This is a genomic window from Pseudomonas sp. MIL19 (assembly GCF_028680365.1).
GTDB classification, from domain to species: domain Bacteria; phylum Pseudomonadota; class Gammaproteobacteria; order Pseudomonadales; family Pseudomonadaceae; genus Aquipseudomonas; species Aquipseudomonas spirodelae.
This window is the reverse complement of record NZ_JAPPVG010000035.1, coordinates 1-56,632: the sequence shown is the minus strand read 5'-3', so window position 1 is coordinate 56,632 and position 56,632 is coordinate 1. Positions and strand designations below refer to the sequence as shown.

The window sequence follows — 56,632 nt, the reverse complement described above, 5'->3', positions numbered from 1 at the left end:
CTGAGTGATTTCTTCTTCGCCTGGCTTTCGCCAGTGCTGCGAGATCGCTATCCATGGTTTGCGCGTGCAGACTCGTCCGATGGTGGCGAAGTTCAGCACAAAGACCCGCGTGTGTTCGCCAGTCAGCTCGCTTTGGTGTTTTCTGAATGCCGTCGCGTACTCAAGGATAACGGCGTGTTGGCGTTCAGCTTTCACCACTCTCGCGCTGAAGGATGGGCGGCCATCTACGAAGCAATTACCGAGGCCGGATTGGCCGTGGTGGCTGCACATCCAGTGCATGCCGAGCTGCGCGCTGCAAGCCCGAAATCCGCAGCGAAAGACCCGATCAGCCTAGATGCAATTTTGGTGTGCCGTAAGCGCGCTTTCGCGTTGACGGATACCCCTGCTGCCCAGGATGTCGATGGTGCCGTTGCAGCTATCGCCGCTCGACTGGAGGATGCCGGGCTGTTCATTTCGGCAGGAGACCGCTTCGTCATTGGGGCAGCTCAGACCTTGATTGCCCGCTCAACCGAAGTTCTCACGTTCGACGAGATCAAGTGTCACCTTGAGGTGGTGCGGCTGACTGCTAGGCCGAAGGCCGATGCCCTGGCTGACGCTGGCCCTGTCCAGGTCGAGTTAGAAATGACGTGAGTTACGGTTGTGCTTAACTACAGAAGCCCGCCAGTGGCGGGCTTTGGTGGCAATGTGACGCTTGCGGCTCGCGCACCATGCTCCGTACATCGTGGGCGTCTTGGGGTCGGCGAGCCATTTGTGTTGTACGGCCACAGACAAACGTAGCTTAAGTGCACTTTCTGTTCCGTTGCTCCCCAAACCCCAGCCTGGAGTGGATTGCACATCGGCATCACGGGTAAGATTGCAGATAAACTGAAACCTATTGAAATTCACTCTCAATACATCCCTCCCCGCGACAAGGAAGACGTCTAGCTAAACTGCAAAGACGAGTCATTATTTTAGCGGCTAAAATTTGTCGCCGACAAAGGGCACAGTCCTATCGTGTACAACATAATTTTTTTCACCAATATCCTCCGCATCCTTGATGAGAAGGGTATGACCAAATCCGAATTAGCCACCAAGGCAGATATGTCCGTGTCGTTCCTGTCCGACCTGACAACCGGGAAGGCCAACCCGTCGCTGAAAATCATGGAAAGCATTTGCGCGGCCCTGGAAACTCCACTGCCCATGCTCCTGGAGTCCAGCGACCTGGACAGAGAAGCGCTGGATGCCATAGCGGGCGGCAAGATGCCGCAGAGTCTACCGAAAGGTTTTGTCCGTATATGTGCGGTGCTACCTGAGGCGAAAGCCTTTGTTGTGAGAAAATGGGAAGAAGAAGCAAAGAAGAAAATGCAAGAGAAAGGCCGACCATAGCCGGCGATTGAACGCCAGGGGAAGAGACTTTAGCCGCTAAAGTCGCCCCCTGACTGGTTTTACTTCTGGTTTGGATAGCCAGAACTTCAAGCCGACCCTCTCGGCGGGACAAGGAAGTGCAGCAGTATCGCCACTCCACTTGTAAGCATTTACCTACATGCGATTTATCGCTGTTTCCGTTCGCTTGCGCGAAAATAACTTTCGGTATATCGTTTGCGCCGTGTCGCAATCTCATTTTCAACTCGGACGAAAATCATGCCAGAAGATGACAAAAGTGAAGAGCATTCCAGCCTGAAAGAGCGGGCGCGAAAGAAGCTCCAACGAGACGCGGGATCGCTAATCGTTGACGCACTCAATGATCCGAAGACTGTTGAACTGATGTGCAATGGCGACGGCAAGTTGTGGATCGAACGCCTTGGTGAGCCAATGCGCCAGATTGGCCAGCTCAAGCCAGCACAGGCTGAGTCGATCATCAAGACCGTTGCCGGCTACCACGGCAAAGAAGTCACCCGGCAAAAGCCACTTCTGGAAGGGGAGTGGCCACTTGACGGCTCTCGCTTTGCCGGGCAACTGCCCCCCGTAGTGCGGGCCGCTACTTTTGCAATCCGCAAGAAAGCCGTCGCCATCTTCACGCTGGATCAGTACGTCGAGGCCAGCATCATGACGGCCGCGCAGTGCGCCTCGATCAAGAAGGCCGTGCGTGAACATCGGAACATTCTTGTTATTGGCGGCACGGGCACCGGCAAGACAACTCTGGTCAACGCAATCATTGACGACATGGTTGTTGGCTTCCCGTCTGAGCGCGTTTTCATCATTGAAGACACGGGCGAGATTCAGTGTTCAGCGGCCAACTTTGTCCAGTACCACACCACCATCGAAGTCTCGATGACTCATCTGCTCAAGACCACGCTTCGTATGCGCCCCGACCGAATCCTGGTTGGTGAGGTTCGCGGCGAAGAGGCGCTTGATCTTCTCGACGCTTGGAACACTGGCCACCCAGGCGGTGCCGCCACCCTTCACGCCAATAGCGCGGCCGAAGGACTGACTCGCTTGAAGTCGCTTGTTTCCCGAAACAAGTCGGCTCCGGCCGAGATTGAACCGCTGATTGGCGAGGCGGTTCACGTTGTTATCTCTATCGCCAGAATCCCCGAAGGTCGCCGTATCCAGGAAATCCTAGAGATTTCCGGGCACGAAAACGGCCGTTACATAACCCGCAACATCTAAAGGAGCTTCACCTATGTACGCATCTGCCCACACCCTCCGCGTCAACCGTCAGTCGATGTTCTTCTATGTCGGTCTGGCCGTGATGCTGGCTGTGTTCCTCATCGCGCCCCAGCATGCTTTCGCTTCGGAAGGCACTGGCGGTTCCCTCCCGTATGAATCCTGGCTGACCAACCTGCGGGCATCCGTAACTGGCCCGGTTGCATTCGCACTGTCGATCATCGGCATTGTGGTTGCTGGTGGTGTACTGATTTTCGGCGGCGACCTGAATGGCTTCTTCCGTACCCTGATCTTCCTGGTACTGGTTATGGCCCTGCTGGTTGGCGCGCAAAACGTCATGTCCACTTTCTTCGGTCGTGGCGCTGAAATCGCTGCTGTAGGCGAGGCTCTGGTTCGTTCCGTTGCTTCGGGCCGGATCGCCTAATTATGGCTCTCCGCACGATCCCCATTCGGAGGGCTGGCAACCGAGACAACCTGTTCATGGGTGGGGACCGTGAACTGGTGATGTTCTCCGGCTTGCTGGCCTTCGCGCTGGTTTTCAGCGCGCAAGAACTTCGGGCAACGGTGGTTGGAATTGTGCTGTGGTTCGGAGCGCTTTTTGTGCTCCGCATCATGGCCAAATCCGACCCGAAATTGAGGTTCGTTTACCTCCGTCACCGCCGCTACAAGCACTTCTATTCAGCGCGTAGCACGCCCTTCCGGGACAACCCAACAAGCCAAGGAAATCAATACAAATGATCGAAGGTATTGCGTACTCAATCGCTGCCCTCGGCATTCTTCTTGTGCTGATCCTTGTCCAGCGTCTTATGACGGTGGACAAGGAATTGAAGCTCAAGAAGCATCGCGCCAAGGATGCTGGGCTTGCCGATCTGCTGATTCACGCTGCTGTCGTTGACGACGGTGTAATTGTTGGCAAGAACGGCGCGCTCATGGCCGCCTGGTTGTACAAGGGCGATGACAATGCCAGTAGCACCGAGGAACAGCGCGAGCTGGTTTCTCTCCGCATCAACCAAGCCTTTGCCGGCCTCGGCAGTGGCTGGATGATCCATGTGGATGCTGTAAGGCGTCCCGCCCCTAACTATTCGCAGCGCGGCGTCTCGCACTTTCCTGACAGCCTCACGGCCGCTATGGATGAAGAGCGCCGCCGTCTGTTCGAGGGTTTGGGGACAATGTACGAGGGCTATTTCGTCCTCACTCTGACCTACTTCCCACCGATGTTGGCTCAGCAGAAATTCGTTGAACTCATGTTCGATGACGACGCGACACCACCTGACCATAAGGCACGGACTCGCAACCTCATCGAACAGTTCAAACGTGACTGCGGCAGTGTCGAAGGCAGCCTTTCGTCTGTCGTGAAAATGACCCGCCTGCGCGGTAACAAGATCGAAATGGAAGACGGCCGAAAAGTCACACACGATGACTTCCTGAGCTGGCTGCAATTCTGCGTCACTGGTGTTACCCAGCCCGTGGTACTGCCAAGCAATCCGATGTACCTGGACGCGATCATTGGCGGTAAAGAGCTGTGGGGTGGGGTAGTGCCGAAGGTTGGCCGAAACTTCATCCAGGCGGTCGCCATTGAAGGCTTCCCGCTGGAATCCTCGCCGGGGATTCTCTCCCTGTTGGCCGAGCTGCCTTGCGAATATCGCTGGTCTTCCCGATTCATCTTCATGGATACCCATGAGGCCGTGCAGCACTTGGATAAATTCCGCAAGAAGTGGAAGCAAAAGGTTCGCGGCTTCTTTGACCAGGTATTCAACACGAACACCGGCAACATCGATCAGGACGCTATGTCGATGGTGCAGGATGCTGCTGATGCTATTGCCGAGGTAAACAGCGGCCTGGTAGCTCAGGGTTACTACACCAGCGTCGTCATCCTGATGGATGACGACCGCGAGCGCCTGGCGGCCTCTGCTCGCATGATTGAAAAAGCTATTGAGCGCCTGGGCTTTGCCTCTCGTATCGAGTCGATCAATACGATGGATGCCTACCTGGGCAGCATTCCAGGTCATGGCGTTGAAAACGTCCGCCGTCCGCTCATCAACACGATGAACCTGGCCGACCTGTTGCCGACCAGCACTATTTGGACAGGTCTGGCAGACGCTCCGTGCCCACTTTATCCGCCACTGTCGCCGGCGCTGATGCACTGCGTTACTCAAGGTGCAACACCGTTCCGGCTCAACCTTCACGTCCGTGATCTTGGCCACACCTTCATGTTCGGCCCTACCGGCGCAGGTAAATCAACCCATCTGGCCCTTATTGCTGCCCAGCTCCGCCGCTACAAAGGCATGAGCATCTTTGCCTTCGATAAGGGTATGTCGATGTACCCCCTTGCTGCCGGTATCCGTGCATCATCCAAGGGCAAGTCTGGCCTCCACTTCACTGTTGCGGCGGATGACGAAAAGCTGGCGTTCTGCCCGTTGCAGTTCCTGGAAACCAAAGCGGATCGGGCCTGGGTGATGGAGTGGATCGACACCATCTTGGCGTTGAATGGCTTGGAGACTACGGCCGCACAACGTAACGAGATTGGCCACGCGATCATGACGATGCACAAGGATGGCTCGCGGTCTTTCTCTGAGTTCTGTCTAACCGTCCAGGACGAAGCGATTCGCGCCACATTGCAGCAGTACACCGTTGACGGCTCGATGGGCCACTTGCTCGATGCAGAAGAAGACGGCTTGTTGCTGTCTGACTTCACCGTCTTTGAAATCGAAGAGCTGATGAACCTGGGCGACAAATACGCTCTTCCTGTACTGCTCTACCTGTTCCGTCGCATCGAACGGGCACTGAAAGGCCAGCCGGCCGTAATCATCCTGGACGAAGCCTGGTTGATGCTTGGCCACCCTGTTTTCCGCGAGAAGATCAAGGAATGGCTCAAGGTGCTGCGTAAAGCAAACTGCCTGGTCTTGATGGCCACGCAAAGCCTTTCGGACGCGGCTAACTCGGGCATTCTGGACGTGATTGTTGAATCGACCGCGACCAAGATCTTCCTTCCAAACGTCTACGCCCGCGACGAAGACACCTCGGCACTCTATCGCCGGATGGGCCTCAACAATCGGCAGATAGACATCCTGGCCACTGCTGTTCCGAAACGTCAGTACTACTACGTTTCGGAAAACGGTCGTCGTCTCTATGACCTGGCTCTTGGCCCTCTCGCCCTCGCGTTTGTCGGTGCATCCGACAAAGACTCCGTTGCAGCCATTAAGACACTGGAACGCAAGTTTGGCGCGGCCTGGGTGGATGAATGGCTTGCTGGCCGTGGACTCAGAATCAATGACTTTGGAGTGGCAGCATGAGCTTTTTCCGTTCTCTCAAAAGCAAGGCCCAAAGCGGCCAAGTGATGCCTCAAGGCAACACTGTCGAAAACCCGTATTTGGCTGCGCGCCGTACCTGGAATGACCATGTTGGCAGCGTCGTCACGGCTAAGCAGTCGTGGCAGATCGTGGGCATCCTGTCCCTGATGGTCGCGCTGGCCGGTGTCGGCGGCATCATCCACATTGGCAGCCAATCGAAATTCGTCCCCTATATCGTCCAGGTGGACAAACTCGGCCATGCCCAAGCCTACGGCCAGGCCATTCGCGGCAGCGCAGCCGATCACCGCGTTGTTGCTTCGCGGGTTGCATCCTTCATCGCTGACGCTCGGTTGGTTACGCCAGACGTGAAGCTGCAACGTGATGCCGTGTTTCGCACATACGCCGTTCTGGCACCGAACGACCCAGGCACGCAAAAAATGAACGAATGGCTGAACGGTAGCGCCGACTCCAGCCCCTTCGCTCGCGCAGCAAAGGAAACCGCCGCTGTCGAGATTCGTTCGGTACTGCCGCAGACGCCCGAAACCTGGCAAGTCGAGTGGGTGGAAACCACTCGGGATCGCCAAGGCGTGAAGAAGTCCGAAGGCACCTACCGCGCACTGGTCACGGTCTACCAGGCCGAGACAAACCCAAACACGAAAGAAGAAGACATTTGGATGAACCCGATTCGGCTGTTCGTCCGCGACTTCTCCTGGTCTAAACAAATCTGAGGCGTAACACCATGAAACCGATCCTCTCCGCAATTGCCCTGAGCCTGGCCACTGCAACCGCTTTTGCAGCCCCGGGCGACAACGCTGCAGATCTGTACTTTTCCACCAACAACCCGACCCTGACCCAGCAGGAAAAAGCGGCTATCGCCATTTCTCAGCGCTGGCAGCAAGCGAGCGCGACTGGTATCAAACCAGTGGACTCGGCCGATGGTTATGTTCGCTTCATCTTCGGGGCGCAGCAGCCGAGCATCGTCTGTGCAGTGCTCCAAGTCTGCGACGTTGCCTTGCAGGCAGGCGAGCAAGTGAACTCGATCAACCTGGGCGATACCGCCCGTTGGACGGTTGAGCCGGCGATTACCGGCTTCGGCGCGACCGAAGTTCAGCACCTCATCATCAAGCCATTGGATGTGGGCCTGGAAACAAGCCTGGTTGTCACTACCAATCGCCGTACCTACCACTTCAAGCTGCGCTCGCATCGTACCGAGTACATGCCTCAAGTCGCCTTCACCTACCCCGAGGACGCCTTGGCGAAGTGGGAGGCAATCAAGACCCGTCAACAGACTGAAATCAAGCGCGACACGATCCCGCAAACAGGCGAGTACCTGGGCGACCTGAACTTTGAATACACGGTAGCAGGCAATGTTTCCTGGAAGCCTGTGCGCGTCTACAACGATGGCGTCAAAACCATCATCGAAATGCCCAAAGCCATGTCACAAACCGAGGCCCCGACGCTGCTGGTCGTTCGCAAGGAAGGCGGCTGGTTCAAGGACGACGAAACCGTGATGGTCAACTACCGCGTCCAAAGCAACCGTTTCATCGTCGATTCCATTTTCGACAAGGCCATCCTGATTGCTGGCGTCGGCAAGTCTCAGGATCGCGTGACCATTCAGCGGGGGAAATAAGCCATGCACAAGATCGTAACTCTCGCGCTGCTGGCCACCCTGGCCGCTTGTGCCTCGAAGCCTTACGGCAACTTTGCCGAGGACGCCAGCCTGACCACTAACCAGACACTGGCAGCCGACACCGTTAAACAGCTCATGGCGGTTTATCCGCCTGCAAGTACACGTCTCAACCTGGTGCATGAAGCCCCGGACGCTTATGGCCGCTCGCTCGTTTCTACGCTCCGCGCAAAAGGCTATGCGCTCCAGGAAATCACTGAACAGCAGCCCAAGGACAAAGCCCCCAAGCCCATCAAAGCGGCGACGGTTTATCCGGCAGGCCCTGGCTTGTCGATGAGCTATGTCATCGACAACCCGCCAGAAACCAACCTGTATCGCGTGACTGTCACGGTCGGCTATCAGTCGCTGACCCGTGCCTATGTCGCGCAGAACAACACCGTCCAGCCGGCCGGTGCATGGACGCGGAAGGAGTAACAGCTAATGAGCACTGTTTCTGACGATCAAATGTCCCCGGATACTTCGCCTGGTGAAGTATCCAAGAAGTCAGGCGTTCGCCGCGTCAACAACTGGCCCATGTACATCGGTGGCGGGGCGGCTCTGGTGTTCCTGGTGATAATGATGCTTGTTGCCGCAGATCGTGCAGCCCAGCAAAACGCCCCCGCAGAAGCCGCAGCAGAGAAGGGCGGCAACAGCAGCATCTTCGCCCAGGAAATTGCGGGCGGGCGAGACGGCGGGATGATTCCCGACGCAACGCAACCGCTTATTGTGCCCGAGCTGGTTGACCCGAATGTTGAACAGGCAGCAGCTCCGGCCGGTAGCCTGGCAGTGGTTCGCCCTGATAATTTGGAAGCCCCGCCAACGCCTCCTGGGGATGGCGGCGAGGGTCGCTCCCGTGAAGATGATGAACTGGAACGCATCCGCATGGCGAAGATGCAGCAGTTCACCGAAGCCGTTAAGGCCAAAACCACTGTCCAGGTCGTTGCCCCGCGTAGCTCTGGCTCCAGCGACTACAACGCAGCGCCTCCAGCCAATGAAGAAGAAGCATTGGTGCGAATCGCAGCAGCTCGCCAGCGTATTCAGGCCGAGGCCAAATCAGATCCTACTGCCGCCTACAAAGCGCGCCTGGAGCAGCTACGGGCAGCAGGTATTGGCGGAGGGTCTGGTGGTGCTTCCGGGGGCGCTAACACTCAGGGATCGGGCTTCCTGGCTCCGTCCGGTGGTGGTGCTGGCGACAGCTATTCGGTGTTTGCCAATGCTCAGGAAGGCGACCGTTGGGAACTCCAATCGAAGCCAGAAGCACCACGCTCGCCGTTTGAGCTACGTGCAGGCTTTGTTGTCCCGGCAACGCTCATTTCGGGCATAAATTCCGATCTGCCAGGGCAAATCATGGCGCAGATTTCTCAGGACGTGTACGACACGCCAACCGGCCGACACTTGCTACTCCCGCAAGGTTCGCGCCTCGTTGGTTCGTACTCAAGTGACGTGGCCTATGGTCAGTCCCGCGTGCTGGTTGCCTGGCAACGCATCATCTTCCCTGACGGCAAGGCAATGGATATTGGTTCGATGCCAGGCGCAGACCAGGCCGGCTACTCGGGCTTCAAGGATAAGGTCAACAACCACTATTTCCGGTTGTTTGGCTCAGCTCTGCTCATGTCAGCTGTTACCGCTGGTGTAGCCCTTAGCCAAGAGCAAGACAACTCTGGCTTTGGCACCGAGACAACCGCCAGTAGCGCTATGAGCGAAGCACTTGGCCAGCAACTTGGCCAAGTAACAGCGCAGCTTATATCGAAAAATCTCAACATTGCACCTACACTAGAGATCCGCCCAGGATTTCGTTTTAACGTGATCGTCACCAAGGATTTGACGTTCTCGAAACCTTATAAGTCGTTTGACTACTGATTTTTACGCCAAGGAGAAGAGCATGAAATTTTTAGCCGCTAAAACTGCCCTCGCTGTCTCGCTGGCCCTTGGGGCCGGTGCGTTCCAGGCCGCACAGGCGGGCATCCCGGTCATCGACGTGGGCAACCTAACTCAAAACGTCATCACGGCGATTGAGCAGGTTGCACAGACCGTGCAGCAGGTTGAGCAGTACTCCAAGCAGGTCCAGCAGTACCAGACCCAGCTGCAGGAGTATGAAAACATGCTCCAGAACACGGCCGCGCCTGCTGCTTATATCTGGGATCAGGCCAACAACACCATTACCAAGCTCGTCCAGGCCCAGGACATGCTTGCTTACTACCAGAATCGTGCGGGTAGCCTCGATGCCTACCTAGAGAAATACCAGAACGCGGCCTATTACCGTAGCTCACCGTGCTTCAACGGCGGCGGCTGCACTGCTGCCGAGCGGGAAGCAATGGCTGAGAATCGTCGCCAAGCAAACGAGGCCCAAAAAACAGCTAACGCTGCGCAGTTCAAAGGCTTGGCTCAGCAGCAGACCAACATGCAAGCCGATGCCCGCCAACTGGAACGCCTGCAAGCTGCTGCCTCTACTGCTGACGGCCAAGTAAAGGCCATTCAGTACGCTAACCAACTGGCCAGCCATCAAGGCAACCAGTTGCTGCAAATACGCGGACTGATGGTCGCGCAACAGAATGCACTACTGGCCCAACAGCAGGCCGACCAAGACCACCAGGCTATTGAAATCGCTGCCGGCGAATACTCGCGGTCGAACACAACCGTCCGCAAAAGCCCGGATGTGAAGTGGTGAAGGGGGTACTCATGAAAAACGCAAATATCCATAAGGCGATTGTCGCTCTGCTGCTTGGCGGCGCTATCAGTTTGCTGTCCGGCTGCTTTGACGATGAGCCGAAGGTTGTAGCCCTGCCAGAAGTGAACGATGCCAATTGCAAACCGGCCGTCATCAAGAGCATCGAACCGCAATCAGCCCGCCAGAAGTTTTCGGGGGAATGCTCCAGGCGTGGGGCGGTAAGAACCAGCCCGGCTAAAGAGTGGTGATCGCAAAATGAACCTAACCCGCTTTGCCCGCGCCGGCTGGCCTCTGCTAATCACGCTCATGGTCGTAGCTATGGATGCGAATGCAGCCATTGATAGCTACGGCCTGATGGATGACGTACTACAGAAATACAAAGACAACGCCAGTTCTTGGGCGGCCACTTTTGAAAGTGCAGCAACCTGGCTTTTCTGGACTCTGGCCGTTATCTCTATGGTGTGGACATTCGGAATGATGGCGCTACGCAAAGCGGACATTGGCGAGTTCTTCGCTGAGTTTGTGCGCTTTACCATCATGACCGGCTTCTTCTGGTGGCTGCTCACTAACGGCCCCGCGTTCGCGGCTTCGATTATTGACTCCTTGAAGCAACTTGGCGGCACAGCCTCCGCGCTGACAGGTTTTGCCGATGCGTTTAGCCCATCCGCCATAGTTGATATTGGTTTTATCGTCTTGGGCAAGGCCCTCTCGGAAGTCTCAGGTTGGTCACCTATAGACAGCTTCGTCGGTGTGGTACTGGCCCTAGCCGTGCTGATCCTGATGACTCTGATTGCGGTAAACATGCTGCTGCTCTTGGTTTCCGCGTGGATTCTGGCTTATGCCGGCATCTTCTTCCTTGGCTTCGGCGGGGCTAAGTGGACTTCTGACATGGCCATCAACTACTACAAAACCGTCTTGGGACTTGCAGCCCAAATCATGGCGATGATCCTGCTTGTCGGTATCGGGAAGTCCATCATTTTTGACTACTACGACAACATGGAGGAGGGCGTAGTGTTCATGGAAATGGCCGTTATCGTCGTTGTCGCCCTGGTTCTATACATCCTGACCAACAAAATTCCTGGGCTTATCTCTGGAATCATCACTGGTGCCAGTGTTGGTGGTAACGGGATCGGTGCCTTCGGTGCCGGCGCAGCGCTCGGCGCTGTAGGCGTGGCAGCCGCAGCAGCGGCAACAGGCGGCGCAGCATTCGCCGCAGGTGCTGCAAACATCTCAGGCGGCGCACAAGCGCTCATGGCTGCATTCAAGGGCGCACAAGGCAGCGTGGCAGCAGGGAGCGACATTACTTCGCGCCTGGCCGGCGCTATGAGTGGCGGCGGCGATAACGGCGGTGGCGGTGGTAGTGCTTCCAGTGGCGGTAGCCCTCTGGCATCTGCTATGGGCCTCGACAGCTCTGGCGGTGGCTCGGCCGGTGGCGGCTCCAGCGGCGGCGAGGGTGGCGGTTCGTCCGGTAGCGGCTCCAGCGGCAGCGAGGGCGGTGGTTCGTCCGGTAGCGGCTCCAGCGGCAGCGAGGGCGGCGGCTCGTCCGGTAGCGGCTCCAGCGGCAGCGAGGGCGGCGGCTCGTCCGGTACCGGCTCCAGCGGCAGCGAGGGCGGTGGTTCATCCAGTGGCGGCTCTAGCAAATTGGCCACGGCCGGGAAGATTGCTGCTGATATGGGCGCAAATCTGGCGGCAGGGATGGGGCGCGCTGCTGCTAACAAAGCAGCAGGTATAGCGGACTCCGCGAAAGCCCGGATCGCAGATACCGCTGGAGGCCGTTTAGCCCAAGAAATCAGTAACCCAGGTGCAGCAGCACAAGAACGTCGCGACAACCAGGACATTGCCAAAGCTGAGTCGGTCATGTCTCAGCAATCGCGCAGTGAACAGGCCAAAGAAGCACGCGAGTTTCTTACTCAACAATCTGCCCCTTCGTTTGAAGGTGACAGCATTGGGAGTGCGGGCAGCAGTAGTGATGTAAACGCAGAGGAAGAAATCGCTGCGTTCCGTGATCGGAATCAAAATAGTTAAAAAGGAATGGATATGGAAATTTCACAAATATTCAAATACGGTTTCTGTTGTGCCTTGATCACTTGCACGTTCAGCCAATCGATAACAACCGCAAACGCTGCCTCCCAAGATGAGTGTTCAATCTGGCTGTGCTTACCAGGAGGATTTCCAAACGGTTGCAGTGCAGCGAAGTCGGCAATGAAAGACCGCGTAAAAAAAGGCAAGTCTCCACTACCATCCTTTAGCTCCTGCTCTGTAGATGGTAGCGCAGGAGGCATGAGTTCTAATGACGGCCGTGCAGCAGAAATTAGAAACGGTCAAAGCTGGGTTAAGAACACAACTTGTCGCTACCATCGAGGCGAAAGAACCCCACAAGGCTGCACAGACTCAGGTTGGTATGCCGAAGTATTTATAAATGGAACACAACAAGGCAATACCTATTTCTTCACTCCATAAGGACGCCTATGTTTTTCGTCGCTGATTTGCCACCACTCGAACAAGAGCGCATTTCGTGCTCTATAATTTCAGCCGTTAAGTATGAGTTGCCCGCCAACATCGTTCTGGCGGTCGCTGGTCAAGAGGGCGGTAAACCAGGTCAGTGGGTGAAAAACAAGAATGGAAGCTATGACGTAGGCACAATGCAATTTAATACCAACTACCTGACCGACTTGGCCAAGTACGGTATCAGCGCAAAGGATGTGGAAAAGCCAGGCTGTTATCCATTTGAGTTAGCCGCCTGGCGTATCCGCAACCATGTTAAAAATGATAAAGGCGACCTGTGGACACGGGTTGCCAACTATCACTCAAGAACACCCGAATATAACCAGGTTTATAGAGCGCGAATCATGAAGCGCGCTGCCAGTTGGGCAGACTGGTTAGATGAGCGATTCAATACCCATGCGATCGCGCAAGAGTCTGTTACGAGACTTTCGCCACCGCCTGCTACGGCACAGACGATCCAGACAAAAGCGGTAGATACGCCAAGGCTAGAAGCCCAGGCGACCCTGACAGCCCCGGCTAAACCGACCCAGCACCTATACGTTCCCCGTCAAATTCTCGTCAATAACCAGTAATTTAGTGGCTAAAACAATGAACAGAATCCACAGTTTTGTACACGGCTACTCTTTCGGCTTCTTCGACTGGATCGCCGCTTATTGCCAGTGGGCAGAGTCCCAGGTAACGAAGGAACTGGACGTCCTTATCTTGGCTGTAGCCCCGTCTGTAGTGATGTGTCTTGTCCTATGGTTCCTTCCTGTCTGGATCGCAGCACCTATCACCGTTCTGATCGCCATTCCGTTCCTCTACTGCGGCGTAATGCTGCTGCGGTTGGCTTTTGAGTGGTGGCGCGAGTGAGTAACACGGCCGTCGAATCTGTCTCGCTCTCGCTTCCGCGCCTAGTGATCGCCAACGGCACGATTGAGGCGTTGAAGTGGCTGGCCCTGCTGTTGATGACTGCCGATCACATCAATAAGTACCTCTTCAACGAGACACTTCCCTTTTTGTTCGAGGCTGGCCGAATAGCTATGCCTCTATTCGTCTTCGTTCTGGCGTACAACCTGGCCCGGCCAAGCGTTAGCGAAAGCGGGGCTTACAAACGCACGATGACCCGGCTTGCCATCTTCGGCCTGGTGGCCACGCCCCCGTTTATTGCCCTTGGCTCTCTGATGATGGGTTGGTTCCCGCTCAACATCCTTTTCACGCTCCTGGTCATTACGGCCGTAGTTGCGCTTCTTGAGCGCGCCCAGGCCGGCAGCTATGTCGCCGGATGCGGCGCGGTGCTGGTCTTCCTGTGGGGAAGTGGTTTGGTTGAGTTCTGGTGGCCCGCCGTAGCGTTTGGCGTTGCCTCCTGGTGGTACTGTAAAACCCCGAACTGGACAGCGCTGTTGGCCGCTCTGGCGTCCTGCGCGGCGCTCTTCTGGATCAACGGAAACCTGTGGGCGCTTGTGGCTCTGCCGCTTGTTGTAGCGGCCTCCCAGGTCAACTTGCGTGTCCCTCGGATGCGCTGGGCGTTTTACGCCTATTACCCCGCGCATCTGGTCGCGCTGCTGCTCATTCGCATACCAATGAGCAACGCCGGCTATCTGTTCTTCTAGGAGGTTCAATGATTCACAGGGACGTTAAATCAGGATTCGATGTGTACGAAGTGCAAACCAGCGAAGGCCCCGAGTTTATTGCAACCAAGCACGTTCCAGACCCCGTTCCACCCCTTGGCGTAACCCGCCAGCTTGGCCTTGTCCTCGGTGTTACGTGCGAGGCTGATGCCGTCCGCATTGCACGCCAGGTCGAGGAAATATCTAACCATCTCGCCCCCCGGGCTGGCCAAATCGTTTTGAACACACTCATCTAACAACCGAGCTGAACACTATGAAAAAACTGGTATCCGCCACTCTGATTGCTGCTGCTCTGACTGGCTGCGCTTCGATGAAGAACGACGATGGCAGCTTGAACAAGACAACATCCTACGGCGGCCTTGCAGCACTCGCGGGCGGTGTTGCAGGTGCGTTGATTAACCACAACAACCCAGGGCAGGGCGCGCTGATCGGCGCAGCCATAGCAGGCTCTGCCGGCGCTGGCTATGGCTATTACGTCGATAAGCAAGAAGCCGAACTTCGGGAAAGCATGAAAGGTTCCGGCGTCGAAGTTGAACGCGAAGGCGATCAGCTCAAGCTCGTAATGCCTGGCTCGATTACGTTTGCGACTGGCCAAGCGGAAATCCAACCGTCATTTCAGTACACACTGAATCAACTGGCCGCGAGCTTTCGACAATTCCAGGACAGTGACCTAATCGTCACCGGCCACACCGACTCTGTAGGCAGCTATGAGACAAACCAACTGCTCAGCGCTCGGCGGGCAGATAGTGTTTCTCAGTTCTTGCGCAGCAATGGCGTCGATCCTTCGCGCCTGCAAACCTTGGGTGCCGGCTCCAGCTCGCCCATTGCTCCCAACAACACCGCCGAGGGTCGCGCCCAAAATCGCCGCGTTGAAATCAAACTGGTGCCCCGTAGCGGCGCTGTAGCTCAAGAGTAAGGGGACTAAGCAATGCTGAAAGAAACTAAAGAGCTGCTATCCATCGTCGCTAACCAAAAAAGCGGGCCTATTCCGGCCTGGCTGCCGAAGGACGCAATCAAACGCCTTGAAGGAAGCCAACCCAACACCGAGCGAGCCGAAGCAGTAATAAATCAACTAAAGAGCGGCGAGAAGCATCCCGCGCTGGGTGACAAAATCCGCAAAGCTGAAAAGGAACTTGCCGAGTACAAGGAACAGCATCAGGGCCAGACTCAGAAACGAGGGGTGCGCCTCTAGGTGCTCATCGCGTGACTGGTGCCCGTAGCGGCGCAATAGCCCGATCCTCAAACTGATTTACCAGATTGATCAACCAAGGAGATTCATATGGGAAGTTACATAGAAAGCGCCCTTACAAAAGGCGAGAAAATTGTTTATCAAGGTAAAACCAGCATTTGGGCGCTAACGCCCCTGATTGTTCTTGGTTTGATATTTGTCGGACTCTTCGGGATCGGATTACTATTTTTGGCCGCAGCAGCAATTCGATATTTCACAACGGAACTTGCAATTACCAACAAGCGCGTAATAGCAAAGTTCGGTCTTATTAGCCGTTCCACAGTCGAAATCAATATTCACAAAATTGAAAGCATTCAAGTAAACCAAGGAATCCTTGGCCGCATTTTCAATTTTGGCTCTATCGTTGTGTCCGGTGCGGGGAATCCACAAGCCCCGGTGCCAGGGATTTCCAGCCCACTGGACTTCCGGCGCGCATTTCTCAACACCCAAGAAGAAACGGGCCAAGCGCGTTCCATAGCACAGCCAGCACAAGCCTAAGAGGCTCATACTCGACTCTCAAAAACCCTCGTTTTAGAGAATTTTTTCGAAGCTTCCCAAGGCCCCGCATTGCGAGGCCTTTTTTTATCTCAAAACACTTTCTTAAAAACATTTTCTCAAATACTCTCGGGAAACCGCGATTTGAGAAAAGACCATGACCCAAACTGTCCTGCTTGAAAAAAACCTGAGATCTGAGCAAGTCGAACTGCGCGAGACCATTAGCTATTCCCAATCCATCGGGGCAACTGGCATCAACGGGGTGTCGGTCGAGGTGCTAAAGCACTATTTCGCGCTGCTCGATCAGACCGCTAACCAGGTGACCACCTGATGCTGATTGGCTACGCCCGCGTCTCAACTGTCGATCAAGACTTACGCCTCCAGCTCGACGCGCTACAGGCGGCGGGATGCGACAAGGTTTTCACCGATAAGGCTAGCGGGAAGAAGCTAGACCGCGCCGGCCTGACGGATGCACTGGCTTTCGCCCGCGAGGGTGACACGCTCGTCGTGTGGAAGCTGGATCGCCTTGGCCGCTCAATGAAAGGACTGGTTGATCTTGCTGCCGACCTCGATGCGCGGAAGGTCGATCTTCGTTCGCTCACAGACGGTATCGACACCAAAGGCACCGCTGGCCGCTTCTTCTTTCACGTCCTTGCCGCTATGGCTGAAATGGAGCGGGAATTGATCCTGGAACGTACAAGGGCCGGCCTTGAAGCCGCCAGGCGTAGCGGAAAGGTCGGGGGCAGGCCAACGGTTATGACCCCGGCAAAGACCGAGGCGGCGCAGACACTGCTGAGCAACGGGATGGACGCCAAGGAGGTGGCCATGTCCATCGGGGTATCGTTGCCAACCCTCTATCGACACCTGCCGGCGCGGGATCGGGAATAGGCCACCGGCCGACCTGGCGTGTTCCTGGACGTGATTGCGCAATTGCACCTATTTGACCAGCCGCTTGCATCCGACTTGACCAGCTGGCGGCAGAGACGCGACAGGCAGAGATCGGCCAAGAGCGGTCATACCCCGTGTAGCAGCTGTCAGGACTGCATAGTCGAACATCCAATTTTGGTCTATGGCAACCACAAACGAGGCCAAGTGCATACTCTTCCTCGCCTCATCCCGCGCTCACGCAAGCGCACGGCGAGTACCCCATGCTCTCTTCCTCGCACTCTGACTACAGGGTAACTGGCGCACTCAAAGCATACACCCAAGCAAGGCAGCGTTCTGCTGGAGCACCGGCAGGCATTGATCGCGTAATTCCTGAAGGGTCAAACGTGCGGTAAATGTGCTGACACTCATAGCGGCGACCACTTTACCTTGGGCGTTTCTCACCGGCACCGCCATTGAACGCATCCCCAACTCGAGCTCTTCATCGGTAAAAGCAAACCCTTCGATCCGTGCCTGCTCGATCCTGTCCATGATCACTTTCGGGTCGACGATCATGTGAGCCGTGGTCGGCGACGGAGGATGAGTCAGGTAGCTGCGGATTTCTTCGTCGCTCAACCCTGCCAACAAGACCTGCCCCGTTGCCGAGCCATAGGCCGGTAGACGTGCACCAAGGCGTACGCCGGTAGTCACGACTTTTGCTGTCTCGGCACGGGCGACGAATACCGACCAGCCATCTTCGAATACGGCCAAGGAAATCGATTCCCCGAGCGTTTCACGGGCCGATGCCAAATATGGCTGCGCCAGTTGCGGTAGCGGCGCTGCATCCAGATACGCCGCACCGAGTCGCAAGAACCGAGGCGTAGGTCTGAAGTGCTTTCCATCATGGGTCAGATAGCCCAGATCCACCAGAGTAAGCAGGCATCGGCGGGCAGCGGCACGGGTGGTGTCGGTCAGTGCCGCCGCGTCCGATACCGTCAACTGCGAGTGCTCCAAACCGAACACTTCAATGATTGCCAGGCCCTTTGCCAGGCCCGACATACCTTCCGGCGCGCGCACATCTACACCATCAGCGGACGTATTTTTCTTGACAACCATAATTGTCCAACGCTCTAATTGTTCGAGAAATGAAACAATGTTCGCTATTCGAACAAAAATAAAACCTCATGTCAACCATGTGCTTGCCGGAAAGAACATTTTTCTGCAGCCGTGAGGATCTGATCCGGGAGAAAGAATGAACATCATTACTGATCGAGTACCTGAAAACCCGCAGTGGCCCGATGGATTGACCCGTGTGCCCTACTGGGCTTTTCAGAGCGCTGCCATGTACAAGGATGAACAGACGCGGCTGTTCCAGGGGCCTCACTGGAATTATCTGTGCCTCGAGGCTGAGATTCCCGAGCCCGGCGACTTTAAGACCAGTTTCATTGGCGAGACCTCGATTGTCGTGACCCGCGACAGCGACGGCGAACTCTACGCCTTCGAGAATCGCTGCGCGCATCGTGGCGCCCTCCTTGCCCTGGAGGACAGTGGTAAAGCCAAAGACTTCACCTGCGTGTATCACGCCTGGAGTTACAACCTGCAAGGCGATCTGACCGGCATCGCTTTCAAGGATGGCATCAAGGGTAATGGCGGCATGGCGCCTTCGTTCTGCATGGAACAACACGGCCCGCGCAAGCTGCGCGTAGCGACTGTTCACGGCCTGGTGTTCGGCAGCTTCAGCGATGACGTGCCCGATATCGAAGAGTACCTGGGCGAGGAAATCCTCAGCCGTATTGAGCGCGTTCTCGGCGGACGCAAGCCAGTGGTTCTGGGCCGTTTCACCCAGATGTTGCCCAACAACTGGAAGCTGTACATCGAGAACGTCAAAGACTCGTACCACGCCAGTATCCTGCATCTGTTCTTCACCACCTTCGAGATCAACCGCCTGTCCCAGCGCGGCGCGATCATCGTTGATGAGAGCGGCGGACATCACGTCAGCTACTCGGCCATCGACCGTGAAGCCGAACGTCAGGCCGAGCGCGATGCCTCCTATGCAGAACAAAGCATCCGCTCCGACAGCGCCTATCAGCTGCAGGACCCCTCTTTGCTCGAAGGCTTCAGTGAAGTCGGTGATGACGTAACGCTGCAAATCCTTTCGATCTTCCCCTGCTTCGTACTGCAACAGATCCAGAATTCGGTCGCAGTCCGCCAAGTGCTGCCACGGGGCGTGGAAACGACTCAGCTCAACTGGACCTACCTGGGCTTTGAAGACGACACGCCCGAACAACGACTGACGCGTCTGAAGCAGGCCAACCTTGTCGGTCCCGCTGGCTATATCTCCATGGAAGATGGTTGCGTAGGGGGCTTTGTCCAGCGAGGCATCGCTGGCGCGTCCAATCACAGCGCGGTGCTGGAAATGGGCGGGATTGACGCCGAATCGAGTGATAGCCGGATTACCGAAGCGTCTATCCGTGGTTTCTGGAAGGCCTATCGCGCAGCCATGGATCTATGAAGAGGGAATCATTCGTGACGCATAATATTTTTGCACTGATCAGCCAGACTCAAGCCCTATATGCCCGCTGCATCGACGAAGGCCCGCTTGAAGCATGGCCGGAGTTTTTCCTGGAGAAGTGCCTGTATACCGTTACCACTGCCGATAACTACCGACAAGGATTGCCCGCCGGCATGATTTGGGCCGACAACCGCGGAATGTTGATTGACCGGGTATCCGCCTTGCGCGACGCCAATATCTACGAGCGGCACAGCTACCGCCATATGCTCAATCAGCCGGTGATCCTGGAATGCAACGGCAACCTGGTGCGCAGCGAGACTGCATTCCTGGTGCTGCGCATTATGCGCGACGGCACGACCGAGAACTTCGTCTCCGGCCGCTATATCGATTGCTACAGGGTCGACGGCGAGACAGCCATGTTGGCTGAACGAACCGTGGTGTGCGACAGCTCACGCATCGACACGCTGCTGGCGCTGCCGCTATGAGCCTGCCCGCATCGCGAATCCTCTTGAGCATCGGCGACCCCAACGGCATCGGCCCGGAAGTCGCTGTCAAAGCCGTCGCGGCTCTGCAGAATGAACCCGAGTTGAATCCGATCATTGTCGGCGATCGGTTTGTCGTCGAAGCCTATGCGCAGGACGTTGGCCTGCGAGTCAAAGAGACTGACGGCACCGCACCGGCAGAAGCGGGAGTGATCCACATGCTGCCCGTACAAAGCCTGGCGTCCGAGGCTTTCGTGCCTGGGCAAGTGAATGCCTCGGCAGGTGCTGCCACGGTGGATTATTTGTCTGCCGCAGTGGTGGTGGTGGGTCTGAGCCTGGGCCGGGCACGCGGCATTGTCGCGTGTCCGCATTCCGAGACAGCGATCAATGCCGCCGGCATCGATTTTTCCGGTTACCCAAATCTGCTGGCCAAACTGGTAGGCGTCGAGTCCGACCGTGTGTTTCTGATGCTGATCGGTGCGGGGATGCGGATCGTCCACGTCACCTTGCACGAGCGCCTGGCCGATTCATTGGCCAGGCTGACACCCGAATTGGTGGTGGCCGCAGGTCATGCAGCAGTTTCTGCACTCCACGCGCTGGGCATCAATGCTCCGCGCATTGGCGTCTTCGGCATTAATCCTCATGCGGGTGAAAACGGCCTGTTCGGTCAGGACGATCAGCAGATAACTGTCCCGGCCGTCGAGCGCCTGCGGCAGGGGGGTATCGATGCCCATGGGCCGGTCGGCGCCGATCTGATGCTCGGCCAAAATGGCTATGACGCCTTTATTGCCATGTATCACGACCAGGGTCACATCCCGATCAAACTGCTGGCCGGGCGTACCGCTTCGGCGCTGTCCATCGGTGCCGGCCTGATCTTTTCCAGCGTGGGCCACGGCTCGGCATTCGATATCGCCGGTAAAAACCTCGCCGATCCCGAAGCGGTGATCCGCGCGTTGCGCTTGGTAGGTGGCGCGGCTCTTTCCAGCCAGGAGGTTTTGGCATGACGTTCGACGTAACAGTCTCTGGATCGGACATTGTCTTTCCCTGCGAGCCCGACGAGACAGTGCTGAATGCTGCCGAGCGGGCGGGGTTTTCGATCCCCTACTCCTGCCGCAAGGGCGTGTGCTCGACCTGCGAAGGCGGCTTGATCGCCGGGGAATTGCAAGTGCGCGGACAAGGGATCGCACGCGGGCCTGCCACGGGGGTGCTGCTGTGTCAGGCGCGCCCGTGCTCGCCGGTGGAAATCGCCCCCAAACGCATCGTTCAACGCGCGGCGCCGGTGCGCAAGGTCATTACCACCAAGGTCCATCGCCTTACCCGCCCCAACGCCGATGTCGTGGTTCTGCACCTACGCTTCCCTTCGGGTGTGCGCGCCAAATTCCAGGCCGGTCAATACCTGAAAGTGTTGATGGAGGATGGCGACAGCCGTAACTACTCCATGGCCAATGCGCCGCATGAGAGCGATGGCGTGCAACTGCATATTCGCCATGTTCCCGGAGGGCGCTTTTCCGAGGGCGTGCTGGCGGGGTTGAAAAAAGGAGACACGCTCAACGTCGAGCTGCCCTATGGCGAATTTTCACTGGACGAAGAGGTCGACCATCCGGTCATCCTGCTGGGCACCGGTACGGGCATGGCGCCGCTCAAATCCATCATCGAAGACCAGATCAAACGCGGAGGCTCAAGACCTATGCACCTGTTCTGGGGAGCACGCAGCAGCGACGACCTGTATCTGGGCGACCTGCCGGCACAATGGTCCAAGCGCCTGCCGGGGTTCAGCTTCACCCCGGTGCTTTCCGAGCCCGAGCCCGGCTGGTCCGGCCGTACCGGTTGGGTGCACCGCGCGGTTCTCGAGGATTACCCCGACCTAGGCGCCTATCAAGTGTATGCCTGCGGTAATCCAGTCATGACAACCGCGGCGCTCAATGACCTGACTGCCGAAGGCCAATTGTCGCCCGACGCGTTCTTCTGCGACGCCTTCGTGCCCTCTGGAGAGATCCAGCCGCCTTCATAGGCGGTTATTTCTCCGCCTGCGTGCACGCAATAAAAACAAAAAAGGCCAAAATGGCCATGAGGAAAAACCATGTTGCCCGAATCAAAGCCCTTGCAGCTTCCGCAGTTCGTGGATGAACGACCCGTGAGTCCGTTTCAGTACGTGGTCATCATTCTGTGCGGCCTTGTCATGTTCCTCGATGGCTTCGATACCCAAGCCATTAGTTACATGGCGCCTTATATAGCCAGTGAATGGAACCTGCCCAGGCATATGCTGGGACCGATGTTTTCTTCGTCGCTCGCTGGTTTGATGATTGGCTATCTGGTGCTTACCCCGCTGTCCGAACGCTTTGGGCATAAGAAAGCAATCATAGTCAGCACCATTGTCTTCAGCCTTTGCACCTTGGCATCGGTATGGGCCAACAACGTGACCGAGCTGATGATCCTGCGCTTTATCACCGGAGTCGGCCTGGGCGCCGCAGCCCCAAGTGCGATCGCCATGACCGGCGAATACAGCCCCAAACGCTTTCGTGCAACCTTTGTTCTGGCTATCTACTGCGGTTTTTCCCTCGGGTTCATCGCGGCTGGCCTGGCGGCGAACTGGTTCATCCCCCACTACGGCTGGCGCTCGATGTTCTGGATCGGAGGCCTGGCGCCGTTGATGCTGGTACCCGTACTGATTCGTTTTCTGCCGGAATCCATGGTGTTCATGATCCATCGCAAGGTGGCAGCCGAGCGAATCCTGCAAATTTTCCGAAAAATAGACCCAGCCGTTGCACGACAGGAGAAGCCGACATTCATCGTCGACGCCCTCGAGCAAGGGCAAGGGCAACGTGGAGCACTCGCCAGTCTGTTCACCCGTGATCGGGTATTGGGCACTGTACTATTATGGCTGGTGTTCGCGATTAACCTGGGTGAGTTCTACGCCTTGCAAAGCTGGTTGCCATCAATCATGACGGGGCTCAACTACCCAATGAGCACCGTGGTGATGGCTACCACCCTGACCACCGTGGGCGGTATCGCGGCTGCGTTCATTACCGGCCCCTCCATGGACCGGTTGGGCGCCTACAAAACCCTGGGCATTCTTTATCTCGTCGGATTCGTGTGCGTTGCATTGACCGGTCTGGCGTTCAAAAGCCCGCTGTGGATGCTGTTGACCGCCAACTTCCTCGCAGGCTGCTGCATCAGCGGCGGGCAAAAAAGCCTCATTGCCTTGGCGGCGGTTTTCTACCCGGCGCCGATACGTTCGACCGGAGTCGGTTGGGCATTGGGCATCGGGCGGATCGGCGGGATTACTGGCCCCATCGTGGTCGGCGCAGCCTTGGGTATGGGCTGGTCACCCTCGGCGGTTTTCTATGCCATGGCCGTGCCGATGTTGGTCGCCGGGTTACTTGTACTGTTTCTCGGTCGACGATATGGCAGCAACACGCTTTAAACACGAACGAGACAACTCGACAACTACAATGAAAGCTCGCCAAGGGATGAATAAGGATTTACGTCCCTTGAAAACAACCCACTCTTTATTCAACGCAAACGCAGAGTGCTTCTTTCCAAAGCATCGAAACGTTTAATCCGGAACAACATCGACGCGAATTCAACTTCATGTTGAGGCATCCCCGCGCGCGTCTACCTGCCCTATGAACAATAAAAAACAGGGGTCATCTGATGTTCAGCACAACACTGAAGCGTTACTCGTTCCACTTGCCGACCATTATCGCTCTCGTCCAAACGGTCCTGTCGACCGCTCAGGCCCAAGAGGTTCAGTCCACGCAGCCTTCGCCCCTTGAGGTATCCCGCCCTATGCGTCCGGGACCTGCGCGTTGGGTGGAGGATTATCGCTTTCTCGATAACCCGGCAAAACGCACGGACCCGTTCGATACATTGCGTTTTCAGCGCCTGTCGGACTCTGCCTGGCTGCAGACCGGAGCGGAACTGCGTTATCGCGCCGATGCGGCGGACCAACCGGTGTTCGGCCTGCGCGGAATAAAGGACGACTCTTATTTAATGCAACGTGCGCAAGTACATGTCGACCTGCACTTATTCGACGACAGCCTGCGCACCTTTATCCAATTACAAAATACTCGGACATGGGGTAAGGACTTGCCCAGCCCTTCCGATCAGAGCCGTAATGAAATACAACAGGCCTTTATCGACGGCAATCTTCACTACCAGAGCGGCACATTGACAACGCGGGTCGGTCGGCAGGAGATGGCTTACGGTAATCAGGTACTGGTGACCTATCGCGAAACCCCCAACATACGGCAGGTGTTTGATGGTGTGCGCCTGAGCTGGATTGCAAAGGATGGTTACAAGCTGGATGCGTTCGCCACCAGACCCGTGGTTAGCAGAGACAATGGCTCGTTCAACGACCCAAGTAATCATCAGCAAAAGTTCTACGGGCTCTATGGCACCCTGCCCCTGTTCAGCGTGTTGAAAGCCGATCTGTACGCCTTTGGCCTGGAAACAGAGCAGCGCAAGCTCGACGGTTTTACCGGAGAGGACACTCGCTACACCTTCGGCACGCGGTTGTTCGGCACATGGAATAAATTCGACTGGAGCTGGGATCTGATGAAGCAGGTGGGTCATATGGCCAGCGCCGACATCGACGCCTGGGCGGTTTCCAGCGACAGCGGTTATACCTTTGCGGGTTCCTGGAAAGCGCGTCTGGGTTTGCGTGTCGATGCCGCGAGCGGTGATAAGGATGGCGATCACAAGGCCGGTACTTTCGACCCATTGTTTCCCAAGAACGCCTTCTACGGTCAGGCCAGCCTGACAACGTTGTCGAACATCATTCTGGTAGGCCCGACACTCAGGTTCTCTCCCTTCAACAAGTTCCGTTTCGAACCGGGCATATTTGCTGCCTGGCGAGAAAGCAACGATGACGGCGTCTATTTGCCAGGCATGACCACAGCCCCCGGAACAACCGCCAGCAGCGGAAAACGCTTGGGCACCCTGTATCAGGCCAACGCCAATTGGACGCCGACCGCTAACGTTTCCGTTGACCTCGACTATTTGTTCTACGACATCGGTTCGGCGATCAAAAGCGCCGGCGGCAACAACTCGCAAATACTGATGCTGCGCTCTACGTTTCGCTTTTAGGCATCAAGAACATCCGACACGCCACAACCGCGGTTACGGCATCAGCCGATAACCGCGGATTCGCCGCTCTCATTGCAAGAGCGTGATCTTCAGAGCACCGAGCGTAAAAAGTCTGCCGTTTCAGCTTTTTCCGGACGGTCGAAGATCTGCTCGGGAGTTCCTAACTCGTGAATCTTCCCTTTATGGAAGAAGGCAACACGATCGGAAACCTCGCGGGCGAAGCGCATTTCATGGGTGACCACGATCATGGTCATCCCTTCATGAGACAGCATGCGCAATGTATCCAGTACCTCACCGACAAGTTGCGGATCGAGCGCGGCCGTCACCTCATCGAACAGCATGTAATCCGGCGACATCGCCAGCGCGCGTGCAATCGCCATCCGCTGCTGCTGCCCACCCGGCAAACGCGATGGAAACGTCGTCAGCTTTTCACCCAGGCCTACATGCCGGAGTTTTTCGACAGCAATCGCCTCGGATTGTTGCCGCCGATGCATTTTTGACCCGGGTGCCGACGCTATGCTGACCCAACCCAGCAGTCTTAAAAGTGAAATGCAACAACGAGTTCAGCATTCGATACTGGGGCAATGAAATTCCGGCATGTGGGTCAAAAATGCATCGGCAGCAACACTATCTGGAAAGTCCGGGACGGCCGGCTGTCCGAGTGTTGGGTCGAGCGTGGTGCCTGGGAGCTCTATCAGGCACTGACGGCAAAGCCCTGACATCGGGGACACCCATTAGCCGGTCCTACTGGAGCGTCAACTTACGCTATGGTGCGGAAATGGTCACTCGCGACAGACCGCTTTCGACCCAAAGCAGTCTGTCGCGACGGGTGAAAGGTGTCTCTTGGCGGTTGCAGGAGCTGAGTGCAACACGGTTATTGAATTGAAGCCGGAGCATCATGCCGCATTGCCATGGAGTTTTGCATGACCTCTCCCATCACCTCGATGGGGCATTTGAAGTCGAAGCGCTTGCGCGGTCGCATGTTCAGTTGCAGCGCAATGGCGTCCAGCTTCTCCTGGCTATGTACCGACAGGTCTGTGCCCTTGGGCAAGTACTGGCGAATCAGGCCGTTGATGTTTTCGTTGCTGCCGCGCTGCCAGGGGCTGTGCGGGTCGCAGAAGTAGATCGCCACGCCGGTTCTTTGGGTGATCTCGGCGTGTCGCGCCATCTCCCGGCCCTGGTCGTAAGTCATGCTCTTGCGCATCTCCAGCGGCATGCTATTGAGCGCGGCGCTGAAGCCTTCCAGTGCCGAAGTCGCCGTCGCGTCGTTCATCTTCACCAACATCAGGTAGCCACTGGTGCGTTCCACCAGCGTACCGACGGACGAGGCGTTGGCCTTACCCTTGATGAGGTCGCCTTCCCAATGCCCCGGCATCAGCCTGTCTTCAATCTCCGGCGGGCGCACATGAATACTGACCATCTCGGGGATCTGGCCGCGCCGATCCACGCCACCAGAGCGCGGCCGGCGCGTCGTCTTGCCTTGGCGCAGACAGATGATCAGCTCCTTACGCAGCTCACCCACTGGCAGGGCATAGATCGCGTTGTAGATCGTCTCGCGACAGACGTAGGCATCTCGCAGGTTGGGTATGTTCATGCTGCGCAGCTTGCCGGCAATCTGCTCGGGAGACAAACGCTCACGCAGCATATGGGTCACCAGTTCGAAGCGCTCGCTACCCGGCAACAGTTTTCGCATCGGTCGACAAACCTGGCGGCGGGCCTGCATTTGCTGCTGGGCTAGGCGGGCCGAGTAGCCACCGCAAGCACCTCGGTTACGGCGCAGCTCACGGCTGATGGTCGAAGGGGATCGGTTGATCAAGCAGGCAATCCTGCGCAGGCTGAAGCCTTGGGTACGACCGATTTGAATGGTGGCGCGCTCTTCAACGCTGAGTTCGGTATAAGACATAGGGGCAGCACCGTACCGGAAAGGTCAGGTGTTGCACTCAGTTTTTGCCGCCGCCAAGTATTAGTAGCTCTTCACTGTGCGAATCCGGGGCTAAAGGCTTCCGGTTTTCGCTGTTCTAAATACTGCTTCCGAGAAATCTGCCTCATGGCGTTAAACGCGCACCTTCCTCGCTGACGTAGTCCGTTTTCGCTGATTAGCTCACCCATTTAGAGCGACTCTACCCCCATTTCATCCCACACTTCTTCAGCTAGGTGGAAGGTGGCGTTGGCCGCCGGAATGCCGCAGTAGATCGCGCTCTGCATCAGCACTTCCTTGATCTCGTCGCGGGTCACGCCATTGTTCTTGGCGGCACGCAGGTGCAGTTTGAGTTCGCCTTCGCGGTTCATGCCGATGAGCATGGCGATGGTGATCAGGCTGCGGGTGTGGCGTGGCAGGCCCGGGCGGGTCCAGATGTCACCCCAGGCGTGGCGGGTGATCATTTCCTGGAACTCTTGGTTAAACGGCGTGAGTTTTTCCAGGCTGCGATCCACATGAGCATCGCCCAGCACGGCGCGGCGTACTTGCATGCCGGCTTCGTAGCGTTGTTTTTCGTCCATCGGAACATCCTCGATTTGGGGGCGTGGAAGCGGGTCTGCTCACGAAACGCTTAGGTCCACGAGCAAGCTCGCTCCTACGAGAAAACGACGATCAGGCCGTCAGGAAATCCAGCACGCGCCGGGTGAATGCGTCACCGGCTTCGACGTTGGAGAGGTGCGCGGCGTGGAACTCGACAAGCTCAGCGCCACGAATGCGCGCCTGCATGAAGCGGCCATGCTCCGGAGTCGTCACTACATCGGCTGTACCGCAGACGATCAGGGTCGGCGCCTGAATGCTGGCGACCTGCTCGCGGAAGTCGGCATCGCGCACCGCAGCGCAGTTGGCGGCGTAACCCTGCGGCGAGGTGGCGGCGAGCATGCCAACCACCGGCTCGACCTTGCCCGGCTCGGCTGCGGCGAACTCGGGGGTGAACCAGCGCGAGATCGAGGCATCGCACAGGTCTCGCATGGCGCGGGCGCCGCCAGCCAGCACGGTTTCGATACGCGGATTCCACACTTCCGGGGCACCGATCTTGGCGGCAGTGTTGCACAACACCAGACGCTCGATGCGTTCGGGGGCGTTGATTGCCAGCCATTGACCTATCAGCCCACCCATGGACAGGCCGCAGAAGCTCGCCTGGCGGATACTCAGCGCATCCAGCATGGCCAGCACATCGCGCCCGTTCTGCTCGATGCTGTAGGGGCCTTCACTGACCAGCGACTGGCCGTGACCGCGGGTGTCGTAACGCAGCACCTGGAAGTGCTGGGTGAAGGCGGCGATCTGCACGCCCCACATGTGCAGGTCGGTGCCCAGGGAGTTGGACAGCACCAGCACCGGCGCATTGGCCGGGCCTTCCAATAAATAGTTCAGTTCGCCATCGGCAAGTTGTACGACAGGCATGTAACGCTCCTAGCGCGAAAAAATTGTGTGTTCGGCAACGGCGCGTTCGACCCAGCGCCGCGCCTGTCCGAGGTAGTGGGCCGGGTCGAGCAGGTGATCCAGCTCGGCGGCGGAAAGTTGCCCAGCGACAGTGGCATTCGCACCCAACACGGCGCGCAGGTGGGCGCCCTCCTGCACCGCTTGGCGGCAGCATTGCTCCAGCAGGTGGTGGGCGGCATCGCGGCCAATGCGCTGCGCAAGGACGATGCTCACTGCCTCCGCCAGCACCAGGCCCTGGGTCAGTTCGAGGTTGGCGCGCATGCGCTCGGCATCCACCTCCAAACCCGGCACCACCAGCAGCGCCTGCTGCAGGGCACCGGAGACCAGGCAGCACAGCTCCGGCAGGGTTTCCCACTCGGCATGCCACAGGCCGAGGCTGCGCTCATGCTCCTGCGGCATCGCTGCCAGCATGGTGGCAACCAACCCCGGCGCACGGGTGGCGGCGCCGATCAGCACGGCGGCGCTGACCGGGTTGCGTTTGTGCGGCATGGTGGAAGAACCACCCTTGCCCGGTGCGGCCGGCTCGAATACTTCGCCCGCCTCGGTCTGCATCAGCAGGCTGATATCGCGACCCAGTTTGCCCAGGCTGCCGGCGACCAGACCGAGCAGGCTGGCGAACTCGACCAGACGATCACGCTGGGTATGCCAGGGTTGTTCAGGCAGATGCAGCTGCAGTTCGGCAGCCAGCGCTTCGCTGATCGGCATGGCCTGCTCGCCGAGGGCGGCGAGGCTGCCGGAGGCACCGCCAAACTGCAGCACCAGCAGGCGCGGTTTGAGCTCAGCCAAACGCTGGCGGTGGCGAGTGACCGCACCCAGCATGCCGGCCAGCTTCATGCCCAGGGTGACCGGTGTGGCATGTTGCAGCCAGGTACGGCCGGCCAGCGGGGTGTCGGCATGGCGCTGGGCCTGTGCCGCCAGTGCATCTGCCAGCTCGGTCAGATCCTGCTCCAGCAACGCAATGGCAGCGCGCAGTTGCAGCACCAGCCCCGTGTCCATCACATCCTGACTGGTCGCACCGAGGTGCACGAAGCGCTCGGCCTCGGCAGCGCTGGCGGCGATCTTCTTGCCCAGCGCTTTGACCAGCGGAATGGCCGAATTACCGGCGCTGCCAATGGCTACGGCCAGGGCAGAAAAGTCGTACAGCTCGGCCTTGCAGGCGGCCTCGATAGGCGCCACAGCCTCGGCGGGAATCAGCCCGACATGGGCTTCGGCGCGAGCCAGTGCAGCCTCGAAATCCAGCATGCCCTGCACGCGACCGTGATCACAGAAGATCGCGCGCATGGCCGGTGCAGTGAAGTAGGCATCGAAGAGTTGGTTGCTTGGGCTATTCAAGCCGGTGCTCCGCTGTTCGTAAAAGTAAGTCGTTGTATCGCAGTCGCCTTCCGCAGGCCAGCGCTTACAACAGCAGATCCGCCTGTCGGCCAGGTTTCCGAGCCCCAATAACCGGTGCACGGAACCCACTGCTGAAAAAATCCTGGCCGGGCACGGCACAGACCGCGCTCGGACCGGAGACGATCACCCCCGTTCGATAACCAGCGCCAGGCCTTGGCCGACGCCTACACACATGGTCGCCAGGCCGTAGCGGCCGCCGGTTTTCTCCAGGTGGTGCACAGCAGTCAGCACCAGACGATTGCCGCTCATGCCCAGCGGATGACCGAGGGCGATGGCGCCGCCGTTCGGGTTGACTCGCGCATCGTCGTCGGCGATCCCCAGCTCGCGGGTCACCGCTAGCCCTTGGGCGGCGAAGGCTTCGTTCAGCTCGATCACGTCGAAAGCCTGGATGTCCAGGTTCAGACGCGCCAGCAACTTGCGCACCGCTGGCACCGGACCGACGCCCATGACGCGCGGCAGCACGCCGCCGCTGGCCATGCCCAGCACCTTGGCGCGAGGCGTGAGGCCGTACTTCTGCACCGCTTCGGCGGAAGCCAGAATCATCGCCGAGGCACCGTCGTTGAGACCCGAGGCATTGCCGGCGGTGACCGTTTTATCGGCACCGTTGACCGGCTTGAGCTTGGCCAGGCCTTCAGTATTGGTGTCGGCGCGTGGATGCTCGTCGGTGTCGACGATGATTTCGCCCTTCTTGGTCTTGATCACTACCGGGATGATTTCCTCCGCGTAGTAACCGGCCTCTTGGGCTGCGGCTGCGCGCTGTTGGCTGCGCAGGGCAAAAGCGTCCTGGTCGGCACGGCTTACGCCATAGTCCTCGGCAACGTTATCGCCAGTCACCGGCATCGGGTCGACGCCGTACTGCTCTTTCATCGTCGGGTTGACGAAGCGCCAACCGAGGGTGGTGTCCTCCAGCTTCTGCGCACGACCGAAAGCACTGTCGGCTTTACCCATCACGTAAGGCGCGCGGGTCATCGACTCGACGCCGGCGGCAATGGCCAGCTCCATCTCGCCCGAAGCGATGGCACGGAAAGCCGCACCCACCGCTTCCATGCCCGAGGCACACAGGCGGTTGAGGGTCACGCCCGGCACGCTGGCTGGTAAACCAGCGAGTAGCAGCGCCATGCGGGCGACGTTGCGGTTGTCTTCGCCGGACTGGTTGGCACAGCCCATGAACACTTCTTCGACCGCCGACCAATCGACCTGCGGGTTACGCTCGATCAGCGCCTTGAGCGGGATCGCCGCCAGGTCGTCAGCACGCACGGCGGACAGGCCGCCGTTCAAGCGGCCAATTGGGGTACGCACGGCGTCGCAGATAAATACGTCGCGGCTCATTCGTCACTCCCCTTCTGCCCGTGGGCAGCGGCAGTGCGCACTTCGAGGTCACGCAGGGCCGCCAGCTCCTCGGCTTTCGGCGCGTCGGTGGTGGTCACCACGTCAGCGAAGCGAATCTGCCAGCCGGTGTTCTCAATCACCTGCTCGCGGGTCACGCCCGGGTGCATCGAGGTGACGATGAATTCGTTGCTGCCGGCTTCCGGCTCCATGACGCACAGGTCGGTGATGATCGCCACCGGCCCCTCGCCCGGCAGGCCCAGGCGCTTGCGGTGGTCGCCGCCTTCACCATGGCCGACCGACGTGATGAAAGCCAGCTTGTCGACGAAGGTGCGATGACCCTGCTTGAGGATGATCAGCACTTTCTTCGCGCTACCGGCGATCTCCGGCGCGCCACCGGCGCCCGGCAAACGCACTTTCGGCGCGTGGTAATCACCGATCACCGTGGTGTTGATGTTGCCGAACTTGTCGACCTGGGCCGCGCCGAGGAAGCCAACGTCGATGCGCCCGCCCTGCAGCCAGTAGCGGAAGATCTCGCCGGTCGGCACCACGGTATCGGCGGTCTCGGCCAGTTCGCCGTCACCGATGGACAGCGGCAGCACGGTCGGCTTGGCGCCAATCGGGCCGGATTCGTAGATCAGCACCACTTCCGGGGCGTGGGTCAGGCGCGCCAGGTTGGCGGCCTTGGACGGCAGGCCGATACCGACGAAGCAGACGCAGCCATTACCGAGGCGGCGAGCGGCGGCCACGGTCATCATTTCATTGGTGTTGAAGTCGCTCATCACTTGGCCTCTCCGTTCACTTTCGCCTGGTATTGCGCAAAATCCTCGGTGCCACGGATGTACTCGTCGATCCAGGCGGTGAAGGTTTCACGGTCGCGGGCGATTGGGTCCCAGGCCTGGTAGAAGCGGTTGTCGCGCTCGTAGTAGCCGTGGGCGTAGGACGGATGGGCGCCACCGGGCACCACGCAAACGGCGCTGAGGGCCCAGGTCGGCAGCACACAGGCGTTCATCGGCGCCTGCAGGTCGTCGACGATTTCTTCGACGGTGACGATGCAACGCTTGGCGGCCAGGGCGGCCTCCTTCTGTACACCGAGGATGCCTTGGATCAGCACGTTACCTTTGCGGTCGGCCTTCTGTGCGTGGATCACGGTCACGTCAGGGCGCACGCTTGGAATGGCAGCCAGCTTTTCACCGGTGAACGGGCACTCGATGAACTTGATGTCCGGGTTGACCTTGACCAGATCCGAACCCTGGTAGCCGCGCAGTACGGCGAACGGCAGGTTGGATGCGCCAGCAACGTAGGCGTTGGCCATGGCAGCGTGGCTGTGCTCGCTGATTTCAAGTTTGTGCGGCCAGCCCTTTTCCACCGCATCACGCAGGCGGTGCAGCGAGCCGACACCGGGGTTACCACCCCAGGAGAAAATCAGCTTCTTGGCGCAACCGGCACCAATCAGCAGGTCGTAGACCAGGTCCGGGGTCATGCGCACCAGCGTCAGGTCTTTCTTGTTCTGCCGGATCAACTCGTGGGACGCGGCAGTGGGAATCAGGTGGGTGAAGCCTTCGAGGGCGATGGTGTCGCCATCGTGAACGAAGCGCTCAACGGCTTCGCGCAGGGAAATAATGTCAGCCATGGTGATCTCGATTGTTATCGGGGCGTTGCAACACGCTGGTTAGAGAAAAAGTACTCTCCGACCGGCAAGCAAACAATCCGATAATCGATCTACTGTTCGATAAACGAACAGTAGATGTTCGCATGAACCCCTCACCCGCCCACGCCAATATTTCCGCTCAGCTCAACGGAAAAGCTGCGCGCTTAGCTCCTGGCTTGCCTCCAGCAAAACCGGCAGAAAATGACTCTCTAACTCTTTCAGGGAAAGTCTGCCGGCATGGGCGCCCACATTGAGCGCCGCCAGTACTTGCCCAGCAGAATCCTTCAATGGGACGGCAAGCGAGCGCAAACCGACTTCTAGCTCCTGATCAATAATCACCCAGCCCTGCTCGCGGATCTTGGTGATGTTGGCGCGTAAATCTTCAACCGTATGGAGCGTGCGACTGGTTTTGATCTGCAGATCGGCGTGCTCTAGGTAGTCGTCCAGGGCTAAATCATCGAGACCAGCGAGCAGGATGCGCCCCATGGATGTGCAGTAAGCCGGCAGTCGGCTGCCGACACTGAGGTCAACAGAGATCAGCCTTTGCGGCGTCGCCGAGCGGGCGATATAGAGGATCTCGTCACCTTCCAGGGTGGCCATGGAGCACGCCTCGTGCAGCTGTTCGCTGAGGCGGTCGAGAATCGGTTGAGCAGTGACCGCCAGCGGCGTCGACGACAGGTAGGCATGGCCAAGGGTCAGTACTTTGGGCAGCAGCGAATAGGTGCGCCCGTCAGTGGTGGCGTAGCCCAGTTTCATCAGCGTATGCAAGCAACGGCGCACGGCGGCGCGGGGAATCTCGGTGCGGTGGCTGATCTGCGCAATGGTCAGGTGACGCTTGCGCTCCTGAAACGCGTGGATCACCGCCAGGCCGCGTGCCAGCGAAGTCATAAAGTTCGGATCACCGGTCAACGCTTCGATGCGTTTAGCCGGGGAAGCGACGATAGGCGGTGCCAGGGTCGACAGTGGCAGAGGCGATTCTTCGCTCATTGTTATGGTCCTGTGCGTGCTTCGAGGGAAATAGTGCTGCAAAATTATGCGCGATTATCGAACCATAGTTCGATAATCGCAATTGCTCTGGTTTGAGCATACGTCTAACGTTGCGCCGCCGTAGGTAGCCACGCTCAAGTCACTGGTCAGGTACTGCAAGGGGGCTACCCGGCACGGCCTCGCTCACAAGGCGAGGCCGTTTACCCTCTGCCACAAGCCATGCCCTTCTCTGCAAGACCGGAGACAGGTAGCAGCGAAAGCACCTGCAACTGCTGCAGGCGGCTATGGGTACGTGACAAATCACTGTGCGTGCCACGGGGGCACAGCTCGTCGAGGCCGGTGGCACAACCGAGCAACAGCTGAATACCACTGTCGTAGGCGATGTCGATGAAGTTCAGGAAGCGTTGCTGCACATCGATGCCCTCGCCCGCTAGGCGCGGAACGCCGCCGATGGCCAGCTCACGGAACTCAGCGCACAACCACAGGTAATCAGCGCTGGAGCGCGGGCGGCGAAACACCTCGGAAAAATCCATCCAGGCCCGCGCGCCCTCATGGCCACGCAAGCGCAGAGGATGCAGATTGACCAACAAGTTCGAGTCGCGCTTTGCCGCGCAGCTCAAACCCAGCTGATCGCCCAGCCAGTCATCCTGTTCCTGCACCGGCCAGCACAGGTGCCCCCATGACTGGGTTGAGCCCTGCCGGTAGTCGTAGCCTGCGTCCAGTTGCAGCTCATCAAAGCGCTGCTCCAGCAAGGCAATGACGGGCTGGAAGCGCCCGTGGTACAGAGGATTAGGACACAATCCGGCCGGCGGGTAATTAGAGGTAAAAATCAGCCCCACGCCTTGCCGCACCAAGAGTTTGAGTAGGCGGCCGAGGAGCACAGCATCGCCGATGTCGTGCACATGAAATTCATCGAAGCACAGCAGTCGCGTCTGTCCGGCGATTTCCTCAGCAACCCGAGCTAATGGATCGGCCTGGCCGGCGTAGCCCCCCATACGCTGCTGCAACTCTTGCAAAAAGGCATGAAAATGCACACGGCGCTTCTGCGCCAATGGCGCGGCGGCGAAGAACACATCCAGCACAAAGCTTTTGCCGCGGCCCACTCCACCATGCAGGTAAACCCCGGCAGCACGACTGCGCGACCAGCGCCTACGAGGCTGCAAAAATGCAGAAAGCCACTGACCGAGATGGTCAATGGCTGCCTGTTGTGCGCCGTCAGCCCGGTAACCTCGGGTCGCCAGCGCGACATCTAAGTGGCAGCGGATCAACTGATCCACCGCCGGGCAACTAGAAGTCAAAGAACACCGTCTCCCCTTCCCCCTGGATGCGCATATCAAAACGATAGGCCAGCTTGCCGTCGACCTCGCAGCGCTGAGCAATCAAGGTTTCCCGGCGTTGCGGCTGCTCAATCAGGTTGAGCACCGGGTCTTTGCAGTTGGCTTCGGCTTCGTCGGAAAAGTACAGGCGCGTCTGCAGGTGGATATTGATACCGCGGGCGAACAGCGAAACGTTGATATGCGGCGCCATCGGCACACCGGCAGCATTCTTCACCACACCCGGCTTGATGGTATGCAGGGTCCACTCGCCAGCCTCGAAGGTGGTAGCGGTACGACCGAAGCTGTTGAACGGCTTTTCCAGGTCGAAGTCGCTGTCGTAACTGCCCTGATGATCAGCCTGCCAAATCTCCAAAAAGGAGTCCTTAACCAGATGGCCATTGCCGTCATAGACGTTGCCCAGCAGCAGGATGTGCTCGCCGGGAGCCCCCGGCTTGGCCATTTCGTTCCAGATTTCCTGAGGGCGAGCCGGGTTGCCGGCAGCAGCCAGAGCCAGGCCGATGTGTACGTAAGGGCCGGCAGTTTGCGAAGGGGTTTCCGGTAACAATTGAATAGGCATGTGCGAGGCTCCTCAGCGATTCTCGAAGTGAGTCTGACGCTGCCCACGCAGCACGATGTCAAAGCGATAGGCCAGGCAATCCATCGGATTGGCCGCACTCATGTCGAGCTTGGCGATCAGGCTCTGCACCGCTTCTGGGTTAGCAATCGACTTGACGATGGGGCACATCGGGATCAGCGGATCGCCTTCGAAATACAGCTGGGTGATCAGTTTGGTGGAGATAGACGGGCCACTGATGGAGAAGTGGATATGCGCCGGGCGCCAGTCGTTCGGGCCATTGCGCCACGGGTACGGGCCGGGCTTGATGGTGCGGAAGCTGTAGTTGCCCTCGCTATCGGTCAGGGCACGACCGACGCCACCAAAATTTGGGTCCAACGGCGCCAGATAACGGTCGTTCTTGTGCCGATAACGACCGCCTGCGTTGGCCTGCCACATTTCCACCAGGGTGTGCGGAATCGGCTTGCCGTATTGGTCCACCACCCGGCCGGCCACGATGATGCGCTCGCCGATCGGCAGGCTGCCGGTATTGAAGTTGAGCAGCAGGTCATTGTCGTACTCGCCCATCTTCAGGTGCGAGAAATCGGGGCCACTGGTTTCCGAGATCGACTGCGGAATGCTCACCAGCGCCTGGCGCGGCGAGCGGGCAATGGAGGTCTTGTAGTCGGGGGTCAAGGCCTTGGGGTGCCAGTTGCGGTCGCGAATAATGAAGCGACTCTGTTCCGCATCGGACATGTCGATCTCCTCTTGTTGGAATGAATGAAGCGGCCTGCAGGCGCAGGCAGGGCCACAGTTTCCAACAGAGAAGCGTTAGTGAAAATTGAAAAGATGCGAGAAATCCATAACCAATAGGTTATGGATAAGTCTCCGCACGGTAGTCCTCAGCAGCAGCGCGCAGCGCCTCGCAACACCATTGGGTAGCCAGTGACAGCGGTGTGGCCGGGTTGCTGCAGATACCTACCGAGCCGCCCGGCTCCTGCAGGCCTAATTCCAGCGCCACCAGATCGCCACGGGCCAGATCCTGACGCACAGCATCCTGCGGCGCGATCCACACCGCATCACTGGCTTGTACGTAACGCCGGCTAAGCGCCACCGACAGGGTTTCCAGACGCTGTTGCGGCAGGGCGATGCCGCACTGCACGTACAGGCTGTCGGCATAGCGGCGAATAGTGGTGCCAGCCAGGGGCAGCACCACCGGGTAATCGCCCAGCCGGCTGCGGTCACGCAAGTCGGCCTGCAGCAGTTCATGGCCGGGGCGCACCACAAGAATCATGGGTTCGCTGTACAGGTGTTCGAAAGTCAACCCTTCGATCTGCGGGCTGTCGGTCATGCGCCCGACCACCAGATCCAACGCACCGACCCGCAGTTGGTCAAGCAAGTGAGCACTAGGGCCGGTCACCACGCTCACCACAAGCGCCGCATGCTCTTCATGCAGGCGCCGCACCACGTCCGGCAGCAACGAGCTTTCCACCGTAGACAACACGCCAAGACGCACCGCACCCGCCTCGTGCTCACCCGTCCGCAGGCTGCGTACACCTTCACGCAGGGCCTGCACGCTAGGCCCTGCGTAGCGCAGAAAGGCCTGCCCTGCGGCGGTCGGCACGACGCCTTGCTTGCTACGGTCGAACAGGCTGGCGGCGAGAACATCCTCCAACTCCTTGAGTGTCTTCGACACCGCCGGCTGGCTAATCGCCAATACTTCGGCCGCACGCGCTAGGCTGCCCTGGCGCGCCACTTCGAGAAAGCACAGCAGGTGGCGAAACTTGATGCGATTGTCGATATTCATGCAAGTCTCTGACTCAACGCTTAAGACGAAAAACTTTGGGAGAAAGGCCGGAGCCCCGTTTGAAAAACCGCGAAAAGTACGCCGGTTCAGAAAAGCCCAGACTGTCCGCAACCTGATTGATGGTCATCGCGGTGTAGACCAGGCAGCGCTTGGCTTCTAACAGCAGGCGCTGGTTGATCAGTTGCAAAGCAGACTGACCTGCTAGGCGACGACACACCGCATTCAGGTGCGCGGCGCTGATGCCCAGTTCACCTGCGTAATGTTCAATCGGCCGGTGTTCACGAAAATGCACCTCCAGCAACCGATGAAAACCCTGCAAGTGTTCGCGGCCTCGGTCTTGTAGCGGCGACTCGGCGCGACTGAGATCCAGCGAGCGTCGGCCTACCCAGACCAGTAAGGCACTGACCAGTGATTGCAGCATCAACTCGCGCCCTGCCGCCTGCTCGCAATACTCCTGTGCAATGGAGTCAAACAAAGTGTCCAGATAACGTTTCTGCCCCGCCACCGGATAGCAGCCAGCACGGCCCAGGGGGGGGCTGTCGAGCACTGCACTAAGCTGGTCGACCCACGGCTGAGCCAGGCTCAGTACATGGCCCTGGATATCCTGAGAAAAGCGAAAACCGTGCACGCTCAAGGCCGGCACCACCTGCAGCGAGGGCGTTTCCACACGATTGATCACGCCCTCGACTTCCAGCTCGGCGCTGCCGCCTTGCACGTACAACAGTTGCACCAGATCGCCATGGCGGTGAGGCTTTATGTCCCAATCATGCAGCTGGCTGCGCTCGGGAATCGACTCGCAGTGGGCGGTTGCAGGAGCTGAGTGCAACACGGTTATTGAATTGAAGCCGGAGCATCATGCCGCATTGCCATGGAGTTTTGCATGACCTCTCCCATCACCTCGATGGGGCATTTGAAGTCGAAGCGCTTGCGCGGTCGCATGTTCAGTTGCAGCGCAATGGCGTCCAGCTTCTCCTGGCTATGTACCGACAGGTCTGTGCCCTTGGGCAAGTACTGGCGAATCAGGCCGTTGATGTTTTCGTTGCTGCCGCGCTGCCAGGGGCTGTGCGGGTCGCAGAAGTAGATCGCCACGCCGGTTCTTTGGGTGATCTCGGCGTGTCGCGCCATCTCCCGGCCCTGGTCGTAAGTCATGCTCTTGCGCATCTCCAGCGGCATGCTATTGAGCGCGGCGCTGAAGCCTTCCAGTGCCGAAGTCGCCGTCGCGTCGTTCATCTTCACCAACATCAGGTAGCCACTGGTGCGTTCCACCAGCGTACCGACGGACGAGGCGTTGGCCTTACCCTTGATGAGGTCGCCTTCCCAATGCCCCGGCATCAGCCTGTCTTCAATCTCCGGCGGGCGCACATGAATACTGACCATCTCGGGGATCTGGCCGCGCCGATCCACGCCACCAGAGCGCGGCCGGCGCGTCGTCTTGCCTTGGCGCAGACAGATGATCAGCTCCTTACGCAGCTCACCCACTGGCAGGGCATAGATCGCGTTGTAGATCGTCTCGCGACAGACGTAGGCATCTCGCAGGTTGGGTATGTTCATGCTGCGCAGCTTGCCGGCAATCTGCTCGGGAGACAAACGCTCACGCAGCATATGGGTCACCAGTTCGAAGCGCTCGCTACCCGGCAACAGTTTTCGCATCGGTCGACAAACCTGGCGGCGGGCCTGCATTTGCTGCTGGGCTAGGCGGGCCGAGTAGCCACCGCAAGCACCTCGGTTACGGCGCAGCTCACGGCTGATGGTCGAAGGGGATCGGTTGATCAAGCAGGCAATCCTGCGCAGGCTGAAGCCTTGGGTACGACCGATTTGAATGGTGGCGCGCTCTTCAACGCTGAGTTCGGTATAAGACATAGGGGCAGCACCGTACCGGAAAGGTCAGGTGTTGCACTCAGTTTTTGCCGCCGCCCATCATAAAAATGCATAACCATGCCATTAAAGACGCTCCCTTCGGTCGCCGGACGCTCGTTCCTCGCGCCGTTTATGGCGGGCGTTAGCATTTTAAAAAAATCATGAGTCAGCCCATGAAAAAAGAAATTCCGGCCCCGGTTATAGCTGTGCTCTCGGAAAACATGCCCGAGATGGAAACTCATGCCAGCTTAGATAATCTTTTCTCATTCGCTGAAGCTCCGGGCGAGCCACCAGAGGGCTCCAAGTCAGTAAAAGTACAAGCATGGCTTCGGCGCGTAAATAAAGAGGCTGAGCGACCTCTAACCGTACTGGGCCGAATAATTGAATGCTATATGGAGTTACCAGACGCAGAGGAAAGCTCGCGCTCTTTATTTGGCGCACCTTCCATAGACGTAAAAAAAGAGCTCAAAAGAAAGCTTGAAGCAATATTGTCTCGTTGCAACCTTACATACATTGCTGGCGGCATAATTTCAGACGGCAGTTCTGCGCCTAGCCGATCACTTGCCGAATTAATCAAAGGCAGGGATATTCCTTCAATAGACGCTGAGTTTACCAGGGCCCTTGCCAACGTAAATACAGAGCCTAGAGAAGCGGTCTCTGCCGCATGCAATATATTAGAATCCATCTTCAAGACTTACATCGCAGACGAAAACTTGGAAATGCCTCAAAAGCAGGATCTCCAGAATGTTTGGAAAGTTGTGCGCTCTGACCTAGGCTTTGAGCCTGGTCTATTACAAGATGACGATCTTAAAAAAATTCTTTCTGGTGTGCTATCCGTTGTTGATGGAATTGGAGCCTTCAGGACCCATGCAAGCTCAGCTCACGGAGAAGGTCGAAAGGTCTATAACCTTAAACCACGGCATGCGAGACTCGCTGTTAATTCAGCTCACACCATAGCGCTATTTGTCTTAGAAACGTGGGACGAGAGAAGGCATCGATAAAAATGCTAATAAATGGTTCAAATCGCTCGCTTCGCTCACTGGGACGGGCTAAAGCCCGCCCCTTAACCAAACGTTATAGATCACCGATGTGTAGAGGTAAACGTGGGACAACAGCTTAATATTGGCAGATTTCTGACGCTAAAAAAGCAGGAGCTTGGCGCAGAGAATAACGATTCAATTGTGAAGCTGGAGGTATGCACCCAGTCGATTTATCGTTGGCTCCAGTACTGCGAGTATCATTACGTCAACCTTGAGGACGCCGCGACGAAATCCAACTTGAGGTTTGATAGGATTTCAGCCTATCGACGAGCCGGAGAAACAGTCCCTGTCAGGTATGTTTACGAGGCTAATATTGCTGCATTTCTTAATAGCCTCCATGCTTTGCTTGATTCATTCCCTTATTTGCTGAATCTCTTCATCCCGGTGAAGGAAGACCCCGAGTCTACTGGGATTAAATGGCACGAAAGCTTCATCAAAAAATACGAAGGTATGGATTTTTATGATGAACTAATATGCCTCTTTATGGATAGCACCTTTCATAAAGTGAAGGGTTACGTAAACACAATAAAGCATAAGCACCTTATCAGGATTTTAAACAAATGGAATCACTTGGAATTCGAAGAATATAGCTACAAGAAGCCCTGTCGTGATGAACAGGGGAAAGTCACATTTCAGCCCGAGATCGTAGCAGGTGAGAACGTAGTATCCTTTATTGAAGAATGCCACAACGAATTGATTCCAAAACTTTTCAACCTTTGCGATAGCGTATTGCATTTCAAAGGTTCGCAGCTTGCTAATGATCTATAACCAGTCGCAGCAGTTCGCGGCCTGCGGCCGCCGGACGCTCGTAAACTTGCGCCGCTGTGCTCAGCGTCGGGACACTGAAAGCAAAAAAGACGCCATAGGCGTCTTTTTCATAATCATTGAGGGCTGGTAATCGAAGCGCTCGCTTCGAAATATCCTGCCATGCTCCTTTCCTCCTATTGATTGATGCGGCCTGTTCTGCGGCCGGTAATGATGTACAGCACGTCAAATCCCAGCTTGTCGAGGCGGGCCAGGGCTACCGCATCGGGGCAGCTCTGGCCTGCTTCGTAGTAACACCAGGTGCGCCGGGAACATCCAATCCCGGCAGCAGCCTCGGTGCCGGTCAGACCAAGCCGGGAAGACTCCAGGGCCAAGCGCCGACCGATGGCGACCTTCACAGGGTATGCACCTTTTTCGCTTGCAGCTTTGCACCTTGCTCCTGGGTCAGTCCGGATTTTACCTTGCCGGCCCCTCGGCTATAGGCCACCTCGTAACACTTGCCCACAACCGGCTCCTTGCCGTCCAGCGCTTGATCGAAGATCTTCCGATCATGCTGGACAATCCCCTTGGGGCCTAACTGGTAGACGTGTTTCTTGTCAACGTGCAGCACCTGACCGCCGAAGCTCTGCGGGTGGACGTTCTTGGCCGGGTTGGTGGCGTCGTGCAGCTGATGGATTCCTTTCGGCAAGCCATTCTCCGGGAGCACCTTCATCGTGACCCAGCCAAGTTCCCCGTTTTGCCCAGCACCCGGCACAACCTGGTCGATCTGCCGGCTGCCGTTGAGGACTACAACCTTCACGCTGCCCTCTGGCTTCATAAATACGCCGGCATCGCCGTTATTGCGGTTTGCAATTTTCATTACCACTTCAACTTCTCCTTGTTAGCGCGACATTGCCCGGCGCGGCTGTTGCTTCTCTGTTTGCGTCTGTGCCTGGACTTGCTCCAGACGTTTCTGCTCGATGCGCTCCTGGTGCTTCTCGATGGCCAAGCCAACTTCTGAACGCACTTGGCGATCCAGGGCCTCGCGGCCAAGGCTGCTTTTGGTGGCCAGGTCGTTGAAGTCCGTGAAGCGCTTCATCTGGTTGATCGCCTCCTGTTGCTCCGGGGTCAGCTTATTGGCGCGGGCCTTCTCCTGGCCGATGGGTTCAACGCCGGCCGGATAGGCTTGCTCGCCTGGTGCGAAGATCGGGAAGATGGCCTTGCCCTCTACCGCTTTTGCTGCTTCCTGGGCTTTGGTTCGGCCTGGGTTCTTGCCGTCGATCAGCTCCTGGTGAAGATCGTTGTCCCCAGCGATCAAAATTGGCTTGTCCGGGAACTGCTCGCGCATTTGCTTGGCGACATGGGGCAGGTTGCCCGAGTCAAAGGCCGCAACAGTGGCATACCCAAGGCTTTGCGACAGGGTGTCGGCCGTGGCATAGCCTTCGCCGATTACGATGGCAGGGGCCTCTTGTAGAGCCTCCAGGCCGGCACCGCCGACAACATGGAAGTTCTGGTGCTTCTCGGTTCCCTTGGCAAACATCTTCGTGCCGTTGGCGCGAATTAATTGCGCAGCCTTGAGGTCGCCATTGCTGTCCTGTGCGGTCAACAGCAAGTCGCCGGCTGTGAAGACCAGATTATCCGGGTTGGCCTCGCGTAGCGCCTTCGACTCCCTGGCGTTTTTTCCGATCAGAATGATCGAATCTGCCGGCAAGCCAGTTGTGTCAGTAGGCACAACCTTGAGGTCGCCCGGCCGGGCTTCCTTGTTCTTGAGATAGGTGTGATCCGCTGTTGCTTGCGGTGCGATCGCCAGCAATTCACCAATCGCCTTAACTGCGCGAACTTGGTTTGCCAGTCGTTCTTGCTCTCGCTGAGCTTGCCGCTGTGCTGCTTCTGCATTGAAAGATGCTTTGTCGCCCTCGCTCAGCGCGTAGCCCTTGGCTTTCCAGTTCGATTGGAAGCCTGTGCGGTGGTTCTGGATCGTACCTGCTGGAACGCCTTTCTCGCCTGGGGCCAGTTCGAAGCCCCGATAGGCTCCCGAGGTGTTGCCCTTGCTTCCACCCTCGACCGACACCCGATGCCATTTACCGTCCATGATGGGGTGCTCTCCATCAACAACTAGGCCGGCTTCCTTCATGACCTGGGCGAACTCTTCTCGCGGCTCCATCGCTGGAGCCTGGCGAACCTGGTTCTCCGGTAACCATTTTTGGAGCTTGTCCAGGTCTGCGCCTGGCTGCGCATACCAGCATTTAGTCGGCTTATCGAAGCCGATGGCCGAGCGGCCATTCTGTAGTTTCCCAGCGACTTTCTTGGCCTCGTCGCGCTGCTCGTATGGCACAGCCAACCAGGTCTTTTCCTTGGCCACGTTGGTACTGCTCTGCTCGCTACGCGCTTCGCTCTTTTCGAGTTCGGCTATTCGACGCTGCATTTCAGGATCATTTAGAGCAAGCGCAACCTCGGCATTTTTGCGTTCTTCTTTGGCCGCAGAAATGTCCTCGTCGGTGCTGTTTGGGTTTTGTCGCACCTGCTCTTCTCGCAGTCGTGCTTGCTCGACTGCTTGCTGCATATCATCAGCCTGAACCAGTCCCTGCCCCTGGAGCACTTCGCGCCGCTCGCTGACCGCATCAGTAGCATCGAATATCTGCTTCTCTACCTGGTCAACATCCTGGTACATGGCCTCGGCCGCTTGCTCATGGCGCTGCCAGAATGGGTTGTGGTTACCCATTGGGTGCATTGAACCCAGGACGCCCTGCACGGTGTCTAGCTGACGCTCGTTCATCCGGCCGATGGCCGGGCGAAGATCACTGCTCAGCTTGTCCAGCACCCACTGCTCGGCAGTCAGTTGCTGCTGTGTGATTTCCTGTTGGGGCAACTGCTGTCCTTGCTCCAATGTGGCCTCCTGTTGCTGACTGCCGTGTAGCTGAAGGCGCGCATCGCTCCGGTGGTTCTCCAACTTGTCTTGAACCGCCTTCAAATCTTGAAGGTTAGACGCTGCGTGCTGCGAGTATGTTTCGATCATCAAGAGTCGATCCGCCAAAGCAATGGCCTCGTCGGATGTACTCAACACTGCAACCTGCCGTGATTGATCGCCCGCCCCCACACTCACGACATACTGGTTCGGCAATGCGTCATCGTCGCGCACTGCGCTTAGCTCGACACGTCCGTCCCACTCAGGGGGTAACTCGACGCCTAGCGCCTTTTCGCTGGCCTGCCTGAACACCGCTTGGTCAGCCTCTGGCGCTACTGACATGCTCAGGAGGTCGCGCCGCGCATCAGTGAGCGCCGCATCGGCAGGCGTCATCAACCGGGATTCCACCAGCCGATCTACAAGACGTCCGCCCTTAGTAAGCATTTCTTCATAGCGAGCCGCTGGTGAGGTTGCTTGCTGCTGCTCTTGCTTCTGCTGCTGCCGATGCTGATCTGTAGCGATTGCTGAGTTAAGGGCGTCCGTCTGCCATTCAGCATCCGAAGTCATACCAGTACCTGGAACACGCTGCCCCTCGATGCAGCTCACTGCTTTACCGTCTCCGCTGTGCAGCTCGCTATGTACTGGAATCAATTTGCCGTCTGCATCCTGGTACTCGACGCGAATATCAGCCTCGTACTCTCCAGCATTCGACCAGCGAAGCATCGCCTTGAGGCCATTCGCCTCGGCCGCTCGCTCCAGTGTCTGCCATGACTCTAGAGCGCTATATCCGGGGTTCGCGTTCTTGTGGGTTGCCTGGATATGGGCCAATACCTCGGCCTGCTCTTGGCCTAGCTGCTCAGCATCAACCTGGTGGTCTTGAACCTGCTTCTGTTCAAACGCCAGAACGAAAGCCTGGATTTTCTCGGCATCCGCGGCTGCCCGGAATATCTCCAGTGGATCTTCTTGCAGCACCTTGATCCATGACCCGACATACGCAACGTGCTGGCCAGGGTCGTGGCCAATGCCCAGCTCGTTGCCCAGGATCATGCTGGAAATCTCTGCGCGCAGCTCTTCCTTGGCGTAACCCTCAGACCCGAACGGGTTAGACAAATCACGATCAAGGCGCGAAGGATGACCAGTCCAGTGACCAAGCTCATGCAGCGCGGTCGCATAGTAATTGTCGGCCAAGGCAAACTGGCCGCGCTCGGGCATGGTGATGCTGTCGGTTGAAGGGCGGTAGAACGCCCTATCACCGGCTGCATGTGTGATTCGCGCTCCTGATGCCTGCAAGATGTGCTCTGCGCGCTCTACAGCGTCCCAGGTTTGTTCTTTGCGCGTTATCGCGGGCAGCCCGTCGATTTGCTCAGCGTTGAAGACATAAGCATGGAAGCACTTCGGACGCTCCAACTGCACAGTCTCTTTGACCTTATTGCCCTTCTCATCGAGGACAGGCTTGCCATTCTCTTTCTTGATGCGTTCCTCGGAAAACTTCCAGTATTGGATCATGGTGCTCTTCTCGCCCTTGCGGACTTGTGCACCTTGATCCAGCGCCTGGTTGTACGTCATCCAACGAGGGTCGCTGCAGCCTTGCATCATGAGCTGGATTGAGTTGACGCCCTTGTAACGGTTCCCCGTGGTGGGGTTCATCGGCATGGAACCGAACTCCCCAGGCATCCACGGTTTTTGCCAAGGTGCTGTACCGGCCTTGAGTTGCTCAATTAGCTTTTCAGCAACTATTTCGTGAAACGGCTTTTTCGGTTCCATCGTCTCGCCTTTCCTGAATAGTTCATTGAGGTGCGGGAATGTCTGCTGTGTCCTGGATCGTTCTTGGATGCCCTGAGCGACCATGCACACGATGTTCTGTAGATCGCTGGCCTGCATAGGCCGAGCACGGGCAATACAGGTTTCAGCGAACGACTGCTGACCACGCTGCTGCACCTGGTCTATGCCGGCATGCTGGTTTGGGGCGACACCCTCACAGTACAAAGCAAAGACTTCCTCGGCCCGCACGTCCTGCGAGCTGTCGGCATAACGGCGGTCTACGTCATCCCATAGAGGTTTCAAGCTGGGTTCTTCGCGGGAGGCTGCCAGGCCGTCCAGCAAAGCGCGCTTCTCTGCCGGCGCAAAAGTGTTTGCCCCGTAGTGCCCCAAGACTTCATGCCGTAACGTCAGCAATAGGTCGCGGGCGTCGGTCATGTTCTCCAGGGGAACGTCGATCCGGCCTCGGTACGTACGGCCGTTGTGCTCGGTCGGCTTCGGGATATATCCGCCCTTCATGCCCCCAGGCACTTCGGCCGCTCGATCCCCGTATAAACCTGCCGTGTCCTCCCGAAATCTATAGGCCAGCTCCAGTGCGCCAGGATAATCGCGGACAAATAGCCGCGTTACTCCCTGCGCTTCGGCCTTTGTCATAGGCATGGGTTAGCCCTCCTTGGCCTTACGGTCGATGGCGTCAATCACCGATTCGTCTTCTTGAAGGTCGTACAGCTCGCGGGCATTGGTGGTGGTAATGAACGGCGGAATATCTGCGCTAGGGCCATCATCGTCCAGGAACGCCGGCTCCAGGTCGTCATTCAAATCATCGCCACTTTCAACAGCAGCAGACTCATCTAGAGCATCTTCTTTGAACGCCCCTGCCCGCTCGGCTTCTTCCGCGTCGAACTCGGCTTGATAGCGTGGAAGACGGGCATCAGCCATCTTTTCGTTTAGCAGTTCCGCACTTGCAGACTCGGAGTCAAATTCCTTTTCCGCTTGTTCTTCAAGTAGGGTGCTGCCTGTTTGATCGTTGCTTGAATTTTTCATGCTGTTCTCCTTAACGCTTGCTGAAATCAGGTTTGCCTTTGAGGTCTGGATAGGACTGCTTGCACTCGGGATAACCGCTGCAACTCCACCACGGCAGCGCGGGCTTACCGGGTCTTTTGGTGCCCATGCGACGGCTCAGGCCGCGACTGCACGCACCACATTTGTGTATTTGGGAAACGGTGACGGGCACCCTCGGGACGGGCTTGCCGCCCTTGTCGTCAAAGCTGGCATCGCACCCTTCCTGATAGCGGGAACAGCTCCAGAAAAAGCCGTCCCCGGCCTTCCTGGGGAAGCGGCGCAGTGATCCGGTCTTGCACTTAGGGCAAGGGAGGCCACCTGCGCCGGCGATCTTCACAGAACCATCGTTGGCCTTGGCTACCTGCTCACGAATGAACGCCTCTTGTTTGGCCAGGAACTCATCCAAACTACCGTTGTTCTGCTCGATCTGTTTCAGCATCCGCTCGTACAGGGCTGTGAGTACCGGACTCTTCACCACTTCGGGCAGGGCGTCGATCAACCCACGGCCAAGCTGGGTGCTGACGATGGCCTTGCCCTTCGGCTCCAAGAATTTCTTATTTTTCAGTTCGGTGATGATTGAAGCGCGAGTAGCCGAGGTGCCAATGCCATCGCCTTCCTTGAGGATCTTCTTGTGCTCGGCTTCGGTGACGTAGTTGTGGATATTCTCCATCGCCTTGCCCAAGGTGCCCTCGGTAAAGCGCTCCGGTGGCTTCGTCTTGGTCGGTTTCAGGATTGCCTCAATGCAGGTAACAGGGTCGCCCTGTTTCACTGGCGGCAGCACCTGGTTGGCCTTCTTCTCTTCGCCCTCGTCCTCATCGTCGCCAAGGTTGCCGTAAACGTCTTTCCAACCGTTACGGGTCACGGTCTTGCCAGTCACCCCGAACGTCTCGCCACCAACTTCCAGGATGATCTTGGTGCTCATGTACTCATGCAGCGGGAAGAACTGAGCCAGGTAAGCGCGAACGATCAGGCCGTAAATGTTGCGCTGGCTTGGCGTTAGTCCAGATACGTCGCCAACATGCATCGTTGGGATAATCCCGTGGTGAGCTGTAATCTTCGCGTCGTTCCAGGTCTTGGATTTAATGCTTGGGTCGGCCGCGTCGATGATGCGCGCCCACTCGGGATTGACCTTCTTAACTGCGGCCAAAACCTGGGGGGCGTCTGCGTGCTGCGACTCGGGCAGATAGTCGCAGTCGGTGCGCGGGTAACTGGTCAGCTTCTGCTCGTAGAGGGCCTGGCAGACCTTCAACACTTCATCGGCGGAATAGCCGAACTTCTTGGAAGCAACCAACGTAATGTCGGACAAAGCAAAGGCCCGAGGGTGGTTGTCCTTTTTCGGTGTGTCGCTGTGCTCGATGATCGTGCCGCTTTTGCCTGCAACCGCCTGCGTGATGGCATCCGCTTCTTTCTTGTCGATCAAGCGGCCTTCCGGATCTAGGCCGGCCTGATCTTCCTTTGCTATCCACTCAGCCGCGAAGCTGCCCTTCTCATGCTTGAAACTGGCCTGGATGTTGAAGAAATCAATGGCTTTGAAGGCTTCAATCTGACGATCCCGCTGCACCACCAGGGCGAGGGTCGGAGTCTGTACCCGGCCTATCGACAGTACCACTTGGCCACCGCCACGCTGGGCGCGCAACGTGTAGGCACGACTGAGGTTCATCCCAATCAACCAATCGGCTCTGCCGCGCCCTAGCGCAGCTTCCGCCCAGCCCTTGTACGTCTCGTTATCCTTGAGTGCGGCCAGACCGCGCTGCACGGATACCGAATCCTGTGCGGATACCCAAAAGCGTTTAACCGGCTTGTTACTGTTGAAGTGTTCCAGGACGGCATCCACAAGAAGCTGCCCTTCCCTGTCGGGGTCGCCGGCATTGACGATCAACGATGCCTTCTTAATGAGCTGACCGATAGCGGCGAGCTGCTGCTTTGCATCCGGTTTCGGCTCACTGATCCAGGTTTCTGGAATGATCGGCAAGTCTTCCGCCCGCCAGATTTTCTTGCCCGAGTTGTTGCGCGGCACGTCTTCCGGCAAGTAAGCATCCGGCTCTGCTTGCTCCAGCATGTGGCCGAAGCACCAGGTCACAAAATCGTCACCGCACTGAATGAATCCATCGCCGCGATTGGTTGTGCCCAGCTCGCCGGCAATGGCTTTTGCTACAGACGGTTTTTCTGCGATGAATAAACGCATATTGGCCTCCTTACCAAGTGACTACGGGGCGAATTACGCCCTTGATCTGATTGCGGCTGATCGGCCCGTAATAGCGGCCATCAAATGAGGTTCCGCTTACGTCCGACATAAGCAGCAACTCAGAATTTCCGAGCGTGTAGTGGGTGGCTTGGTAGCGCGGCAGCTCACGGCCAGCTTTGTCAGTTGCCAGGGGGGCACTAAGCGGGAGTAACTGGCCGTTGACGGCTACACCTTCGTCGGTAACAGCAACTTGGTCGTCTTTAGCCGCTAAAACGCGCTTCATCATGAAGCCGTAACCGCCAGGGCAGAATCCAGCCCCGATATAGCCGCGTTCCTTGGCTTCATCGAACACACCGACCTGCGGCGGGCAGAAAACGACATAAGCCCCCTTCTCTACCGGATCTCCCGTCATCCAGTAGATGCCTACCGGAATGCTCTTGGTGGTATTCACCCGAGCGCCTACCGAATAGCATCCAACGCCCAGCAGCAGGACGGCGGTGCCAACGATGGTTGTCCCGATGGTGAACTTCTTGAGGAACCGGCTCATATCGTGATGGCCTCCGACGCCTGCGGCTCTTGAACGAAACGCAGCTTGTCGCTTGCCTTCGGTGCCTGGATCGAGGCTCTGGCTTGGAAAATCGGGTCTTTGAAGTAAAGGGGCTGCTTCCCATAGATCGCTGGATAGCCAGCCATATAGACGACCATATCCCCCGCTTGGGTTATGTCGCCGCCCGCTGACTTGACCGGGCCTGGCATCCGCAAGCATTCGTCAGGCGTCAGCAACGGGCGCTGCACTTCCTGCATCGTCCTGGACACCTGGCCCAGCAAAGCACTGGTGCGCCTGCCGCTGGTGGTGATCTGCTCTTTGACTACGGTAGTTTGCCCGGTGAGCTTGGAAAGGTGCTCAGCCGTTTCCACGCGGTTAGGTGGATAAGCATTCTGGACGTGACAGTTCGAGGTAATTGTCTCGTCAGGCCCATAGCCGGTTTCCCGCGACTTGAGCTGGTTAATGTCCTGGCAAATCAGGTAGCACTTGATCCCGTAGCCGGCAACGAACGCTAGCGACTCTTGCAGAATCTCCAGCTTTCCCAGGCTTGGAAATTCGTCAAGCATCGCTAGCAAGCGGTGGTTGTAGTGCGCGACTGGCCGGCCGTTCTCGAACTCCATCTTGTCGGCCAGCAGGCGAATAATCATGTTGAGAAGCACGCGCACCAGGGGACGCAAACGTGCCTTGTCGTTCGGCTGCGTGACGATGTACAGGCTGACCGGGTTGTCATGGTTCATGAGGTCTTTCACCTTGAACTCTGACGCGCTGACGTTGCGGGCAACAATCGGGTCGCGGTACAGGGACAGGTAAGACTTGGCCGTAGACAGTACCGAGCCGGCTTCCTCTTCCGGCCTGTCCATCATGTCGCGGGCGGATGAGCCAACCACTGGATGGTTCTTGCCGTTAACGTGGCCGTAGGTGGTCATTTCCATCCACAGCTCGCCGAGGTCGCGGTCTGGATCAGCCAGGATGCGGTCAACTTCTGGCAGGGTGGCCAAGGTGCCTTCGATCTTGCTCTTGTACAGAACGTGCATGATGAGGCCGACCAGCAGGGCCTGACTGGTTTTCTGCCAGTGGCTTTCCAAGCCCTTGCCGTCCGGGTCAACGATCAGGGTTGCAAGGTTCTGCACGTCCCCTACTTCGTTCTCCGTGCCAATGCGGATTTCATCCAGCGGATTCCAACGCACACCGCCGTTGCTGGATGCAGGCTCGAAGCGCAGCACCTTGTTGTTTGCGTGCTTCTTCCGCCAGCCAGACGTTAAAGCCCACAGCTCGCCCTTTAGGTCGGTTACAACCGTGCTCGCCGGCCAGGACAGCAGTGTTGGGATAACCAGACCGACGCCTTTACCTGAACGGGTCGGGGCATAGGTCAAGATGTGTTCCGGCCCGTTGTGCCGCAAGTAGTGTTGAACACCGTTCTTATCCAGCCAGGCCCCCACATATACGCCTGTGTGGGTGGGAGCTGACTTGCTGGTAACAATCTCCAGGCCCGTCCGATCACGTTGCAGCAGGCCAGCAGCTTGAATGTCCTTCTTGTTCGCCCAACGGGCCGAACCGTGCAGGTACTCGTTTGCCTTGGAGCTGTTGGCTTGGATCATCTTTGTGATCGCCAGGCCAAGCAGGCCGATCCCGGAAGCCAGCACGCCGATGCTACCGGCTCGCATAACAGCCTCGGGATAGGTGCCATACCACTTGCTGGCCCAGGTCAGAATCGACCACGGGGCATAGATATGATTGACGTGCGGGCCTAGTACGTCCTGGTACTTGAAGTCATAGGCGAAGTATTGAGTCGCTGCAGCCAGGCCGACCCCAATGGAGAGTAGCGACAGGGCGGGAATGACCTTCCCGACTCCGGGCTTCTTTGCCCGTACCTGCGGCCCGACCGCATTGTTGAACTTGTCTTTTGAAATCATCTGCTTCTTCCTTTGCTTTTGATCGCACCTGTAGCGTTTGCTGTGACCGGATCGCCCAGCTTCATGCGCTTCATGCGCCGTGCTGTGGCCTCATTGACGGGCAGCACCAAGAGTTCATCACCACGTTTAAGCAGCGCCATCGACTGCCCCTCAACCTGGCGTAATCCTTCAAAGGTTGCCGGCCCATCATCGGCCTGATTATATATCCTGTGCTTCGGTATATCGAAGCCTTTCGCCCGTTTATCCTCCCGCTCGGCGACGTACTGCCTTGCTGCTTGAGCGCTCGAAATAGCTTTACCCTCGGGCGCTATTACTCCTGACCTAGAAACATCCCGTCGCAACCCGTTATCTGGTTTGGCTCTTTGGTGCTCCACGACACCAGGAACATCACGCGGCAATAGCACTTCACTTCCTTGGGTGAGCTGAACCACACCGAGTTTGGACAGCGCTCGCAAACGGTTCTGGCTTTCGGGCGGCGGCTTGCGTCCAACTCTTGCAACACCAGGCTTTGGGGTTCCTCCAGGGGCGCGAACGGTGACTCGTCCACTGGTTGCTGTTCCAGCTCGTCCAGAAAGCCCGGTTCCGGTGGTATTTCCCCGAACTCCAGTACTTCGCCCGGCTCCGGTGGTTCTTCCGGCCCCGGTTCCTCGTCCGACCCTGGCGGCGTTGAATCCATCGACGCCAGCGCCTGAGCCAGCAGCTCTTCCTCTGTCAGTTCTTCCGACATTGCTTCTCTCCTTCTCTATCGCTTGTTGCAGTGATTGACGACGCTGCTCTAGGGCTGGGTCGTCGAACTTGATTGACAGGTTTCTGATTGCCGCCGTTTGTGCAACCAGCTCCTTGAACTGATCGGAGCCGGTGATGGTGATTTTTTCCCCGTAGCGCGCAGCGGCCATCCGCAAGGCAGTCTCAATGCCGTCAAAGTTGGCCCCCTTGGATAGTTGAAGTTTGCTGCCGTCATCCCGGATCGCGGATGCTCCCGCGCGGTAAATAACGGTGCCTTCTTTCGTGATGTGGTCTTGCTCAAGCGGAACGGGCTTGGCTGGCTGCTGTTGCCCTTTGGCTGAAACCGCATCCCCTTGCAACCCCTTCACGCCCTGACGTGCGCGAAGCGCTTTCAGGGCGTCCTGATCGCCTTCCAGGGCCTTTACTTGAAGCCAGTCAGCCCACTGCCGCGCTTTGTTCAGCGTGTTGATATTTTCAATGGCCTTGATGTGTTCGGCGCGCAGGCTGGTTATCTGTTCCTGGAGCGATTTGTGTGTGCTGGCATAAAGCAGCTTCTTTGTCAGGCCAGGGGTAGCCATCAGCTTGATTGAAGAACGTTTTAGCTTGGCTACATTCTTGGCGTACTCAATCGCCCTATCGCGGCGATCACGGGCCGTAGCCAGCTCCTTGGCCTTCGTATGCCGTACAGCGTTCTGCTCGTCACGGAAACGCGCATATAGCTCTGTCGTATCTGACTTGTGCCTTACGGGGCTTTTCTCGTAGCGCTTGCCACTGTCGATCTGGATAGTTTGCAGGGTGGACAAGCCGCGTAGCCGGTTCTTGCTGGCGGGAGGTGGGCGACGCCCTACCCGCCCGATTCCCGGCTTACGCGGGAGTGGTTTGCCTTGTTTGAGTGAGGCCCGGGTTTGCTGCCGTTGATTCTCGAACGCCCCAAGGCGTTCCTCTAGTTTGCCTTTAGATAGGTCGCGGGCGACGGTGCTGGCTTTGACCATCGTTCCGGCCTGGTCGGTAATTACCAAACCATTGCCGCGTTCACGCAGCTCCAAACCGTTTTCGTGCAAGACCTGGTGCAACTCAGTCCAGCTCTTCGCACCCTGGACTTGCTCCAAGCATTCGCGGCGCACCCAGCTAATCAAGCTCTCAACCCCGGCGTGCTGCTCCATGTCGTTTGCGCGACCTTCGCTCACACTCTTTTTGCGGGCGTGGTTGACCTGCTGCAACCCATGCTCAAGCTCCAGGCGGGCGCATATATCGCCCAGCGTCTTGAAGTCTCGATATGGTTCATGGAGCGTGTGGCGCTCCGGGTGAATCTTGTTAATTGCAATGTGGATGTGCAGACAGTCAGTGTCGTTATGCACCGCACTGACTCGCTGATGCTCTTGGTAGCCTATTGCGCTGCATACGCGATCTTCAATGTCGCGTAGCACTTCGCTTGAAGGTTGCTCTCCCGGCGCGAGACTTATCAGCAAGTGATAGGTCTTGTCGCCCTCGGCACGGGTGTTGATCTTCTGAGTGTGCAGAACTTCATACACAGCCCATGAAAGCTCTTCGGTCTGGCAATTGGTGACGCGCACCTCGCCGACCCGCTCATTGATTCCCTGGCTGCTGGTGATGTACTTCACCAGCCCTGCGAAGCTGCTCTTCTTCGCCGAGTTCATTGGAATGCGCTTGGCGATCATCTGCCTGCGCCTTTTTTAGCGGCTAAAAAAAGGGTCATGCTTTCTTCGCCAGCTCCAAAAGAGCCGCCTGCGTTTCACCGATCCTGTCCAGGACAACCCGGATGGTTCTGTGCAACTGCTCTTCCTCAATCCCGGCAAGTCGCTTGTCGCTCACAAGCCACATTTTCAAGAGTCCCCCTAAGCGGCCTTGATCGGCGTTGACCTTGGCCAGCTCCAGGACTAGACGACTGTCGATCACGCTTTGCAGCTCATAGCCAAGGCCAACCGCCCGCATGTAAGCCGCAACGGACTTACCAGCAGCACGGGCGCTTTCCTCAATTTTTGCTTTCTCTTCTGGCAGGACAGGCACCCGTAAATGGGTGTCCTTCCTTGTGATTTTCTTCTCGTCCATCCCGCTTTTCCTTTGCGGCTTTGCCGCTGCTTCTGACGGCGGTAGCCGTCCAGCCTCGCAGAGCAAGATGCCCCGTTGAGCGCGAAGCGCGAATAAGGGCAAGTGAAGATAGTTAACCGGCTTGCCGGTTAGCTAACTTCACCTATCTTGCCCGGCTCTTCGAGCCGTTTAACGCCAGGTGAGTATCGCATACAAAGCCGATTGATCCACCTCTAGGACACGATAAAACGTAGAACAACAGCGGATATAGTGAAACCAGTGGAAAACGGGCTAGAATGGGCGTGTAAGGCTTCAATCGGTTTAGAATCGGCCTTTAATCGGGGTAATGATGGATATGGGATCGACATGGCTAAGAGCGCCAAAAGCCTTTCTGAGCGCATAGCAGAACGGGCGCAGAAGAAGACACAGCCGGGCCGAGCAGGTAAAAACCGGGCGGCATTTTTGGCTGTTCGGGATGAAGTACGGCAGGCCCTTGATGACGGCTGGCCTGTAAAAGACGTATGGGAAACGCTCTATGCCGAGGGCGCTATTGCCTTCCGATATGACGCTTTCATTGGGTACGTCAAGAAGCTGATTCGTCAGCCTACAACTGCTGCCGCCCCCTCCATACCAGCAGTGCAGGAAGCTCCGGCCAGGACACCAACACCGGCCAAAACCCCAGCGGCCAAACCGAAGCCATCACCAGCGCCGGCCACTCCTGAGCCGGTCGTAACCAAGCCGAACACACCGGCCGGCTTCTCGTTTGACTCAACTCCAAGGAAAGAGGATTTACTCTAATGGCAAAAATTCACATGGTTCTCCAGGGCAAGGGCGGCGTCGGAAAGTCCGTGATCGCTGCTCTGATCGCACAGTACAAAGCAAGCAAGGGCCAGGCTCCCTTGTGCCTCGACACAGATCCGGTCAACTCGACATTCCACGGCTACAAGTCGCTGAATGTTCGCCGCCTCCAGATCATGGATGGCGATGAAATCAACTCGCGCAACTTCGATAGCCTGGTCGAACTGATCGCACCGTCAACCAATGACGTAGTGATCGACAACGGGGCAAGCTCTTTCGTCCCCCTCTCCCACTACCTGGTAACGAACCAGGTGCCGACGTTGCTGCAAGAAATGGGGCATGAGCTGGTTGTTCACACCGTTATCACGGGGGGCCAGGCTCTGATCGATACTCTGAGCGGATTCGCCCAGCTCGCCGGCCAGTTCCCGGCCGAGGCCCGTTTCGTGGTCTGGCTCAACCCGTATTGGGGGCCGATTGAGCATGAGGGCAAGACATTCGAGCAATTGAAGGCGTACACGGCAAACAAGAGCCGGGTTTCCGCCATCATTCAAATTCCCGACTTGAAGAAGGAAACTTACGGTCAAGACCTGAGCGACATGCTCCAGGATCGCCTGACCTTCGATGACGCACTGGCCCTGGAATCGCTGACGATCATGACGCGCCAGCGCCTCAAGATCATCAAGAGCCAAATCTACGCACAGCTTGAAAATGTGCCCGTTCTGTAAGAGGTAGCGCTGTGAGTGACCCGGTAGATGAGCTGATTAAGGAAATTGCGGTTAAGCACAACATCGCCGTCTCCCGTGACGATCCGATTATGGTGCTCCACACGATCAATGAGCGCTTAATGCGGGACTCTGAGAAGGCCCAGCAGGACATGCTGGACACCTTCAAGGAGGAACTAGAAAGCATTGCTTTCCGGTGGGGCGCTGATGCCAAGGAGAAAGCGGAGCGCATCCTGAACGCTGCACTGTCGGCAAGTCGGGAAACGATGGCCAAGGCAATGCAGGACAGCGCTAAAGCAACGGCCGATGCCGTCAGGACCGAGGTAGATGCAGCCCTTCGGCGCGTGGTTGCACCTGTTGAAGATGCCAAGCGAATCGCTCGACTCAACATCGTGGCCGCATGCCTAGCCTTCGCAGCCGCTGCAATTGTTCTATTTGCGGCCTTGTGAATAGAGCACCCACTAAAAACCCCGCCTAGGCGGGGTTTTTTATCGCTGCTGTGACAGCCCCAAGCGCAGGGCGCGACCTAGCTGCTGCTGTTCTTGTTGCAGCTTCTGCTTACGCTCCTGCTCTTGTCTCCGCAGCATTGCCTGGTAACGGCGCTGGGCTTCTTGCATTTCATCAAACTCAGACGCTATGCCTGGCTCTTGGGCGCGCAGCTTGCGGGTGTGTTGCCGCTGACCGAAAACTGACCCAGTAGAGGCTGTTCTGCCGACTGAAAACTGACCCAGGTGTTCAACTGCTTCTGCTCAATTTTTGAGCAGGAGAACACAGGGTGATCAGTATGGAAATGATGGGCAAAATCCGCCGGATGTATTTCCGCGACAAGCTGTCGCTGCATGAGATAGCCAAGCGCACCGGGTTGGCGCGCAACACGATTCG

Annotated in this window: 58 protein-coding genes and 1 pseudogene (1 of these 59 cut by a window edge); 33 read left to right on the top strand and 26 right to left on the bottom strand. The window is 57.6% G+C overall.

Annotated elements, in window-relative coordinates; genetic code table 11:
- The 17 genes from N1078_RS17050 to N1078_RS16970 form a co-directional block, all read left to right on the top strand.
- Positions 1-630: the 3' end of a DNA methyltransferase gene (locus N1078_RS17050; protein ID WP_274089305.1), read on the top strand. Its footprint begins 1,539 nt before the window's first position; 630 of the gene's 2,169 nt are visible here — the last part of the coding sequence; its start codon lies beyond the left edge, outside the window; its stop codon occupies positions 628-630.
- Between the two features lie 363 nt (positions 631-993).
- A complete protein-coding gene (locus N1078_RS17045) occupies positions 994-1,365 on the top strand; it encodes a transcriptional regulator (RefSeq protein ID WP_274089304.1) in 372 nt (123 codons plus the stop codon).
- 255 nt (positions 1,366-1,620) lie between these two features.
- Positions 1,621-2,589, top strand: a complete 969-nt coding sequence (trbB, locus tag N1078_RS17040; RefSeq protein WP_274089303.1) for a P-type conjugative transfer ATPase TrbB — start codon at positions 1,621-1,623, stop codon at positions 2,587-2,589.
- A 13-nt stretch (positions 2,590-2,602) separates the two neighbouring features.
- Positions 2,603-3,010 (top strand): conjugal transfer system pilin TrbC, encoded by a 408-nt coding sequence (gene trbC / locus N1078_RS17035; protein ID WP_274089302.1) that lies wholly within the window; start codon positions 2,603-2,605, stop codon positions 3,008-3,010.
- Between the two features lie 2 nt (positions 3,011-3,012).
- Positions 3,013-3,324 carry a conjugal transfer protein TrbD gene (locus N1078_RS17030; RefSeq protein ID WP_274089301.1) on the top strand — a complete coding sequence of 104 codons (312 nt, stop codon included), beginning with the start codon at positions 3,013-3,015 and terminating at the stop codon, positions 3,322-3,324.
- Positions 3,321-5,879 carry a VirB4 family type IV secretion/conjugal transfer ATPase gene (locus tag N1078_RS17025; RefSeq protein ID WP_274089300.1) on the top strand — a complete coding sequence of 853 codons (2,559 nt, stop codon included), beginning with the start codon at positions 3,321-3,323 and terminating at the stop codon, positions 5,877-5,879. Before N1078_RS17030 ends, N1078_RS17025 begins: the two co-directional genes overlap by 4 nt.
- Positions 5,876-6,604 carry a conjugal transfer protein TrbF gene (locus N1078_RS17020; RefSeq protein WP_274089299.1) on the top strand — a complete coding sequence of 243 codons (729 nt, stop codon included), beginning with the start codon at positions 5,876-5,878 and terminating at the stop codon, positions 6,602-6,604. The genes N1078_RS17025 and N1078_RS17020 overlap by 4 nt, the downstream gene beginning before the upstream one ends.
- Before the next feature lie 11 nt (positions 6,605-6,615).
- Positions 6,616-7,506 carry a P-type conjugative transfer protein TrbG gene (trbG, locus tag N1078_RS17015; RefSeq protein ID WP_274089298.1) on the top strand — a complete coding sequence of 297 codons (891 nt, stop codon included), beginning with the start codon at positions 6,616-6,618 and terminating at the stop codon, positions 7,504-7,506.
- 3 nt (positions 7,507-7,509) lie between these two features.
- The gene (locus N1078_RS17010; protein WP_274089297.1) at positions 7,510-7,977 is read left to right on the top strand and encodes a conjugal transfer protein TrbH; all 468 of its coding nucleotides are present in this window, start codon (positions 7,510-7,512) and stop codon (positions 7,975-7,977) included.
- Positions 7,978-7,983: 6 nt separating this feature from the next.
- The gene (locus N1078_RS17005; RefSeq protein WP_274089296.1) at positions 7,984-9,402 is read left to right on the top strand and encodes a TrbI/VirB10 family protein; all 1,419 of its coding nucleotides are present in this window, start codon (positions 7,984-7,986) and stop codon (positions 9,400-9,402) included.
- A 22-nt stretch (positions 9,403-9,424) separates the two neighbouring features.
- Positions 9,425-10,210, top strand: coding sequence for a P-type conjugative transfer protein TrbJ (gene trbJ / locus N1078_RS17000; RefSeq protein WP_274089295.1), 786 nt, complete (start codon positions 9,425-9,427; stop codon positions 10,208-10,210).
- An 11-nt stretch (positions 10,211-10,221) separates the two neighbouring features.
- Positions 10,222-10,458 carry an entry exclusion lipoprotein TrbK gene (gene trbK / locus N1078_RS16995; protein WP_274089294.1) on the top strand — a complete coding sequence of 79 codons (237 nt, stop codon included), beginning with the start codon at positions 10,222-10,224 and terminating at the stop codon, positions 10,456-10,458.
- Between the two features lie 70 nt (positions 10,459-10,528).
- On the top strand, positions 10,529-12,235 hold the full coding sequence (gene trbL, locus N1078_RS16990; protein WP_274089293.1) for a P-type conjugative transfer protein TrbL: 1,707 nt from the start codon (positions 10,529-10,531) through the stop codon (positions 12,233-12,235).
- 12 nt (positions 12,236-12,247) lie between these two features.
- The gene (locus N1078_RS16985; protein WP_274089292.1) at positions 12,248-12,670 is read left to right on the top strand and encodes a conjugal transfer protein TraL; all 423 of its coding nucleotides are present in this window, start codon (positions 12,248-12,250) and stop codon (positions 12,668-12,670) included.
- An 8-nt stretch (positions 12,671-12,678) separates the two neighbouring features.
- On the top strand, positions 12,679-13,287 hold the full coding sequence (locus tag N1078_RS16980; protein WP_274089291.1) for a muramidase: 609 nt from the start codon (positions 12,679-12,681) through the stop codon (positions 13,285-13,287).
- A gap of 16 nt (positions 13,288-13,303) precedes the next feature.
- Positions 13,304-13,567, top strand: coding sequence for a conjugal transfer protein TrbO (locus N1078_RS16975; RefSeq protein WP_274089290.1), 264 nt, complete (start codon positions 13,304-13,306; stop codon positions 13,565-13,567).
- Complete coding sequence (locus tag N1078_RS16970; RefSeq protein ID WP_274089289.1) at positions 13,564-14,307, top strand: TraX family protein; 744 nt, start codon at positions 13,564-13,566, stop codon at positions 14,305-14,307. The genes N1078_RS16975 and N1078_RS16970 overlap by 4 nt, the downstream gene beginning before the upstream one ends.
- 29 nt (positions 14,308-14,336) lie before the next feature.
- On the opposite strand, the gene N1078_RS16965 is transcribed toward N1078_RS16970, so the two are convergent.
- Positions 14,337-14,516: a hypothetical protein gene (locus N1078_RS16965; protein ID WP_274089288.1), complete on the bottom strand. Its 180-nt coding sequence runs from the start codon at positions 14,514-14,516 to the stop codon at positions 14,337-14,339.
- Between the two features lie 62 nt (positions 14,517-14,578).
- Between N1078_RS16965 and N1078_RS16960 the strand changes: the two genes are divergently transcribed.
- The 5 genes from N1078_RS16960 to N1078_RS16940 all read left to right on the top strand — a co-directional run bounded on the left by N1078_RS16960 (position 14,579) and on the right by N1078_RS16940 (position 16,936).
- Positions 14,579-15,241, top strand: coding sequence for an OmpA family protein (locus N1078_RS16960; RefSeq protein WP_443218119.1), 663 nt, complete (start codon positions 14,579-14,581; stop codon positions 15,239-15,241).
- Positions 15,242-15,253: 12 nt separating this feature from the next.
- Positions 15,254-15,517: a hypothetical protein gene (locus tag N1078_RS16955; protein ID WP_274089286.1), complete on the top strand. Its 264-nt coding sequence runs from the start codon at positions 15,254-15,256 to the stop codon at positions 15,515-15,517.
- 87 nt (positions 15,518-15,604) lie between these two features.
- Positions 15,605-16,051, top strand: a complete 447-nt coding sequence (locus N1078_RS16950; protein ID WP_274089285.1) for a PH domain-containing protein — start codon at positions 15,605-15,607, stop codon at positions 16,049-16,051.
- A 154-nt stretch (positions 16,052-16,205) separates the two neighbouring features.
- Complete coding sequence (locus tag N1078_RS16945; protein ID WP_274089284.1) at positions 16,206-16,379, top strand: hypothetical protein; 174 nt, start codon at positions 16,206-16,208, stop codon at positions 16,377-16,379.
- Positions 16,379-16,936, top strand: a complete 558-nt coding sequence (locus tag N1078_RS16940) for a recombinase family protein (RefSeq protein ID WP_274089283.1) — start codon at positions 16,379-16,381, stop codon at positions 16,934-16,936. Before N1078_RS16945 ends, N1078_RS16940 begins: the two co-directional genes overlap by 1 nt.
- Before the next feature lie 303 nt (positions 16,937-17,239).
- Here the strand turns inward: N1078_RS16940 and N1078_RS16935 are convergent, their stop codons facing one another.
- Positions 17,240-18,028 carry an IclR family transcriptional regulator domain-containing protein gene (locus N1078_RS16935; RefSeq protein WP_103444216.1) on the bottom strand — a complete coding sequence of 263 codons (789 nt, stop codon included), beginning with the start codon at positions 18,026-18,028 and terminating at the stop codon, positions 17,240-17,242.
- Positions 18,029-18,164: 136 nt separating this feature from the next.
- On the opposite strand from N1078_RS16935, the gene N1078_RS16930 reads away from it, so the two are divergent.
- The 6 genes from N1078_RS16930 (at position 18,165) to N1078_RS16905 (ending at position 24,994) form a co-directional block, all read left to right on the top strand.
- Positions 18,165-19,424 (top strand): aromatic ring-hydroxylating dioxygenase subunit alpha, encoded by a 1,260-nt coding sequence (locus tag N1078_RS16930; RefSeq protein WP_103444217.1) that lies wholly within the window; start codon positions 18,165-18,167, stop codon positions 19,422-19,424.
- Between the two features lie 14 nt (positions 19,425-19,438).
- Positions 19,439-19,909, top strand: coding sequence for an aromatic-ring-hydroxylating dioxygenase subunit beta (locus N1078_RS16925; RefSeq protein WP_103444837.1), 471 nt, complete (start codon positions 19,439-19,441; stop codon positions 19,907-19,909).
- Positions 19,906-20,910 carry a PdxA family dehydrogenase gene (locus N1078_RS16920; protein ID WP_274089282.1) on the top strand — a complete coding sequence of 335 codons (1,005 nt, stop codon included), beginning with the start codon at positions 19,906-19,908 and terminating at the stop codon, positions 20,908-20,910. The genes N1078_RS16925 and N1078_RS16920 overlap by 4 nt, the downstream gene beginning before the upstream one ends.
- Positions 20,907-21,917: a 2Fe-2S iron-sulfur cluster-binding protein gene (locus tag N1078_RS16915; protein ID WP_103444219.1), complete on the top strand. Its 1,011-nt coding sequence runs from the start codon at positions 20,907-20,909 to the stop codon at positions 21,915-21,917. Before N1078_RS16920 ends, N1078_RS16915 begins: the two co-directional genes overlap by 4 nt.
- A gap of 69 nt (positions 21,918-21,986) precedes the next feature.
- On the top strand, positions 21,987-23,330 hold the full coding sequence (locus N1078_RS16910) for an MFS transporter (protein WP_103444220.1): 1,344 nt from the start codon (positions 21,987-21,989) through the stop codon (positions 23,328-23,330).
- A gap of 230 nt (positions 23,331-23,560) precedes the next feature.
- Entirely contained in the window at positions 23,561-24,994 is a 1,434-nt protein-coding gene (locus tag N1078_RS16905) for an alginate export family protein (protein ID WP_103444221.1), read from the top strand.
- An 89-nt stretch (positions 24,995-25,083) separates the two neighbouring features.
- Here the strand turns inward: N1078_RS16905 and N1078_RS16900 are convergent.
- From N1078_RS16900 to N1078_RS16830, 15 genes and pseudogenes are all read right to left on the bottom strand, one after another.
- Positions 25,084-25,479, bottom strand: a pseudogene (locus tag N1078_RS16900) (ATP-binding cassette domain-containing protein); the annotation flags it as partial.
- A gap of 389 nt (positions 25,480-25,868) precedes the next feature.
- Positions 25,869-26,897 (bottom strand): IS30-like element ISPsp7 family transposase, encoded by a 1,029-nt coding sequence (locus N1078_RS16895; RefSeq protein ID WP_003283602.1) that lies wholly within the window; start codon positions 26,895-26,897, stop codon positions 25,869-25,871.
- Positions 26,898-27,103: 206 nt separating this feature from the next.
- A complete protein-coding gene (gene pcaC, locus N1078_RS16890; RefSeq protein WP_208218955.1) occupies positions 27,104-27,493 on the bottom strand; it encodes a 4-carboxymuconolactone decarboxylase in 390 nt (129 codons plus the stop codon).
- A 91-nt stretch (positions 27,494-27,584) separates the two neighbouring features.
- On the bottom strand, positions 27,585-28,373 hold the full coding sequence (pcaD, locus tag N1078_RS16885) for a 3-oxoadipate enol-lactonase (protein WP_208218906.1): 789 nt from the start codon (positions 28,371-28,373) through the stop codon (positions 27,585-27,587).
- Positions 28,374-28,382: 9 nt separating this feature from the next.
- A complete protein-coding gene (locus N1078_RS16880) occupies positions 28,383-29,744 on the bottom strand; it encodes a 3-carboxy-cis,cis-muconate cycloisomerase (protein ID WP_208218908.1) in 1,362 nt (453 codons plus the stop codon).
- Between the two features lie 183 nt (positions 29,745-29,927).
- Positions 29,928-31,133, bottom strand: coding sequence for a 3-oxoadipyl-CoA thiolase (gene pcaF, locus N1078_RS16875; RefSeq protein WP_208218910.1), 1,206 nt, complete (start codon positions 31,131-31,133; stop codon positions 29,928-29,930).
- Positions 31,130-31,912 carry a CoA-transferase subunit beta gene (locus N1078_RS16870; RefSeq protein WP_208218911.1) on the bottom strand — a complete coding sequence of 261 codons (783 nt, stop codon included), beginning with the start codon at positions 31,910-31,912 and terminating at the stop codon, positions 31,130-31,132. The genes pcaF and N1078_RS16870 overlap by 4 nt, the downstream gene beginning before the upstream one ends.
- Entirely contained in the window at positions 31,912-32,763 is an 852-nt protein-coding gene (locus tag N1078_RS16865) for a CoA transferase subunit A (protein WP_208218912.1), read from the bottom strand. The genes N1078_RS16870 and N1078_RS16865 overlap by 1 nt, the downstream gene beginning before the upstream one ends.
- Before the next feature lie 162 nt (positions 32,764-32,925).
- Positions 32,926-33,768, bottom strand: coding sequence for an IclR family transcriptional regulator domain-containing protein (locus N1078_RS16860; protein ID WP_208218913.1), 843 nt, complete (start codon positions 33,766-33,768; stop codon positions 32,926-32,928).
- A 200-nt stretch (positions 33,769-33,968) separates the two neighbouring features.
- Positions 33,969-35,066, bottom strand: a complete 1,098-nt coding sequence (gene zapE / locus N1078_RS16855; RefSeq protein WP_274089281.1) for a cell division protein ZapE — start codon at positions 35,064-35,066, stop codon at positions 33,969-33,971.
- Positions 35,056-35,661: a protocatechuate 3,4-dioxygenase subunit alpha gene (gene pcaG, locus N1078_RS16850; RefSeq protein ID WP_208218920.1), complete on the bottom strand. Its 606-nt coding sequence runs from the start codon at positions 35,659-35,661 to the stop codon at positions 35,056-35,058. The genes zapE and pcaG overlap by 11 nt, the downstream gene beginning before the upstream one ends.
- A 12-nt stretch (positions 35,662-35,673) precedes the next feature.
- Positions 35,674-36,393: a protocatechuate 3,4-dioxygenase subunit beta gene (gene pcaH, locus N1078_RS16845; protein ID WP_208218922.1), complete on the bottom strand. Its 720-nt coding sequence runs from the start codon at positions 36,391-36,393 to the stop codon at positions 35,674-35,676.
- Positions 36,394-36,511: 118 nt separating this feature from the next.
- Entirely contained in the window at positions 36,512-37,444 is a 933-nt protein-coding gene (gene pcaQ / locus N1078_RS16840) for a pca operon transcription factor PcaQ (protein WP_208218924.1), read from the bottom strand.
- Positions 37,445-37,457: 13 nt separating this feature from the next.
- Positions 37,458-38,279, bottom strand: a complete 822-nt coding sequence (locus N1078_RS16835) for a helix-turn-helix domain-containing protein (protein ID WP_208218957.1) — start codon at positions 38,277-38,279, stop codon at positions 37,458-37,460.
- Positions 38,276-39,304 carry an IS30-like element ISPsp7 family transposase gene (locus tag N1078_RS16830; RefSeq protein ID WP_003283602.1) on the bottom strand — a complete coding sequence of 343 codons (1,029 nt, stop codon included), beginning with the start codon at positions 39,302-39,304 and terminating at the stop codon, positions 38,276-38,278. The genes N1078_RS16835 and N1078_RS16830 overlap by 4 nt, the downstream gene beginning before the upstream one ends.
- Before the next feature lie 170 nt (positions 39,305-39,474).
- Between N1078_RS16830 and N1078_RS16825 the strand changes: the two genes are divergently transcribed.
- Positions 39,475-40,302 carry an abortive infection family protein gene (locus tag N1078_RS16825; protein WP_274089279.1) on the top strand — a complete coding sequence of 276 codons (828 nt, stop codon included), beginning with the start codon at positions 39,475-39,477 and terminating at the stop codon, positions 40,300-40,302.
- A 102-nt stretch (positions 40,303-40,404) separates the two neighbouring features.
- Positions 40,405-41,109, top strand: coding sequence for a hypothetical protein (locus tag N1078_RS16820; protein WP_274089278.1), 705 nt, complete (start codon positions 40,405-40,407; stop codon positions 41,107-41,109).
- 173 nt (positions 41,110-41,282) lie between these two features.
- Here the strand turns inward: N1078_RS16820 and N1078_RS16815 are convergent, their stop codons facing one another.
- Genes N1078_RS16815 through traJ form a run of 9 tightly spaced genes read right to left on the bottom strand, consistent with a single transcriptional unit; the run spans position 41,283 to position 54,251 of the window.
- Positions 41,283-41,504: a helix-turn-helix domain-containing protein gene (locus N1078_RS16815; RefSeq protein WP_274089277.1), complete on the bottom strand. Its 222-nt coding sequence runs from the start codon at positions 41,502-41,504 to the stop codon at positions 41,283-41,285.
- The gene (locus N1078_RS16810) at positions 41,501-41,965 is read right to left on the bottom strand and encodes a KfrB domain-containing protein (protein ID WP_274089276.1); all 465 of its coding nucleotides are present in this window, start codon (positions 41,963-41,965) and stop codon (positions 41,501-41,503) included. Before N1078_RS16810 ends, N1078_RS16815 begins: the two co-directional genes overlap by 4 nt.
- Before the next feature lie 21 nt (positions 41,966-41,986).
- Positions 41,987-46,408 (bottom strand): zincin-like metallopeptidase domain-containing protein, encoded by a 4,422-nt coding sequence (locus tag N1078_RS16805; RefSeq protein ID WP_274089275.1) that lies wholly within the window; start codon positions 46,406-46,408, stop codon positions 41,987-41,989.
- Positions 46,409-46,411: 3 nt separating this feature from the next.
- Positions 46,412-46,792: a conjugal transfer protein TraD gene (locus N1078_RS16800; protein ID WP_274089274.1), complete on the bottom strand. Its 381-nt coding sequence runs from the start codon at positions 46,790-46,792 to the stop codon at positions 46,412-46,414.
- 10 nt (positions 46,793-46,802) lie between these two features.
- Positions 46,803-48,995, bottom strand: a complete 2,193-nt coding sequence (locus N1078_RS16795) for a DNA topoisomerase III (protein ID WP_274089273.1) — start codon at positions 48,993-48,995, stop codon at positions 46,803-46,805.
- Between the two features lie 10 nt (positions 48,996-49,005).
- Positions 49,006-49,542 (bottom strand): conjugative transfer signal peptidase TraF, encoded by a 537-nt coding sequence (gene traF / locus N1078_RS16790; RefSeq protein ID WP_274089272.1) that lies wholly within the window; start codon positions 49,540-49,542, stop codon positions 49,006-49,008.
- Entirely contained in the window at positions 49,539-51,455 is a 1,917-nt protein-coding gene (locus N1078_RS16785; RefSeq protein WP_274089271.1) for a type IV secretory system conjugative DNA transfer family protein, read from the bottom strand. Before N1078_RS16785 ends, traF begins: the two co-directional genes overlap by 4 nt.
- On the bottom strand, positions 51,452-53,860 hold the full coding sequence (traI, locus tag N1078_RS16780) for a TraI/MobA(P) family conjugative relaxase (RefSeq protein ID WP_274089270.1): 2,409 nt from the start codon (positions 53,858-53,860) through the stop codon (positions 51,452-51,454). Before traI ends, N1078_RS16785 begins: the two co-directional genes overlap by 4 nt.
- A 34-nt stretch (positions 53,861-53,894) precedes the next feature.
- Positions 53,895-54,251 (bottom strand): conjugal transfer transcriptional regulator TraJ, encoded by a 357-nt coding sequence (gene traJ / locus N1078_RS16775; protein ID WP_011544441.1) that lies wholly within the window; start codon positions 54,249-54,251, stop codon positions 53,895-53,897.
- A 345-nt stretch (positions 54,252-54,596) separates the two neighbouring features.
- On the opposite strand from traJ, the gene N1078_RS16770 reads away from it, so the two are divergent.
- From N1078_RS16770 to N1078_RS16760, 3 genes are read left to right on the top strand one after another with little or no spacing between them, the layout of a single operon-like run.
- Positions 54,597-55,028: a TraK family protein gene (locus N1078_RS16770; protein WP_274089269.1), complete on the top strand. Its 432-nt coding sequence runs from the start codon at positions 54,597-54,599 to the stop codon at positions 55,026-55,028.
- Entirely contained in the window at positions 55,028-55,753 is a 726-nt protein-coding gene (locus tag N1078_RS16765; protein ID WP_274089268.1) for a nucleotide-binding protein, read from the top strand. Before N1078_RS16770 ends, N1078_RS16765 begins: the two co-directional genes overlap by 1 nt.
- An 11-nt stretch (positions 55,754-55,764) precedes the next feature.
- Positions 55,765-56,199: a conjugal transfer protein TraM gene (locus tag N1078_RS16760; RefSeq protein ID WP_274089267.1), complete on the top strand. Its 435-nt coding sequence runs from the start codon at positions 55,765-55,767 to the stop codon at positions 56,197-56,199.
- The last annotated feature ends 433 nt before the right edge of the window (positions 56,200-56,632 follow it).

Bases quoted from the DNA above. Each gene is read 5' to 3' on its own strand.
- trbB (WP_274089303.1), top strand. From the start codon at position 1,621: ATGCCAGAAGATGACAAAAGTGAAGAGCATTCCAGCCTGAAAGAGCGG.
- trbC (WP_274089302.1), top strand. From the start codon at position 2,603: ATGTACGCATCTGCCCACACCCTCCGCGTCAACCGTCAGTCGATGTTC.
- N1078_RS17030 (WP_274089301.1), top strand. From the start codon at position 3,013: ATGGCTCTCCGCACGATCCCCATTCGGAGGGCTGGCAACCGAGACAAC.
- N1078_RS17025 (WP_274089300.1), top strand. From the start codon at position 3,321: ATGATCGAAGGTATTGCGTACTCAATCGCTGCCCTCGGCATTCTTCTT.
- N1078_RS17020 (WP_274089299.1), top strand. From the start codon at position 5,876: ATGAGCTTTTTCCGTTCTCTCAAAAGCAAGGCCCAAAGCGGCCAAGTG.
- trbG (WP_274089298.1), top strand. From the start codon at position 6,616: ATGAAACCGATCCTCTCCGCAATTGCCCTGAGCCTGGCCACTGCAACC.
- N1078_RS17010 (WP_274089297.1), top strand. From the start codon at position 7,510: ATGCACAAGATCGTAACTCTCGCGCTGCTGGCCACCCTGGCCGCTTGT.
- N1078_RS17005 (WP_274089296.1), top strand. From the start codon at position 7,984: ATGAGCACTGTTTCTGACGATCAAATGTCCCCGGATACTTCGCCTGGT.
- trbJ (WP_274089295.1), top strand. From the start codon at position 9,425: ATGAAATTTTTAGCCGCTAAAACTGCCCTCGCTGTCTCGCTGGCCCTT.
- trbK (WP_274089294.1), top strand. From the start codon at position 10,222: ATGAAAAACGCAAATATCCATAAGGCGATTGTCGCTCTGCTGCTTGGC.
- trbL (WP_274089293.1), top strand. From the start codon at position 10,529: ATGGATGCGAATGCAGCCATTGATAGCTACGGCCTGATGGATGACGTA.
- N1078_RS16985 (WP_274089292.1), top strand. From the start codon at position 12,248: ATGGAAATTTCACAAATATTCAAATACGGTTTCTGTTGTGCCTTGATC.
- N1078_RS16980 (WP_274089291.1), top strand. From the start codon at position 12,679: ATGTTTTTCGTCGCTGATTTGCCACCACTCGAACAAGAGCGCATTTCG.
- N1078_RS16975 (WP_274089290.1), top strand. From the start codon at position 13,304: ATGAACAGAATCCACAGTTTTGTACACGGCTACTCTTTCGGCTTCTTC.
- N1078_RS16965 (WP_274089288.1), bottom strand. From the start codon at position 14,516: ATGGTTAGATATTTCCTCGACCTGGCGTGCAATGCGGACGGCATCAGC.
- N1078_RS16960 (WP_443218119.1), top strand. From the start codon at position 14,579: ATGAAAAAACTGGTATCCGCCACTCTGATTGCTGCTGCTCTGACTGGC.
- N1078_RS16955 (WP_274089286.1), top strand. From the start codon at position 15,254: ATGCTGAAAGAAACTAAAGAGCTGCTATCCATCGTCGCTAACCAAAAA.
- N1078_RS16950 (WP_274089285.1), top strand. From the start codon at position 15,605: ATGGGAAGTTACATAGAAAGCGCCCTTACAAAAGGCGAGAAAATTGTT.
- N1078_RS16945 (WP_274089284.1), top strand. From the start codon at position 16,206: ATGACCCAAACTGTCCTGCTTGAAAAAAACCTGAGATCTGAGCAAGTC.
- N1078_RS16940 (WP_274089283.1), top strand. From the start codon at position 16,379: ATGCTGATTGGCTACGCCCGCGTCTCAACTGTCGATCAAGACTTACGC.
- N1078_RS16935 (WP_103444216.1), bottom strand. From the start codon at position 18,028: ATGGTTGTCAAGAAAAATACGTCCGCTGATGGTGTAGATGTGCGCGCG.
- N1078_RS16930 (WP_103444217.1), top strand. From the start codon at position 18,165: ATGAACATCATTACTGATCGAGTACCTGAAAACCCGCAGTGGCCCGAT.
- N1078_RS16920 (WP_274089282.1), top strand. From the start codon at position 19,906: ATGAGCCTGCCCGCATCGCGAATCCTCTTGAGCATCGGCGACCCCAAC.
- N1078_RS16915 (WP_103444219.1), top strand. From the start codon at position 20,907: ATGACGTTCGACGTAACAGTCTCTGGATCGGACATTGTCTTTCCCTGC.
- N1078_RS16910 (WP_103444220.1), top strand. From the start codon at position 21,987: ATGTTGCCCGAATCAAAGCCCTTGCAGCTTCCGCAGTTCGTGGATGAA.
- N1078_RS16905 (WP_103444221.1), top strand. From the start codon at position 23,561: ATGTTCAGCACAACACTGAAGCGTTACTCGTTCCACTTGCCGACCATT.
- N1078_RS16895 (WP_003283602.1), bottom strand. From the start codon at position 26,897: ATGTCTTATACCGAACTCAGCGTTGAAGAGCGCGCCACCATTCAAATC.
- pcaC (WP_208218955.1), bottom strand. From the start codon at position 27,493: ATGGACGAAAAACAACGCTACGAAGCCGGCATGCAAGTACGCCGCGCC.
- pcaD (WP_208218906.1), bottom strand. From the start codon at position 28,373: ATGCCTGTCGTACAACTTGCCGATGGCGAACTGAACTATTTATTGGAA.
- pcaF (WP_208218910.1), bottom strand. From the start codon at position 31,133: ATGAGCCGCGACGTATTTATCTGCGACGCCGTGCGTACCCCAATTGGC.
- N1078_RS16870 (WP_208218911.1), bottom strand. From the start codon at position 31,912: ATGAGCGACTTCAACACCAATGAAATGATGACCGTGGCCGCCGCTCGC.
- N1078_RS16865 (WP_208218912.1), bottom strand. From the start codon at position 32,763: ATGGCTGACATTATTTCCCTGCGCGAAGCCGTTGAGCGCTTCGTTCAC.
- N1078_RS16860 (WP_208218913.1), bottom strand. From the start codon at position 33,768: ATGAGCGAAGAATCGCCTCTGCCACTGTCGACCCTGGCACCGCCTATC.
- pcaG (WP_208218920.1), bottom strand. From the start codon at position 35,661: ATGCCTATTCAATTGTTACCGGAAACCCCTTCGCAAACTGCCGGCCCT.
- pcaH (WP_208218922.1), bottom strand. From the start codon at position 36,393: ATGTCCGATGCGGAACAGAGTCGCTTCATTATTCGCGACCGCAACTGG.
- pcaQ (WP_208218924.1), bottom strand. From the start codon at position 37,444: ATGAATATCGACAATCGCATCAAGTTTCGCCACCTGCTGTGCTTTCTC.
- N1078_RS16830 (WP_003283602.1), bottom strand. From the start codon at position 39,304: ATGTCTTATACCGAACTCAGCGTTGAAGAGCGCGCCACCATTCAAATC.
- N1078_RS16825 (WP_274089279.1), top strand. From the start codon at position 39,475: ATGAAAAAAGAAATTCCGGCCCCGGTTATAGCTGTGCTCTCGGAAAAC.
- N1078_RS16810 (WP_274089276.1), bottom strand. From the start codon at position 41,965: ATGAAAATTGCAAACCGCAATAACGGCGATGCCGGCGTATTTATGAAG.
- N1078_RS16805 (WP_274089275.1), bottom strand. From the start codon at position 46,408: ATGCCTATGACAAAGGCCGAAGCGCAGGGAGTAACGCGGCTATTTGTC.
- N1078_RS16800 (WP_274089274.1), bottom strand. From the start codon at position 46,792: ATGAAAAATTCAAGCAACGATCAAACAGGCAGCACCCTACTTGAAGAA.
- N1078_RS16795 (WP_274089273.1), bottom strand. From the start codon at position 48,995: ATGCGTTTATTCATCGCAGAAAAACCGTCTGTAGCAAAAGCCATTGCC.
- traF (WP_274089272.1), bottom strand. From the start codon at position 49,542: ATGAGCCGGTTCCTCAAGAAGTTCACCATCGGGACAACCATCGTTGGC.
- N1078_RS16785 (WP_274089271.1), bottom strand. From the start codon at position 51,455: ATGATTTCAAAAGACAAGTTCAACAATGCGGTCGGGCCGCAGGTACGG.
- traI (WP_274089270.1), bottom strand. From the start codon at position 53,860: ATGATCGCCAAGCGCATTCCAATGAACTCGGCGAAGAAGAGCAGCTTC.
- traJ (WP_011544441.1), bottom strand. From the start codon at position 54,251: ATGGACGAGAAGAAAATCACAAGGAAGGACACCCATTTACGGGTGCCT.
- N1078_RS16770 (WP_274089269.1), top strand. From the start codon at position 54,597: ATGGCTAAGAGCGCCAAAAGCCTTTCTGAGCGCATAGCAGAACGGGCG.
- N1078_RS16765 (WP_274089268.1), top strand. From the start codon at position 55,028: ATGGCAAAAATTCACATGGTTCTCCAGGGCAAGGGCGGCGTCGGAAAG.